General features: G+C 61.5%; 50 protein-coding genes and 1 pseudogene (1 of these 51 only partly in view). 30 read left to right on the top strand and 21 right to left on the bottom strand.

Annotation, left to right across the window (positions count from 1 at the left end; translation table 11 throughout):
* Both otnC and B5E41_RS15615 read right to left on the bottom strand, forming a co-directional pair.
* Positions 1-217, bottom strand: the 5' portion of a protein-coding gene (gene otnC / locus B5E41_RS15610) for a 3-oxo-tetronate 4-phosphate decarboxylase (RefSeq protein ID WP_088395001.1). Its footprint begins 452 nt before the window's first position; the window shows 217 of its 669 coding nt (coding positions 1-217); its start codon is at positions 215-217; its stop codon lies beyond the left edge, outside the window.
* Between the two features lie 16 nt (positions 218-233).
* Positions 234-1232, bottom strand: a complete 999-nt coding sequence (locus B5E41_RS15615; protein ID WP_088395003.1) for a LacI family DNA-binding transcriptional regulator — start codon at positions 1230-1232, stop codon at positions 234-236.
* A 231-nt stretch (positions 1233-1463) separates the two neighbouring features.
* On the opposite strand from B5E41_RS15615, the gene ltnD reads away from it, so the two are divergent.
* The 10 genes and pseudogenes from ltnD to B5E41_RS15665 all read left to right on the top strand — a co-directional run bounded on the left by ltnD (position 1464) and on the right by B5E41_RS15665 (position 12635).
* Positions 1464-2405, top strand: a complete 942-nt coding sequence (gene ltnD, locus B5E41_RS15620) for an L-threonate dehydrogenase (protein ID WP_088395005.1) — start codon at positions 1464-1466, stop codon at positions 2403-2405.
* A gap of 11 nt (positions 2406-2416) precedes the next feature.
* Positions 2417-3193, top strand: coding sequence for a 2-oxo-tetronate isomerase (gene otnI, locus B5E41_RS15625; protein WP_088395007.1), 777 nt, complete (start codon positions 2417-2419; stop codon positions 3191-3193).
* 3 nt (positions 3194-3196) lie between these two features.
* Complete coding sequence (gene otnK, locus B5E41_RS15630; RefSeq protein WP_088395009.1) at positions 3197-4474, top strand: 3-oxo-tetronate kinase; 1278 nt, start codon at positions 3197-3199, stop codon at positions 4472-4474.
* 158 nt (positions 4475-4632) lie between these two features.
* Positions 4633-5469, top strand: coding sequence for a GNAT family N-acetyltransferase (locus B5E41_RS15635; protein ID WP_088395120.1), 837 nt, complete (start codon positions 4633-4635; stop codon positions 5467-5469).
* 13 nt (positions 5470-5482) lie between these two features.
* On the top strand, positions 5483-6859 hold the full coding sequence (locus B5E41_RS15640; protein WP_088395011.1) for an aspartate aminotransferase family protein: 1377 nt from the start codon (positions 5483-5485) through the stop codon (positions 6857-6859).
* Positions 6860-7304: 445 nt separating this feature from the next.
* Positions 7305-7423 (top strand): annotated as a pseudogene (locus B5E41_RS32775) (HAD-IA family hydrolase); the annotation flags it as partial.
* A 60-nt stretch (positions 7424-7483) separates the two neighbouring features.
* Positions 7484-9097, top strand: a complete 1614-nt coding sequence (locus B5E41_RS15650; protein ID WP_088395013.1) for an ABC transporter substrate-binding protein — start codon at positions 7484-7486, stop codon at positions 9095-9097.
* Between the two features lie 81 nt (positions 9098-9178).
* Positions 9179-10129 carry an ABC transporter permease gene (locus B5E41_RS15655; RefSeq protein ID WP_085861966.1) on the top strand — a complete coding sequence of 317 codons (951 nt, stop codon included), beginning with the start codon at positions 9179-9181 and terminating at the stop codon, positions 10127-10129.
* Positions 10126-10980 (top strand): ABC transporter permease, encoded by an 855-nt coding sequence (locus B5E41_RS15660; protein ID WP_064812793.1) that lies wholly within the window; start codon positions 10126-10128, stop codon positions 10978-10980. The genes B5E41_RS15655 and B5E41_RS15660 overlap by 4 nt, the downstream gene beginning before the upstream one ends.
* The gene (locus B5E41_RS15665; protein ID WP_085861967.1) at positions 10980-12635 is read left to right on the top strand and encodes an ABC transporter ATP-binding protein; all 1656 of its coding nucleotides are present in this window, start codon (positions 10980-10982) and stop codon (positions 12633-12635) included. Before B5E41_RS15660 ends, B5E41_RS15665 begins: the two co-directional genes overlap by 1 nt.
* 255 nt (positions 12636-12890) lie before the next feature.
* On the opposite strand, the gene B5E41_RS15670 is transcribed toward B5E41_RS15665, so the two are convergent.
* Positions 12891-13592, bottom strand: coding sequence for an aspartate/glutamate racemase family protein (locus B5E41_RS15670; RefSeq protein WP_088395015.1), 702 nt, complete (start codon positions 13590-13592; stop codon positions 12891-12893).
* 499 nt (positions 13593-14091) lie between these two features.
* Between B5E41_RS15670 and B5E41_RS15680 the strand changes: the two genes are divergently transcribed.
* The 7 genes from B5E41_RS15680 to B5E41_RS15710 all read left to right on the top strand — a co-directional run bounded on the left by B5E41_RS15680 (position 14092) and on the right by B5E41_RS15710 (position 22092).
* On the top strand, positions 14092-15414 hold the full coding sequence (locus B5E41_RS15680) for an NAD(P)/FAD-dependent oxidoreductase (RefSeq protein ID WP_088395017.1): 1323 nt from the start codon (positions 14092-14094) through the stop codon (positions 15412-15414).
* Positions 15415-15471: 57 nt separating this feature from the next.
* Complete coding sequence (locus B5E41_RS15685) at positions 15472-16599, top strand: NAD(P)/FAD-dependent oxidoreductase (RefSeq protein ID WP_088395019.1); 1128 nt, start codon at positions 15472-15474, stop codon at positions 16597-16599.
* On the top strand, positions 16580-16882 hold the full coding sequence (locus B5E41_RS15690; protein ID WP_064812800.1) for a (2Fe-2S)-binding protein: 303 nt from the start codon (positions 16580-16582) through the stop codon (positions 16880-16882). The genes B5E41_RS15685 and B5E41_RS15690 overlap by 20 nt, the downstream gene beginning before the upstream one ends.
* Complete coding sequence (locus B5E41_RS15695; protein WP_245303098.1) at positions 16879-18360, top strand: NAD(P)/FAD-dependent oxidoreductase; 1482 nt, start codon at positions 16879-16881, stop codon at positions 18358-18360. The genes B5E41_RS15690 and B5E41_RS15695 overlap by 4 nt, the downstream gene beginning before the upstream one ends.
* A 196-nt stretch (positions 18361-18556) precedes the next feature.
* Positions 18557-19552, top strand: a complete 996-nt coding sequence (locus B5E41_RS15700; protein ID WP_064807715.1) for an ornithine cyclodeaminase family protein — start codon at positions 18557-18559, stop codon at positions 19550-19552.
* 2 nt (positions 19553-19554) lie between these two features.
* Complete coding sequence (locus B5E41_RS15705) at positions 19555-20517, top strand: threonine/serine dehydratase family protein (RefSeq protein ID WP_088395021.1); 963 nt, start codon at positions 19555-19557, stop codon at positions 20515-20517.
* A 147-nt stretch (positions 20518-20664) separates the two neighbouring features.
* Positions 20665-22092, top strand: a complete 1428-nt coding sequence (locus B5E41_RS15710; RefSeq protein ID WP_088395023.1) for an aldehyde dehydrogenase family protein — start codon at positions 20665-20667, stop codon at positions 22090-22092.
* 137 nt (positions 22093-22229) lie between these two features.
* Here the strand turns inward: B5E41_RS15710 and B5E41_RS15715 are convergent, their stop codons facing one another.
* Both B5E41_RS15715 and B5E41_RS15720 read right to left on the bottom strand, forming a co-directional pair.
* Positions 22230-22586, bottom strand: coding sequence for a cupin domain-containing protein (locus B5E41_RS15715; RefSeq protein WP_088395025.1), 357 nt, complete (start codon positions 22584-22586; stop codon positions 22230-22232).
* A 301-nt stretch (positions 22587-22887) separates the two neighbouring features.
* Positions 22888-23364: an Lrp/AsnC family transcriptional regulator gene (locus tag B5E41_RS15720; RefSeq protein WP_004679019.1), complete on the bottom strand. Its 477-nt coding sequence runs from the start codon at positions 23362-23364 to the stop codon at positions 22888-22890.
* 235 nt (positions 23365-23599) lie between these two features.
* Between B5E41_RS15720 and B5E41_RS15725 the strand changes: the two genes are divergently transcribed.
* The gene (locus B5E41_RS15725; RefSeq protein ID WP_088395027.1) at positions 23600-24925 is read left to right on the top strand and encodes an NAD(P)/FAD-dependent oxidoreductase; all 1326 of its coding nucleotides are present in this window, start codon (positions 23600-23602) and stop codon (positions 24923-24925) included.
* A 35-nt stretch (positions 24926-24960) separates the two neighbouring features.
* On the opposite strand, the gene B5E41_RS15730 is transcribed toward B5E41_RS15725, so the two are convergent.
* The 5 genes from B5E41_RS15730 to B5E41_RS15750 form a co-directional block, all read right to left on the bottom strand.
* Positions 24961-27501, bottom strand: coding sequence for a methyl-accepting chemotaxis protein (locus B5E41_RS15730; RefSeq protein WP_088395029.1), 2541 nt, complete (start codon positions 27499-27501; stop codon positions 24961-24963).
* 371 nt (positions 27502-27872) lie between these two features.
* Positions 27873-28724, bottom strand: coding sequence for an alpha/beta hydrolase (locus tag B5E41_RS15735; protein WP_088395031.1), 852 nt, complete (start codon positions 28722-28724; stop codon positions 27873-27875).
* A 10-nt stretch (positions 28725-28734) separates the two neighbouring features.
* A complete protein-coding gene (locus B5E41_RS15740) occupies positions 28735-30222 on the bottom strand; it encodes an NAD-dependent succinate-semialdehyde dehydrogenase (RefSeq protein WP_088395033.1) in 1488 nt (495 codons plus the stop codon).
* Positions 30223-30236: 14 nt separating this feature from the next.
* Positions 30237-31466, bottom strand: coding sequence for an iron-containing alcohol dehydrogenase (locus tag B5E41_RS15745; protein WP_088395035.1), 1230 nt, complete (start codon positions 31464-31466; stop codon positions 30237-30239).
* Positions 31463-32497, bottom strand: coding sequence for an Ldh family oxidoreductase (locus tag B5E41_RS15750; protein ID WP_088395037.1), 1035 nt, complete (start codon positions 32495-32497; stop codon positions 31463-31465). The genes B5E41_RS15745 and B5E41_RS15750 overlap by 4 nt, the downstream gene beginning before the upstream one ends.
* 95 nt (positions 32498-32592) lie before the next feature.
* On the opposite strand from B5E41_RS15750, the gene B5E41_RS15755 reads away from it, so the two are divergent.
* Entirely contained in the window at positions 32593-33291 is a 699-nt protein-coding gene (locus B5E41_RS15755; RefSeq protein WP_088395039.1) for a GntR family transcriptional regulator, read from the top strand.
* A gap of 55 nt (positions 33292-33346) precedes the next feature.
* Positions 33347-33940, top strand: a complete 594-nt coding sequence (locus B5E41_RS15760; protein ID WP_088395041.1) for a DJ-1/PfpI family protein — start codon at positions 33347-33349, stop codon at positions 33938-33940.
* Positions 33941-34013: 73 nt separating this feature from the next.
* Here B5E41_RS15760 and B5E41_RS15765 read toward each other — a convergent pair whose 3' ends face one another.
* The 4 genes from B5E41_RS15765 to B5E41_RS15780 are packed head-to-tail and all read right to left on the bottom strand — an operon-like array spanning position 34014 to position 37724.
* Positions 34014-35204 carry a M24 family metallopeptidase gene (locus tag B5E41_RS15765; protein ID WP_088395043.1) on the bottom strand — a complete coding sequence of 397 codons (1191 nt, stop codon included), beginning with the start codon at positions 35202-35204 and terminating at the stop codon, positions 34014-34016.
* 30 nt (positions 35205-35234) lie between these two features.
* On the bottom strand, positions 35235-35648 hold the full coding sequence (locus B5E41_RS15770; RefSeq protein ID WP_088395045.1) for a cupin domain-containing protein: 414 nt from the start codon (positions 35646-35648) through the stop codon (positions 35235-35237).
* A 25-nt stretch (positions 35649-35673) separates the two neighbouring features.
* Positions 35674-36516 (bottom strand): phosphoenolpyruvate hydrolase family protein, encoded by an 843-nt coding sequence (locus B5E41_RS15775; RefSeq protein WP_088395047.1) that lies wholly within the window; start codon positions 36514-36516, stop codon positions 35674-35676.
* Between the two features lie 11 nt (positions 36517-36527).
* Complete coding sequence (locus B5E41_RS15780) at positions 36528-37724, bottom strand: Tm-1-like ATP-binding domain-containing protein (protein WP_088395049.1); 1197 nt, start codon at positions 37722-37724, stop codon at positions 36528-36530.
* Positions 37725-37820: 96 nt separating this feature from the next.
* Between B5E41_RS15780 and B5E41_RS15785 the strand changes: the two genes are divergently transcribed.
* The 7 genes from B5E41_RS15785 to B5E41_RS15820 all read left to right on the top strand — a co-directional run bounded on the left by B5E41_RS15785 (position 37821) and on the right by B5E41_RS15820 (position 44521).
* On the top strand, positions 37821-38459 hold the full coding sequence (locus tag B5E41_RS15785) for a TetR/AcrR family transcriptional regulator (protein ID WP_176439404.1): 639 nt from the start codon (positions 37821-37823) through the stop codon (positions 38457-38459).
* Between the two features lie 351 nt (positions 38460-38810).
* Positions 38811-40121 (top strand): ABC transporter substrate-binding protein, encoded by a 1311-nt coding sequence (locus tag B5E41_RS15790; RefSeq protein ID WP_088395053.1) that lies wholly within the window; start codon positions 38811-38813, stop codon positions 40119-40121.
* A gap of 151 nt (positions 40122-40272) precedes the next feature.
* On the top strand, positions 40273-41178 hold the full coding sequence (locus B5E41_RS15800; protein ID WP_088395055.1) for a carbohydrate ABC transporter permease: 906 nt from the start codon (positions 40273-40275) through the stop codon (positions 41176-41178).
* A gap of 1 nt (position 41179) precedes the next feature.
* Positions 41180-42139: a carbohydrate ABC transporter permease gene (locus B5E41_RS15805; RefSeq protein WP_088395057.1), complete on the top strand. Its 960-nt coding sequence runs from the start codon at positions 41180-41182 to the stop codon at positions 42137-42139.
* A complete protein-coding gene (locus B5E41_RS15810; protein ID WP_088395060.1) occupies positions 42136-42339 on the top strand; it encodes a hypothetical protein in 204 nt (67 codons plus the stop codon). Before B5E41_RS15805 ends, B5E41_RS15810 begins: the two co-directional genes overlap by 4 nt.
* Positions 42336-43445 (top strand): ABC transporter ATP-binding protein, encoded by a 1110-nt coding sequence (locus B5E41_RS15815; protein ID WP_088395062.1) that lies wholly within the window; start codon positions 42336-42338, stop codon positions 43443-43445. Before B5E41_RS15810 ends, B5E41_RS15815 begins: the two co-directional genes overlap by 4 nt.
* Positions 43445-44521: an ABC transporter ATP-binding protein gene (locus B5E41_RS15820; RefSeq protein ID WP_088395064.1), complete on the top strand. Its 1077-nt coding sequence runs from the start codon at positions 43445-43447 to the stop codon at positions 44519-44521. Before B5E41_RS15815 ends, B5E41_RS15820 begins: the two co-directional genes overlap by 1 nt.
* 72 nt (positions 44522-44593) lie before the next feature.
* Here B5E41_RS15820 and B5E41_RS15825 read toward each other — a convergent pair whose 3' ends face one another.
* From B5E41_RS15825 to B5E41_RS15840, 4 genes are read right to left on the bottom strand one after another with little or no spacing between them, the layout of a single operon-like run.
* A complete protein-coding gene (locus tag B5E41_RS15825; RefSeq protein ID WP_088395066.1) occupies positions 44594-45568 on the bottom strand; it encodes a hydroxyacid dehydrogenase in 975 nt (324 codons plus the stop codon).
* Between the two features lie 15 nt (positions 45569-45583).
* The gene (locus B5E41_RS15830; RefSeq protein ID WP_088395068.1) at positions 45584-46282 is read right to left on the bottom strand and encodes a FadR/GntR family transcriptional regulator; all 699 of its coding nucleotides are present in this window, start codon (positions 46280-46282) and stop codon (positions 45584-45586) included.
* 2 nt (positions 46283-46284) lie between these two features.
* Positions 46285-47454 (bottom strand): mandelate racemase/muconate lactonizing enzyme family protein, encoded by a 1170-nt coding sequence (locus tag B5E41_RS15835; protein ID WP_088395070.1) that lies wholly within the window; start codon positions 47452-47454, stop codon positions 46285-46287.
* 58 nt (positions 47455-47512) lie between these two features.
* The gene (locus B5E41_RS15840) at positions 47513-48403 is read right to left on the bottom strand and encodes a sugar phosphate isomerase/epimerase family protein (protein WP_088395072.1); all 891 of its coding nucleotides are present in this window, start codon (positions 48401-48403) and stop codon (positions 47513-47515) included.
* Between the two features lie 323 nt (positions 48404-48726).
* Here B5E41_RS15840 and B5E41_RS15845 point away from each other — a divergent pair, with 323 nt between their 5' ends.
* The gene (locus tag B5E41_RS15845; RefSeq protein WP_088395074.1) at positions 48727-49578 is read left to right on the top strand and encodes a sugar phosphate isomerase/epimerase family protein; all 852 of its coding nucleotides are present in this window, start codon (positions 48727-48729) and stop codon (positions 49576-49578) included.
* 144 nt (positions 49579-49722) lie between these two features.
* Here the strand turns inward: B5E41_RS15845 and putA are convergent, their stop codons facing one another.
* Both putA and B5E41_RS15855 read right to left on the bottom strand, forming a co-directional pair.
* A complete protein-coding gene (putA, locus tag B5E41_RS15850) occupies positions 49723-53430 on the bottom strand; it encodes a trifunctional transcriptional regulator/proline dehydrogenase/L-glutamate gamma-semialdehyde dehydrogenase (protein WP_088395076.1) in 3708 nt (1235 codons plus the stop codon).
* 28 nt (positions 53431-53458) lie between these two features.
* Entirely contained in the window at positions 53459-53665 is a 207-nt protein-coding gene (locus B5E41_RS15855) for a hypothetical protein (RefSeq protein ID WP_088395078.1), read from the bottom strand.
* Positions 53666-53838: 173 nt separating this feature from the next.
* On the opposite strand from B5E41_RS15855, the gene B5E41_RS15860 reads away from it, so the two are divergent.
* Positions 53839-54333 carry an Lrp/AsnC family transcriptional regulator gene (locus tag B5E41_RS15860; protein WP_064812815.1) on the top strand — a complete coding sequence of 165 codons (495 nt, stop codon included), beginning with the start codon at positions 53839-53841 and terminating at the stop codon, positions 54331-54333.
* A 66-nt stretch (positions 54334-54399) separates the two neighbouring features.
* A complete protein-coding gene (locus tag B5E41_RS15865) occupies positions 54400-56052 on the top strand; it encodes an acyltransferase (RefSeq protein WP_088395080.1) in 1653 nt (550 codons plus the stop codon).
* 171 nt (positions 56053-56223) lie between these two features.
* On the opposite strand, the gene B5E41_RS15870 is transcribed toward B5E41_RS15865, so the two are convergent.
* The gene (locus B5E41_RS15870) at positions 56224-57237 is read right to left on the bottom strand and encodes a GlxA family transcriptional regulator (protein ID WP_088395082.1); all 1014 of its coding nucleotides are present in this window, start codon (positions 57235-57237) and stop codon (positions 56224-56226) included.
* Between the last annotated feature and the right edge of the window lie 22 nt (positions 57238-57259).

Here is a 57259-nt window from a genome sequence, read left to right on the forward strand (position 1 = left end):
TGGTCGGCTTGTCGCCGGACAGCAACCGGCCTTCCGCGTCGAGCCTCGCGATCCGGGCCGGGTCGAGAAACCCGAGCGAGGCGTTGGTCGGCGTCACCAGCCAGCCGCCGTCCTCCAGCCGCAACGATATATTGCCGGACGAACCGGGCGTCAGTCCGCGCTCGAACAACGAGCGACCGTATCGGCAGATTTCCTCACGCAGGCGCGCATCGGACATGGCGGTTCCTCCAATATTACGCAGTTGCCCCTTCGATCAGTTCAAAACCGAGATCGATGGCCTGCGGCGGCGCGTTGGCGATGACCAGCTCAGCGGCGATCTGCCCCGTCGTCACGCGCGGCGTCCGGATGGTCGATAAGGGTTGCGGTATTGCCCGGCCGATATCGAGGCCGTTATAGCCGAAAATGGCGAGCTGCGAGGGGATGGCGATCCCTTGGGCGAGACAGTGAAAATAACCGCCGAGCGCCATGTCGTCGTTGGAAAAATAGACCGCGTCGAGGTCGGTTGCTCGTGCCAACAGTCGCTCCAGCCCCTGCTTACCGTTTTCCACCGACGAAGCGCCCGCCACAATTTCGCGAGCGATGAGCGGAGTTCCGTTGGCGTCGAGAGTGTCACAAAAACTCAGAAAACGCTTGCCGGCGCGGGTGTCGCGGTCCAGGTCGTGACCGACATAGCCGATCCGTCGATAGCCCCGCCTGAGCAGGAAGGCAGCGCTCTCCCGCCCGGCCGCGCGGTTCGAGAAGCCGACGGCGATATCAAGGGCATCGCCGTCCAGATCGAGCAGTTCCACAACACGACACCCGCTGGCGCGCAACATCTTCATCGTGCCGTCGGTGTGCTCATACCCCGCCAGCATCACTGCCGCCGGCCGCCAGGCAAGCATTGCGGTTGCGAGCGCCTCCTCCTTGCCCGGATCATAATCCGTCACCGAAAAGACCGCCTGGTAGCGGTTTTCTTCCAGAACGGCGCTCGCACCACGCAGCACGTCGGAAAATACGATGTTGGACAGCGAGGGAATGACGAAGGCGACAAGACGCGAACCGGTGGAGGCAAGCGTTCCGGCGATCCGGTTCGGGACATAGCCCAGCCGCTCAACGGCAGCCATTACCCGCTCCCGCGTTCTGCCGGAAAACGAACCGTGGTTGCGCAGCACGCGCGACACCGTGCTCTCGCCGACGCCGGCCGCTTGCGCGACCTCTGCAAGGGTCACCGTCGACTGATGTTTGAATTCCATGGTCACTTTCGAACCCGGCATCTGGAATCTTTAGACGCGCGAAGAAACCCTGGGGCGCCTCAGTGCGACATCCATTTTTCATCACTTCCGGCCAGAAGCAAGATTTTTTTGGCAGCGCTGCCAATTCACAGTTGGCAGCGCTGCCAAAAGGGAGTAGGAAATTGGCAGCGCTGCCAAAATACCTGGCCGCAGCTCCCAGGGCATGGATCTTTCAAGACTGGAGAAACTCCCATGACACCGCTTGCCGAAAACTCGCGCCCCGCCGTCGCGGCCGTCATCGGTCTAGGCTCTATGGGACTGGGAATGGCCCGGTCGATGAAGCGCGCAGGTCTTGACGTCATCGGATATGACATAACGCCGGCGGCAGTGGACCGCTTCGTCGCCGACGGCGGACGTGGCGCGGCGACTCCCGCCGACGCCGCCAGGGAGGCCGACATTGTTGTCTGCGTGGTGGTCAACGGCGCGCAAACCGAGGCCGTGCTGTTCGGCCCTGAAAGCGTTGCAAGCACGATGAAGACAGGCGCCGTGTTCATCTCATCAGCAACCATGAATCCCGCCGTCGCACGCAATCTCGCACAAAGAGTAGAGGCCCTCGGTCTGCACTATCTCGATGCGCCGATATCGGGCGGCGCGGCCAAGGCGGCGCTTGGCGAACTGACGATCATGGCATCCGGCTCCAGCCAAGCCTTCGACAGGGCGCGCCCGGGTCTCGACGCCATGGCCGGCAAGGTCTACGATCTCGGCGGCGCGGCCGGAACCGGCGCCGCCTTCAAGATGATCAACCAGCTTCTCGCCGGCGTGCATATCGCAGCCGCATGTGAGGCCATAAGCTTTGCGGCCAAGCAGGGTCTCGACCTCGACAAGGTTTATGAAGTCATCACCGCCTCGGCCGGCAATTCCTGGATGTTCGAAAACCGCGTGCCGCATGTACTTGCCGGGGATTATACGCCGCTCAGCAGCATCGAGATCTTCGTCAAAGACCTCGGTATCGTCCAGGATATGGCGCGCTCCGAACGATATCCGGCGCCGCTCGCGGCAGCCGCCCTGCAAATGTACCTGGCGGCGGCCGGAGCCGGCATGGGCCGTGACGATGATTCCTCACTCGCACGCCTCTATGCCCTGCTTTCCGGCGCAGAATTGCCCGGCCCCGTCAAGGAGCCGCAGAGCCTGTAAAGGAAGCCGACATGCCTGTGTTCGCCGCCAACCTGACGATGATGTTCAACGAATGGGCCTTCCTCGACCGCTTCGATGCTGCAGCCGATGCGGGGTTTTCCGCCGTCGAATATCTCTTTCCCTATGAAGCCGCGCCGGAGGCCCTCGCCGAACGGCTCGCCCGCAACAATCTGCAGCAGGCTTTGTTCAACCTGCCGCCAGGCGACTGGGGTGCCGGCGAACGCGGCATCGCGGCCCTTCCCGGACGGTTCGATGAGCTGAAGACTTGTGTCGAGCGGGCTTTGGATTATGCGGCGGCGACCGGCGTCAGACGGTTGCACCTGATGGCAGGCATCGCCGATCCTCATGATCGAGACGCCTCTTCCTCCTACCGGCGCTCCGTCGCCTACACCGCCGGCCGGCTCGGGGAAAAGGGCATCGACCTTCTGCTTGAGCCGATCAACGGGCGCAACATGCCGGGATACTTCCTTAACGACTTCGCCGTGGCCGAGCGTTTGATCGCCGAATGCGGCCTACCGAACGTGAAGCTTCAATTCGACATTTATCACCGTCAGATCATCCATGGCGATGTCGCCATGGCATTGCGGCGCCTGCTGCCGGTCACCGGCCATATCCAGATCGCCAGTGTGCCGTCCCGCAATGAGCCGGATGGGGAGGAGCTGAATTATCCCTATCTGTTCAGCGAAATCGACCGCCTGGGTTACGACGGTTTTATCGGCTGCGAATACATTCCGCGTGGCCGCACGCTGGACGGTCTAGGCTGGTTCGCCCCTTTTGCACGGAGCTAGATAATGGCCATTTCACTCGGATCGATTGCTGACGACTACACGGGTGCCTCGGATCTCGCCAACACGCTGACAAAGAATGGCCTGCGCACGGTGCAGACGGTCGGCATCCCCGATCCCTCGCTCGCGCTGCCCGACGTTGATGCCGTCGTCGTTTCCCTGAAAATCCGCTCGGTCCCTGCCTCTGAGGCCGTGACGGCTGCCACGGAAGCCGAGCGATGGCTGCGCCATCGCGGCGCGGGCCACGTGCTTTACAAAATCTGCTCGACGTTCGATTCCACCGACGCCGGCAATATCGGTCCCGTCACCGAGGCCTTGCGCGATGCTGCGGGCGGCGGCAGCGTGCTGGTTACACCAGCCTTTCCAGAAACAGGGCGGACTGTCTACCTCGGCCATCTGTTCGTCGGCGGCCAACCATTGAACGAAAGCCCGCTCAAGGATCACCCCCTCAACCCGATGCACGACGCCAACCTCGTGCGGGTTCTCGCCCGACAAACGCGCGGCGCCATCGGCTTGATCGATCTGGCAGCCATCGCGGCCGGCCCTGCCGCCGCCAGGGCGAGGCTCGATGCGTTGCGCACGACAGGCGCGACCATGGCTGTCGCCGACGCAATTTTCGAAAAGGATCTGGAAACGCTCGGCGAGATCGCGCTCGAAACGCCGATATCGACCGGTGCGTCCGGCCTTGGCCTCGGCCTTGCTCGGGCGCTCGTCCGTTCCGGCCGCGTATCCGGCGGCGCAACAGCTGAAGACATCATCCGCCCTGTCGACGGGTTTTCGGCGATTATTGCCGGCAGCTGTTCGAAAGCAACGCTACGCCAGCTCGAGGTCGCCGAACGGTCGATGCCTGTGCTGCGGCTTGATCCAGAGCGCCTGATATCAGGCCCGGATGAGATCGCCGCCGCGATTTCCTGGGCCGGAGACCGGATCTCCGCCGGCCCGGTGATCGTCGCCGCGAGCGCGTCGCCGGAAACCGTATCCCGGCTGCAATCGCAATATGGGCGGGAGACCTCGGGCCACGCGATCGAGACCGCAATGTCGATTATCGCAGCCGAACTGGTTGAAAGAGGCGTGAGGCGTCTGGTGGTCGCCGGCGGTGAAACCTCGGGGGCCGCCGTCGACAGGCTCGCCATCCCGGCGTTTCTGATCGGCCCCGAGATTGCTCCCGGCGTGCCGGTGCTGCGCACGGTCGGCAATGCACAAGGCGACATGCTTCTGGCATTGAAATCAGGAAACTTCGGTGGCGACGACTTCTTTGCGGCAGCGCTGGCGATGATGCACTGACCTAGCCAGGCATAGAGCATCCCGATGAAATAGCTCCGGCATAAGATGCGGCGGCCCGTCGGCGTAAAGCTATAAGATACTGCCTGAACCGCGGCCTTCAGACGATCTGCCCGCCGGGGCTCCGGCAGACTTGCGGGCACGATATGAAGGACGGCCCGATGCAAACACGTCAGATCGAAATCACCGCGTTCGGCCCAGACCATCTGGAAGCAGCCGTTGCGCTCTCCAGACAGGCTGGCTGGCCGCATCGGCCAGAGGACTGGCAGATGGCCCTCGCGTTGAGCGAAGGCATGGTCGCAATCGAGGACGACAGGGTCGTCGGCACGGTCCTCGTCACAGCCTACAAACAAGATTGTGCGACCATCAACATGGTCATCGTCGATGAAACCATGCGCGGCCGTGGCCTCGGCCGCCGGCTGATGGATGCCGCGTTGCGAATCGCAGGCGACCGGCCGCTGCGGCTGGTCGCGACAACGGCAGGCCTGCCGCTCTACCAGAAGCTCGGCTTTCATGAAACCGGGACCGTGCTGCAGCACCAAGGCCTCGCGGGAGAAATCGACGCACCGGCCGGCACGAGCGCCGCCACTGCCGGCGATCTCCCGGCCATCATGACGCTTGACCGCCTTGCCTTCGGCGCCGACCGCGAAGGGCTGCTCTCCTACCTCGCAACGGTGGGCGAATTCTCCGTCATTCGCCGCGACCGCAGCGTTTCGGGCTTCGCCTGCCTGCGACCCTTCGGTCGCGGCGAGGTGATCGGACCCGTGGTCGCCGCGGATGTCGAGGACGCCAGGAAACTCATCGAACATCACATCGCCGGTCGTCCAGGAAGGTTCCTCAGGGTGGACACGACTGCCGAAGCCGGACTCTCTCCATGGCTCGCCACACAGGGGCTCGCCCATGTCGGTGGTGGCATCGCCATGAGAAAGCCATCGGCCGGCGACGTCGCCGCCCGGACCGCCACCACCTTTGCCCTTGCCAGCCAGGCACTCGGCTGATCCGGAGATCTCAATGTACAGCAACTCGCTCATCGAACTCGATCGCGCCCATCTCATTCATCCGGTGGCATCGTACCGCAGCCACGAGAAGCATGGCGTGCGCGTACTGGCCTCGGCCAAGGGCGCAACGGTCACCGACGCCTCCGGCAAACAACTGATCGACGGTTTCGCCGGCCTCTGGTGCGTCAATGCAGGTTACGGCCATCAGAGCATCGTCGAGGCGGCGGCCCGGCAGATGCGGGAGCTTCCCTATGCGACGGCCTATTTCGGCCTCGGCTCCGAGCCGGCGATCCGGCTTGCCTCAGAACTCGCCGATCGGGCGCCAGGCGATCTCAACCATGTCTATTTCACCCTCGGCGGCTCCGACGCGGTGGACAGCACGATCCGGTTCATCCGCTACTACTGGAATGCTCGGGGACGGCCCGAGCGCGATCAGTTCATTTCGGTCGAACAGGGCTATCACGGCTCCTCGACGGCGGGTGCGGGCCTGACCGCTTTGCCCGCATTCCATGCCGGCTTCGGCCTTCCGTTCGACTGGCAGCATAAAATTCCGTCTCATTACGCCTACCGCAACCCGGTCGGCGAGGATCCGCAGGCGATTATCGAGGCCTCGCTGGCAGCGCTGAAAACCAAGGTAGAGGCGATCGGGCCGGAGCGCGTCGCCGCCTTCTACGTCGAACCGATCCAGGGTTCGGGCGGCGTGCTCGTACCGCCGAAAGGCTGGGTGAAGGCGATGCGCGAATTTTGCCGCGAGCACGACATTCTCTTCGTGGCCGATGAGGTGATCACCGGATTTGGCCGCACAGGGCCGCTTTTTGCCTGCAGCGAAGAGGGAATCGTGCCGGATTTCATGGCCACCGCCAAGGGTCTCACCTCCGGCTACGTCCCGATGGGCGCCGTCTTCATGGCCCACCACGTCTATGAAACGATCGCCGAGGGTGCCGGTGCCGCCGCGATCGGTCACGGCTACACCTATTCGGCCCATCCCGTCAGCGCCGCCGTCGGCCTTGAAGTCCTGAAGCTTTACGAAACCGGCCTGCTCGACAACGGCGTCAAGGCCGGGACGCGGCTGATGCAGGGGTTGGAATCGCTGAGAGATCACCCGCTCGTGGGTGATGTCCGCGGCCGCGGAATGCTCGCCGCCGTCGAGCTCGTGGTCGACAAGATCAACAAGACGCCGCTGCCGGCATCCGCCGAACCCGCCCGCCGGATCTTCGATCGCGCCTGGGAAAACGGCCTCGTCATCCGCGCCTTCGGCAACGGCGTGCTCGGTTATGCGCCGCCGCTGTGCTGCACCGAAACGGAAATCGATGCGATCGTCGAGCGCACGCGCCTCACGCTGGACCAGACGCTTGAGGACCCGGATGTGCGCGGGGCGCTGCGGGTCTGAGAATAGCGCGAAACGGTTAGATTCGGTGTTTTGTGCCGCGCCAGGGCGCCTTTTCGGAGAATCCGGCGCAGCGCAAGTGACAAACTGAAACAGACGAAAGGCACGGATCACAACAAATCCGGCCTTCATACAAGAGCGGGACAACGATCCTGCCGGGAACGGAATATTCTTCTTTGAGAAGCCGCGCTCCATCGGAGCCGAACACTGGGGAATTCGCGTGAGCAAAAGTCTTCCGGAAATCAGCTACATGGGCTTCGACGAGGTCGGCTTGCTCATCGATTCAGCCGAAACGGGACACGAGATCAATAGCGAGCGGGCGACGCTCAGCCTCTATCGCGAGGCCCACCGCTATTCAGACGATGTTGACCTCTTTCCCGACGATCTCGTGCGCGCCTATCTCGCGAGCGGGACGGAGCTTGGCCTGCCCGCCGGCGGGCCGCTGCGGGAGCGGCGGCATGCCCACAAGGGCTGCGACGGCACGATCGAGCCGGCGGAATTCACCGCACCCGATCATTTCACGTCGATGGCCGCCCCGCGGAGGCCGTGGCCGCTTCGCGCGCCTGACTTTTAAAACCGGATCGGCTCGCCGGCAGGCGGCCATCACAGAAAGAAAAGGGGAATGCCATGACCGACTTAAGGACTACGAACTGGACCCGCGCCGACGACGCAGCGGTCGAATGCGCCATCAGACGCGGCGCCACCCGCCGTGAACTGCTGCAGATGCTTCTCGCTGGCGGCGTCGCCATGTCTGCTGGCGGCGTCATCGTTGGTCGCGCCACTAAAGCGATCGCCGCGTCTCCGATCACCGGAGGACATCTCAAGGCGGCAGGCTTCACGTCTTCGACCGCAGACACGCTCGACCCGGCCAAAGCATCGAATTCAACGGATTATTCACGGTGTTCCGCGGTCTATAGCCGCCTTTCCAACCTCGACAGGTCCGGCGCGGTCGAGATGGAGCTGGCGGAAAGCATCGAGAGCACCGATGGCAAGGTGTGGACCGTGAAGCTGCGCAAGGGCGTCACCTTTCACGACGGGAAACAACTTACGTCCGCAGATGTGATCTACTCGCTCAAGCGCCACCTGGATCCCAACGTCGGCTCGAAGGTCAATGCCATCGCAAAGCAAATGACGGGGTTCAAGGCGCTCGACGATCTCACTCTCGAAATAACACTCGCAGACGCCAACGCCGACCTGCCGACCATCCTGGCGCTACAGCACTTCATGATCGTCGCGGAAGGGACCGCCGACTTCTCGAAGGGGAACGGCACAGGGCCTTTCGTTCTCGAAAACTTCGAACCCGGTGTGCGCTCGCTTATGCGGCGGAACGACCATTACTGGAAGTCGAAAGGACCATTTGTCGACTCCTTTGAGTTTTTCGCGATCAGCGACGACAGCTCGCGCGTGAATGCCTTGCTGTCGGGAGACATCCATGTCGCGGCCGCTATCAATCCCCGCTCGGAACGGCTCGTCGAAGGCAGGCCCGGCTTCGTTCTGTCGAAATCGAGCGCCAACAGCTACACCAACCTCAACATGCGCCTCGATACGACCCCTGGTCAAAACAGCGATTTCGTCGCGGGCATGAAGCACCTGGTTAATCGTGAGCAGATCCTGAGGGCAGCCCTGCGCGGGCGCGGTGAAATCGGCAACGACCAGCCGATTTTCCCGGGCAACCCCTATCGCAACGACGATCTCCAGCCGAAGCCGTACGACCCTGAAAAGGCAAAGTTCTATTTCAACAAGGCGGGCGTTCTCGGTCAGTCGATCCCGGTGATCGCGTCCGAGGCCGCGAACTCCGCAATCGACATGGCGATGATTATTCAGGCCGCGGGCGCCGAAATCGGCATGAAGCTCGACGTCCAGCGCGTGCCCTCCGACGGCTATTGGGACAAGTATTGGCTCAAGGCCCCGATCCATTTCGGCAATATCAATTATAGGCCGACGCCCGACATCCTGTTCTCGTTGCTATATGCGTCCGGCGCACCCTGGAATGAGAGCCATTACAAATCGGATAAATTCGACAAGATGCTGATCGAGGCGCGCGGCTCGCTCGATCAGGAGAAGCGTAAAGCGATTTACAATGAGATGCAGGTGATGATTGCCAATGAGGCCGGCACCATCATTCCGGCCTACCTGACCGGGATCGACGCCATCACGGACAAGCTCAAGGGCATGGAAACGAACCCGCTCGGAGGTATGATGGGTTATCGCATGGCCGAGCATGTTTGGTTTGAATCGTGATCGACAAAGTAGTCTCGGGGCTGCCGCCACGTTGCTGTGGCCCCTCTGCACTTTGGTTCCGATAACTGGAAGGAAGCGAGTGTGAACAAAGAGGTCTTATCCCTGGTGCTGAGCAGATTGCTCATCGCCCTGATCACCTTGGTCATCGTCTCGTTCGCGGTCTTTACAGCGACGACGCTCCTGCCGGGGGATACTGCTTCGATCCTTCTCGGCCAGGCTGCAACGCCGGAGGCCGTCGCCGGATTGCGCACGGCCATGCATCTCGACGACCCGGCATTTCTGCGTTTTATCTATTGGATGGGCGGACTGCTATCGGGTGACCTGGGCACGTCCTACGCCAACAACATGCCGGTCGCCGACCTGATCGGCGGCCGGTTCGCGAACTCGATGAAGCTTGCGGGCGTCACGGCCTTGTTCGCAGTACCGATTGCATTGACGCTCGGCATCACCGCCGCCATGGTAAGGGGCTCGCTTTATGATCGAGCGGTCACCGTATTTACGATCGGCGTCATATCGGTACCGGAATTCATGATAGCGACGTTGGCTGTCATGTTCTTTGCAGTCTATTTGCAATGGCTGCCCGCGATTTCACTCACCAACGAAGTCCACACTATCACCGACATAGTGCGCGTCTACGCGATGCCGGTGATCACCCTCACCTTCGGGGTGTCCGCGCAGATGATCCGCATGACGCGGGCTGCGGTGGTGGAAACACTGAATACACCCTATGCCGAAATGGCACTATTGAAGGGTGCCTCACGAAGCCGCATCGTGTTGAAACATGCGCTGCCAAACGCCCTCGGTCCGATCGTCAACGCAATTGCCCTCTCCCTTTCATACCTTCTGGGCGGAGTAATCATCGTCGAGACGATCTTCAACTATCCCGGCATCGCCAAGCTCATGGTCGACGCCGTCGCCACCCGCGATCTCCCGCTCATCCAATCCTGCGCGATGATATTCTGCGTCGGCTATCTGATCCTGATCACGACGGCCGATATCATCGCTATTCTTGCCAACCCGAGGCTACGATGATGACCACGATCGAAACACATGCGCTAAAGCGTCGGAAATTCGCCTATCGCATCAACCTGGTCGGTGTGGTCGGCTTCGCCGTCATTGCTTTCTGGGCAATCATCGCCGTCATTGCTCCCTGGATCATCCCCCATCCGGTGGGTGAGATACTCGATTTTGACTATTTCGGCCCCATGAGCCAGCAGTTCTGGCTCGGTTCAGACTATCTGGGACGTGACATGCTTTCGCGCATCCTGATGGGAGCACGCTATACGGTCGGCATTTCGTTAGTCGCGGTTAGCATCGCCTGCTTCTCGGGCGTCGTGCTCGGCATGATCGCGGCGGTATCTGGGGGATGGGTCGACACCTTTCTCAGTCGCTTTCTCGATGCCCTGAATTCCATTCCAAGCAAACTTTTTGGCCTCGTGGTCGTGGCGGCGGTCGGATCGTCCATTCCCGTTCTGGTGCTGACACTTGCGGTGATCTACACGCCCGGCTCCTATCGCTTCGCCCGGGCTCTCGCAGTCAACATCAATACGATGGACTTCATCACCGTGGCCCGCGCTCGCGGCGAAGGTATAGCTTACTTGGTCGCGTCCGAAATCCTGCCCAATATTGTCGGGCCGGTTCTTGCCGACCTGGGCCTGCGCTTCGTCTTCATCGTGCTGCTCCTATCGGGTCTTTCGTTCCTCGGGCTTGGCGTGCAGCCGCCCTACGCGGATTGGGGAGCCCTGGTGCGCGAGAATATCGGCGGCCTCCCGCTCGGCGCACCCGCGGTGATTTTCCCCTCGATCGCTATCGCCACGCTGACGATCAGCGTCAATCTGCTGATCGACAACCTTCCTCAAAAAATACGCGATCGGAGCGAATGATGGCCAACCTCGTCGAAATCCGTGACCTCAAGGTCGAAGCCAAGACCGACTCCGGCCGCGTCGTCGAAATCATCCGTGGCGTCAGTTTCGAAGTCGCTGAAGGCGAGATCGTCGCTCTGATCGGTGAAAGTGGGTCAGGCAAGACGACCATCGCTCTAACCCTGATGGGCCATGCCCGCGCCGGCTGTCGGATCAGCGGCGGCTCCGTCGTGCTCGCCGGTCAGGACATGGCAAGCCTTCCGGAGCGAAAACGGGCCAAGATCCGGGGAACCGTCGTCTCATATGTACCACAAAGTGCCGCCGCGGCCTTCAACCCGTCACAGACGATCATGGAACAGGTCATCGAGATCGCTCGCATCCATGACCTGATGCCCGCCGAAGAGGCCCGCACCCGCGCGGTAAGCCTATTCAAGGCGCTCTCGCTTCCCGATCCGGAAACGATCGGTTCCCGTTATCCGCATCAGGTTTCCGGCGGTCAGTTGCAGCGCCTCTCGGCCGCGATGGCCCTGATCGGTGATCCAAAACTTGTCATCTTCGACGAGCCCACGACGGCGCTTGATGTGACCACACAGATCGAAGTGCTGCGCGCCTTTAAATCCGTAATGCACAAGGGTCGCATCGGCGGCGTGTACGTCTCGCACGATCTTGCCGTAGTGGCCCAAATTGCCGATCGCATCGTTGTCCTCAAAGGAGGCGAAGTCCAGGAGATCGGAAGCACCGAGCAAATCCTCAGCAGACCGCAGCATCCTTATACCAAGGAGTTGTTAGGCGCTTTCAAGCCGGAAGCGCGGGCCAAATCCCCTGACAAGCAGCAGAGCAAAGCGATTCTTCAGGTGCAAGACCTTATCGCAGGCTATGGACCCATCCAGGCCGATGGCACACCCCTCGTCAAAGCCCTGAAATCCGTCAGCGTCGAGGTTGAGAGCGGTTGCAATCTGGGAATTATCGGTGAGTCCGGCTGCGGCAAATCCACCCTGGCTCGAACGATTGCCGGCATCATTCCCGCAACCGCGGGCAAGATCACCTTCAATGGACAGACGCTGGCGCCAGCCGCCGGCGCCCGTACGCGAGAACAGTTGCGAGAGCTGCAGATCGTTTTCCAATACGCCGACACCGCACTCAATCCCGCCAAATCGATCAGCGATATTCTCGGGCGACCGTTGGCCTTTTATCACGGCATGACAGGTGAGAAGCGTGAGAAGCGGATCGACGAACTCCTGGATATGGTTCGGCTGCCCCGGGCCTTGAAGCACCGGCGCCCGTCAGAACTGTCCGGGGGTCAGAAGCAGCGCGTCAACTTCGCTCGCGCGCTCGCTGCCGAGCCAAAACTGATCCTGTGTGACGAGGTTACGTCGGCACTTGATACCGTAGTTGCCGCAGCCGTCATCGACCTTCTCAAGGAGCTGCAGCGGGAGCTTTCTCTCTCCTACATTTTTATCAGCCACGACCTCTCCGTGGTCGAGGCGATCTGCGACGAAGTCGCGGTGATGTATGCGGGCGAAAAGATCGAGCAGCTCCCTCCCTCGGCCATGAGCAGCAGCGCGAGCCACCCCTACTCACAGCTACTGTTCTCCTCCGTCCCGAAGCTCGACCCGGCCTGGCTCGACGGGCTCAAGCAGGATCCGAAGCTGATCCGCGCCGTCGGAGGCGGATAATTGCGGGAAGGAGGCTCTCAGCGGCAGGTGCGACTTGACGGTCGGCGAGTTTCAGCGCACGTCGCGCAAATATTTGTCGATGCCACATCCATTGTTCATCAGGTCGCTCCGCGATTTCCTGATGTTCGCCGATTTTGCTGGCCGCCAGTTGATCCTTGGATGAGCAGTGCGCCTATCATTTCTGCCGCGTCGCCCCTGAACGACGCGAACCCAGTCTCAACCATCCGTTGAGCTGCCGGAATATCGATGGGTTACCTAGCCTCTCAGGGCTTTCCCCGACGTCGCGCTCTTCAGCGCTGAGGACATGTGCAGCACTCCAAGTTCGGGACTAGCTAGTATTGGTACCGGCGTGCCTTTCATCTCGCTCAGCGCATTTGCCATCGATGCTTGAGCTAGAACAACCACGTCAACGTTGCCCAACAGAGCAGCAAGGCCTTCACGTATCAGCGCATCATGCGCCGCTCTGTCTCCGTCCCGCAGTTTCTCAAACGCCCCTTCGCAGAGATGACTTGTAAGGAGAATTTCGCGACCCATTCGCTGAGCATGGCGTTCGATCAAATGGGTCGTCGGGCTCAATGTTGTGAACAGCGTTGCGAGGACGCCAATTCGATCTCCGCATTGCAAGGCCTCAATTGCCACCCCATCATCTATACGGAAGAGAGGTACGGGGCAGAGTGGCATTGCCGCATCCACTGCAGGGCCGAGCGACGAACAAGTGACGAGGACTGCGGAAGCCCCCGCATCCACCGCCGACCAAATGTGAGTCGCAAGCCGCCGCATGGTCTGACGTGACAGCGCGCCTTCGCGGATCGTGTGCCCCAGCAAGCTCTCATCCAACATATTAAACGGGCGCCAACCGGGCAGATGGCGGGTAACGAGTTCGTTGAACGCGGGGATGATCCCGTGGACCGTGTGGATCATGGCAAGCGCAGGGGACTCATAAGTGCCAGTAGTCATAGAATATCTCGGTTTTTTATTGTGCACGCTCTTTATCGTGAGGCTGTAGCAGCGGGGGTGACATGGACCTGATCAGGGCATCTGTCGTGCTCGACGGGAAACCAATTCAAAAACCGCTGTCGTCAGACGATGCTCTGTAGCTTACCCGGTCGACCGTCCTAGCTGTGACTGTCGCGCCGCCGAAAACGGAATTTCCTGCCGCCCCTGCATTTGCATTCGATACATGCTGCTCGCCTCCGCTCGGTAGCTTCACATGACCTGCCCTGTCCGTCGGGAATTTCCTGCGTCCGGCAGAAGGCGTCATCGAAATGCATCCGTCCGAACGGCTAGGCTTGGGCGCTTCCCGCCCGACTCGCACGTCGTTCCGGTACCGGAACTTCACTGGGGCTATCTCGTCGAAGTCGATGCGATAGCCGTCATTGCCTCAATTGCTCCCGCCGGAGGAGCAGGAAACAGTGCCGTATAGATCGGCCGCCAAAATCAGTTCAGGTCAGCCCCCATGTCTCCAATTGTCAAGCGCATACCGAACGATCAAGAGCTTCCCGCAAAGGCTGATGTTGTCGTCATTGGCGGCGGCATTATTGGTGCAACGGCAGCTTTCTTTCTCGCGGAGCGGGGACTGTCCGTAGCTCTGGTCGAAAAGGGCTATGTCGGCTGCGAGCAGTCGAGCCGCAACTGGGGTTGGTGCCGGCGGCAGAACCGGGATGCACGCGAGTTACCGCTCTCGGGCATCGCTTTGCAAGCTTGGGATGAGTTTGCGGCTAAAATCGGTGAGGACGTGGGCTTCCGCCGATGCGGTCTGCTTTACGCTACGGATAATCCGCGGCAACTGGCGGAATGGGAAGCATGGCGTGAGACCGCCCGGCAGTTCAATGTCAATACGAAGATGCTCAGCGCAAAGGAAGCGGCTGCCACGATCCCGGCAAATGGACGCCGATGGGTCGGCGGCGTGCATTCGATCGATGATGGCAAGGGCGAGCCCGCCATCGCCGCGCCGACGATCGCGTACGGCGCTCGCAAATTTGGCGCGACGATCCACCAGGAGTGCGCTGCGCAAGGTCTCGATCTGGTCAATGGAGCTGTGGCGGGGGTCATCACCGAAAAGGGAACCATCCGGACACAAGCCGTCCTTTGTGCTGGCGGTGCCTGGACGTCGATGTTTTGCCGCCAGCACGGCGTTGTGTTTCCACAGGCGAGCGTGCGCCAGACAGCGCTTCGTACGCGGCCCACGAAGGATCTGGGTGAGGCGATCTATACGCCGGACTGCGCGCTGACCCGCCGGTTGGATGGCAGTTACACGCTTGCGATCAGCGGTAGGGCAATGCTGGATATCACTCCACAAGGCATTCGCTACGCCCGCTGGTTCATGCCGATGTTCATGAAGCGTCTGAAAGCGGTGCAGTTCGGCATCGGCAAATCCTTCCTCCAGGGTCCGGAGGCATTCGGAAGCTTGAACACGAGTAAACCGTCGGCCTTCGAGCGGATGCGCGTTCTCGACCCGCCGCCGAGCCGCCGCACGATCGCGGCCATTTTGAAACGGGTCATCGAGCAGTTTCCTGCGTTGGCGGGCGTCGAAATCGCCGACAGCTGGGGAGCCTACGTGGATTTCACGCCGGACGCGGTGCCGGTCATCTCGCCGGCCGATCGTGTGAAGGGCCTTTACCTGGCCGCGGGCGGCTCCGGGCACGGCTTCGGCCTCGGCCCGGGCATCGGCCGCCTGGCCGCCGACCTCGTTGCCAACGATACACCCTGTGTCGACCCCACCCCCTTCCGCCTGTCGCGCCTGGTGGACGGTTCGAAAGTTAAGGTAGGTGCCATCTGAACGTGAGTGCCGGCCAGCAAGAGGCCGTTGATACACGCATGGAAGGAAGCTAGCGAAATGGATTACGACGTAATCATCATAGGCGGCGGCCTCGTGGGCGTATCGATTGCCTGGGGTCTGTCCACGTGCGGACAAAGGATTGCCGTCATCGATGAAGGCGATGTGGCAAACAGGGCGGCACGGGCGAATTTCGGTCTCGTATGGAGTTCAAGCAAGGGCCTCGGCAACGCCGCCTATTCGCGGTGGTCGCGAATCTCGACTGCAAACTGGCACCAGTTGGCGGCCGAGCTCAAGGCCGAAACCGGCGTCGACACTGGATTCGTCCAATCGGGCGGCTTCTCAATTCGGCTCACGTCTACGGAGCTGGAACGCGGGATCACATCCATGGCGAAGCTGGCCGGCCAGCCCGGAATGGAGGCGGAAGGAACCCCACCGCTCGAATATGAGATACTCGATCAGGCGGAGACGCGTCGCCGCTTGCCGCTGGTCGGCGAGACCGTGGCAGGGGCGATTTTCAGCCCGCTCGATGGACACGTTAATCCGCTGCGGCTGTTCGCAGGCTTTCATAAGGCGCTTAAGCAGCGTGGCGTTCATTATCTGCCGCATCGGCAGACGATTGCGATCAGTCATCGCACAGGTACGTTCGAATTGGCAGGAGACGGGTGGCGACTCGGTGCCGGCAAGATCGTCCTTGCTGCAGGGATCGGCAACACCGCGCTCGCTCCGATGGTCGGGCTGAACGTTCCGCTCTCGCCCAGCCGCGGCCAGATCATTGTGACCGAGCGGCTGAAGCCCTTCCTAAGCCATGCCACCGGCCATCTGCGGCAGACAGACGAGGGATCTGTGCTGATCGGCGAAAGCAAGGAAACCACAATCGATCACCAGCGGCCGCGCGGGCCGATTACGGCGGTCCTGGCTGAGCGCGCCGTGCGCACATTCCCACTTCTAAAGGACGCCAGTGCAGTGCGGATCTGGGCCGCATTCCGAGTAGTGACGCCGGACGGCTACCCCATTTACGAGCAGTCAGAGAGGTTTCCTGGTGCGTTCGCATGTGCCTGCCATTCCGGCGTGACTCTGGCGGCCAATCATGCGCTGGTCCTGTCGCGGCAGATTTCAGCCGGCGCGCTTTCTGACGATCTTTCCGCATTTCATTCCCGGAGGTTCCATGTTCCGGCGGCTGCCTGACCGAAAGGAGAGTTCAATTTCATTCACATTCAACGGTATGCCGACCATGGCCAGACAAGGCGATAGCGTTGCCGCCGCACTGTTAGCCGCGGGATATGGCAGCACGCGTCGCAGCCCGGTGTCGGGCGCCGCCCGTGGTCCTTACTGCATGATGGGTGTCTGCTTCGAGTGCCTCGTCAAAATCGATGGCCGGCCGAACCAGCAGGGTTGCATGACCAACGTTGCGGAGGGGATGCGGATCGAAACACAGGAGGGCGCGGCCATGCCGAGGCAGGAAGGGTGATTAGAAACATTCAGTCTGCCACCGATCTCGCGCCTGCCTATGACGTCGTCGTCGTTGGCGCGGGCCCTGCCGGCCTCTCGGCAGCCATCGAAGCCTCGATCCACGGTCTCGCGGTTTTGCTCGCCGATGAAAATGAATCCCCTGGCGGGCAGATTTATCGGTCGGTCGAGCATGCATCAGATGCCGACCTCGCCCGCATGGGGCCGGACTACGCTGCCGGGCGGAAGCTCATCGAGCGATTTCGGCAAGGAAACTTGAGCTACGCCCCCCGTGCGACTGTGTGGAGTGTCGGGCCTGCTGACGAAGAATTGGACGGCGCGCATCCGCTCGAGGTCGGGATTACCCTCGGCGAGATTGCTCGACCGATCGCCGCCCATCGGGTGATCCTCGCAACAGGCGCGCTCGAACGCCCGTTCCCGTTCCCAGGGTGGACCATGCCGGGTGTCATGACGGCGGGAGCGGCGCAGATCTTGATGAAGTCGTCAGGTCTCGTGCCGTCCGTGCGCACCATCCTCGCCGGAACCGGGCCGCTGCTGCACTTAGTGGCAAGCCAGCTTCTCCGGGCAGGCGTAGATGTCATCGCAGTTGTCGACGCCACGCCACGCGAGAACTGGCGTACGGCTCTCGTTCATCTGCCCGCCTTTGTCACCTCACCCCATGCCCTTAAAGGCCTGAAACTTCTCTTCGACGTTCACCGGCGGGCGCGAGTCGTTCGCGGGGTGACCGCAATCGAGGCCGTTGGGCAGGAAAAATTCAGCGCTCTGCGCGCGAGCAGGGGCAAGAATTCTCTCGAGATTGAAGGCGACCTTCTCCTCCTGCACCAAGGAATCGCGCCAAACCTCAATCTCACGCTAGCGGCGGGATGCGATTACTATTGGGATGAGCATTCGGCCGTTTTCCGCCCGAGCGTCGATGCCTGTGGCGCAAGTTCCGTTCCAGGTGTTTCGATCGCCGGCGATGGTGCCGGCATCGTCGGCGCGGTTGCCTCCGCACTCCAAGGGGAGTTGGCTGGCCTCAATGCCTCATTTGACTTAAACCTCATTGACCGAAATGCTTACGGAGAGCGTCGGGCACGGCTCACTCGGGAGCTAGCTCGAGCCATGAGAGGCAGGACGTTCATCGAGCGTCGCTTTCGTTCTGGCGAGAAATTCCGGATCCCGGAGCACGACAGCACCATCGTCTGCCGCTGCGAGGAAATTACGGCTGGGAAGCTGCGCGAGGTTGCAGCGCTCGGCGTGCCGGGCCCGAACCAGATGAAGGCGTTCACACGATGTGGAATGGGCCCATGTCAAGGCCGGCTGTGCGGCATGACTGCGGTCGAACTGCTGGCAAAATGCCGTGGCGGCTCGCCCAGCGACGCTGGTTACTATCGGCTGCGCCCGCCCATCAAACCAGTGACGCTGGGCGAGCTAGCCGCTTGGCCGCACACGGATGCAGCCATCGTCGCTGTCGCCGGATTCTTAGAAACGCGGCGCTGATGGCGCACAACACAATCCATGGGCGCCACCAAGGCGCGGGCCGCACTCTCTGCCAAAAGCTGAGCGCAATGTAAAATAATCTGCCTGGGGCTCCGCGCATATGGCTAATAAAGCCAAAGCTCGGCGATTATGATGATCGCGGAATTGGGCGGAATAATCGAAGCGTTGGTTGAATCAAGAAATAGAGAGCTGGTGCATGAAAACGCTGCTGCTTAAAAAGGACGAGGTCAGTCGACTGATCAGCGTGACGGAAGTCATCGCTGCCGTGGAAGAGGCGTACAAGGCCTTTAGCAGTGATCAGGTGGAGCAACCTGACTATATGGGGATAGATCTCCCGTCGCCTCGGGGGGAAATCGACTTTAAGCTTGGCTACTACAAAGCCAATGAAATAATCTCCATGAAAGCCTCTTCCGGCGGGTTCATTGATAACCCGACTGCACACGGAGTGCCCAATGGCATGGCGACGATTTTCCTGTTCGACGCCAGGAGCGGTGCGTTGATTTGCGTTATGGATGGAAGTTTGATTCTTGGTCTCAGAACGGGAGCGTCTGGAGCCGTCTCCGTCAAAGCACTGGCGAGGAAGAACGCCACGACGGTCGCATCGATCGGCACTGGCAATCAAGCGAGAATGCAAATCCGTTCGATCAACGAGATCATGAAGATCGAGGAGATCCACGCCTGGGACAGCAACCCCGACACGCTCTTCAAATACAAGACGGATATTGAAAGCGAGCTTGGCATTCCTGTCATGATGGCGAACTCCAAAAAGGAGGCCGTCGAGCAGGCCGATATCCTTGTTACCACGACCCGCGGAAGAGGCTCGCTCGTAGAAGCGGGTTGGGTCAGGCCCGGCACGCACATTGTTGCGATCGGCACGGATCAACAAGGCAAGCAGGAATTGGATCCAGAGATATTCAGGAACGCAAAGCTAGTCGTCGACTCGATGGCGCAGTGCACCGAGAAGGGCGAAACCTGGCATCCCCTGAACAAGAATATCATCACCAAAGACGACATTCATGGTGAAATCGGCGAGATATTGCTGGGAAGGAAACCTGGACGAGAAAGTGATGACGAAATCACGATCTTCGACTCCACGGGCATGGCCATACAGGACAATACGACGGCCAGCAAAATTTATCATAACGCCATAGCCAATAACGTCGGCACCTTCTTTCAGTTTTTCGAGCAATGACCATGCGCAATTTCCCCACCATTCACGACATCCGTGAAGCTCAAGAGCGGCTGAAACCGCACGTCAGACATACCCCCCTGTTGCGTGCGGACAAGATCGAGAAAGTGGTTGGTTGTCAGCTCTATCTCAAGCCCGAAACCCTACAGATTACTGGCGCGTTCAAGATCCGCGGCGCTCTGAACAAGGCTCTCTCGCTCTCCCGAGAAGAGATCGCCAACGGGATCATCGCGACCTCGTCGGGCAACCATGCCCAAGGGCTCGCTTATGCCGCCAGGATGCTGGGTGTGAAAGCGATTTTGGTCCTTCCGGTCACCACGCCCAAGATCAAAATCGAAAACACCAAGGCCCTCGGAGCGGAAGTTATTCTTTTCGACGGCGACACCGCCGCCAGATGGAAAAGGGTGTATGAAATCGCCGAAGAAAACAGATACGCGGCTGTTCACGCTTTTGAGGACCCCATAGTAATGGCCGGTCAGGGAACGATCGGTTGTGAAATATTGCAGGATCTGGAGGATGTGGATACCGTCATCGTTCCCGTAGGGGGCGGAGGGCTGATCTCGGGAATCGCGACCGCCATTAAGGAAACGAACCCATCCGTGCGGATCATAGGCGCGGAACCTGCGTTGACACCCAAGTATTTCCATAGCCGGATCAACAAGGAGCGGACAACGCTTCCCTTGAAGAACACAATTGCCGATGGCTTGAGGATAAGCGTCCCGGGGCAAAACCCCTATCCCATTATCGAAAGATATGTGGACGAGATTGTTCTTGTTGACGACGAACACATCATTGCCGGGATGCGTGCCCTTGCCAAAGATGCAAAATTGATCGCTGAACCGGCCGCCTCCATTGGAATCGGAGCCTTGTTGGCAGGCAGCATACACGTGAAGCCAGAAGAGAAAGTCTGTACGGTGCTGTCCGGCGGGAACTGGGATCTACACGACCTGGCCGAGATTTACAATTAGCGCTGTGATCCATTCAGCTTCGGTCAATGCACCACCCGGTCGCCGTTAAAGGTCTGCGATCATCCTTTGGCAACTACAAGCTGTCCGCCGTTCGGCGTATCGCGGACTGCGTTCGTCGGCAGACCAAGCAACAGATTGGAGCCATCAATGATGCATGCCCACAGGTTCTATATCGACGGTGAGTGGGTCGAACCCTGCGTCTCGAAAACACTCGAAGTCATCGATCCTTCGACGGAGCAGCCGGCGGGCACGATTGCGCTCGGCAGCGCCGCCGACGTGCAGAGGGCGGTCACGGCAGCGCGGGGGGCGTTCGCCTTCTTCTCTCAGACCTCCAAGACCGAGCGCATCGATCTGCTGAAGCGCATAGTGGATATCCTCAAGCGCCGCAACGACGAGCTCGGCGATGTCATCTCGCGGGAAATGGGCGCTCCCCTCGCCATGGCCCGGGCAGAGCAGGCCGGTATCGGAGCTACCCATTTCGAGCAGACGATCAAGGCCATCGAGACTTTTGCCTTCGACTACATGCAGGGCTCTACCCGCATCGTACACGAGCCTATCGGGGTCGTCGCGATGATCAGCCCCTGGAACTGGCCGATCAATCAGATCGCCTGCAAGGTCGCTCCAGCGCTCGCTACGGGATGCACTATGGTCCTGAAGCCATCGGAGATCACTCCGTTCAGTGCCGTGATCTTCGCCGAGATCATGGATGAGGCCGGCGTGCCGAAAGGCGTCTTCAACCTCGTCCAAGGCGACGGACCTACTGTCGGAACCGCACTGGCCAGCCATCCGGATGTGGATATGGTGTCCTTCACCGGCTCGACGCGGGCCGGCATTGCCGTGGCACAGGCGGCGGCACCGACCGTCAAGCGAGTGCATCAGGAACTCGGCGGCAAGTCGCCGAACATCATCCTGCCCAGCGCCGATTTCGCCGCCGCGGTCAGCGCTGGCGTACGCCGGTGCTTCGGCAATTCCGGCCAGACCTGCACCGCGCCAACGCGGATGCTGGTGCCGGCGGAGCGAATGGAGGAAGCAGGCTTGATCGCCGCGAGGGAAGCGGCTGCGCTCGTCGTCGGCCCGCCCTCGGATCCACGCACCGACCTCGGACCGGTCGCGAGCGGCGCGCAGTTCGACAAGATCCAGACGCTGATCGAACGCGGCATCGCGGAAGGAGCGGAGCTCGTCGCCGGTGGTCCTGGGCGCCCTTCGCATCTCAATTCCGGCTATTACGTGCGCCCGACCGTGTTTGCCCGCGTCACCAATCAGATGACGATCGCACGGGAGGAGATCTTCGGCCCGGTACTGTCGATCATCGGCTATGATAACGAAGAGGAAGCGATCGCGATCGCCAACGACAGCCCCTACGGTCTGGCGGCCTACATTCAGGGAGATCCGCAAGAAGCGCGGGCGCTCGCAGGCAGGCTGCGCGCCGGCACTGTTCGCCTCAACAGCTGCGCCTGGGACAGCGCCGCCCCTTTTGGCGGCTACAAGCAATCAGGCAACGGTCGGGAGTACGGCAAGTTCGGACTGCACGAGTTTAGCGAAACCAAGAGCATCGTCGGCTTCTTGGACGAGTGAATGTCCAAACTTCGGTATGTCCGTTCGGGGATGTTTACGCGAGGCGCTGTAGTAACGTCGGTTCAGATTTCTGAAGTCGCCTCATCTGGAATTCTCAGGTGCGCCTTTATTCTAGTGGGCGCACCTGAGATCTGCTGTCACTCGTAAACACAAACGTAGATCTTGCGTACGGTCTCAATAGTACGCCAAACCCCAACGAACCCGGGCTTCATGACAAAGCTGTCACCACCCCGATAGGTTTTCGTCTCGCCGCCCTTCTCCTCGATTTCTACGAGGCCCGAAATAATATGGCAGAATTCGTAGGTGGTGCCTTTGATCGAATGATGCTCGCCAGGCGTCGCTTCCCAGACGCCGGTTAACACCTTCTCCACCTTTGAAGCATCCTGGGCCCAGGTCTTGAAAAAGGGATTGCCCGAAATCAGACGCTCCGGCCCAGGGACCGCGTCCTTTGGCGCGAAATCCGGATTGGTGTCGATGGTGACCAACAGTGACATGTCATCTTCCTTCTTTGAGAGGCGGTTCTGATCTACGAGGCGAGGGTTGGACTGTTTCCGAGCGCGACAGCTGAGCAGTACGGGCTGCCAATGGCCTCGACCCTCCCGGCCTGCCTCTGGGATGGGTCGTGGTGTCATCCGAGATTAAGGCGATGCGGAAGTCGGCGTTACCGAATAAGGCCTTGTTTCAGTCGTAAATTTCGAAATCTCTCCACGACCCAGCCACACCTGCGGACTATTGCGACAGCTGTCACCGAGGAGGGCAAGTGCGGATCATACATGCCGGGGCGATCCGCGCTCTCTAATGTGGAAATAAAGTGGTCAGGGGCATATGCGCTTTGATGATCGGAGATTTCAGCACGACGAAGCTGAAATATTTGTCGATGCCGACGTCCATGTCGGTGAGCCGCTCCATGATCGTCTGATATTCGTCGATGCCGGCCGTGACGAATTTCAACAGATAATCGTAGCCACCCGAAACGAGATGGCATTCGATCACCTGGTCGACCTTCTCGATCGCTGCAAGGAAGCGGGCGAAGTCGATCTGCCGATGGTTCTTCAGGGTGATTTCGGTGAACACGGTCAGTGTCTGCCCGAGTTTGCTGACATTGATCTGAGCCGAATAGCCTTCGATGTAGCCTTCGGATTGCAGCTTCTTCACCCGCATCAGGCAGGGGCTTGGCGACAGGTTGACCAGCTCGGCGAGTTCCACATTTGTGACGCGGCCATTCTTCTGCAGTTCGTAGAGAATTTTTATGTCGATCCTGTCGAGTTTCATCATCACATGCGCCTTCGCTTGCTCGAGATCGCCAAGGATGCAGCATATTATGCTGCAGCCTTCCAATATCGAGCTTAACACATCACCAAGGGCTGTCGACCGGATTGCGGGACATACCGAAGCATAAACGGCTAAGGGCCACCCGCTAACTCGGAATCTTCTGCTGTCGTCGGCTGATCTCCGGCAAAGTCGCAGCGGCGGATCCGCTAGACTGGCCCGAAACGGAGACCTCGCCATGCCCGCACCGCTCACGCGTGTCGACACCACACCGCAGCTGCCTGCTGCCGCCGATGCGGTGGTAATCGGAGGCGGCATCGTCGGCGTTTTCGCGGCTTATTATCTGGCGCGACGCGGATTGAAAGTCGCCCTCGTCGAAAAGGGCCTCATCGGGGCGGAACAGTCGAGCCGCAATTGGGGCTGGTGCCGGCAGCAGAACCGTGACGCCCGTGAATTGCCGATGGCGACGAAGAGCCTCGATCTGTGGGAGCAATTCGCAACCGAAACCGGCGAGGACACCGGCTTCCGCCGCTGCGGTCTCCTCTATCTCAGCAATAACGAGGAGGAACTTTCCGGCTGGGGCCGCTGGCGAGATTTCGCCCGATCGGTCGGCGTGACGACGCATATGCTGAGCGGCGCGGAGGCAACCGAACGCGGGCAGGCCACCGGCGCCGCGTGGAAAGGCGGAGTCTTTTCGCCGACCGACGGCACGGCCGACCCCGCAAACGCCGCGCCTGCGGTTGTGCGTGCGATCTTGAAGCTCGGCGGTACGGTGCATCAGTCCTGTGTTGCCCGCGGCATCGACATTGAGGGCGGCAGGCTTGCAGGTGTCGTAACGGAGCATGGAACGATCCGGACGAAAATCGCGATCCTGGCGGGCGGCGCATGGGCCTCCTCCTTCTGCCGCCAACTCGGCATTCGATTCCCGCAAGCTTCGATCCGCTCGTCGATCCTGTCAGTTTCGCCGGGAGCACCCGGCCTGCCGGATGCGCTGCATACATCAGCGGTATCGGTGACACGTCGCGGCGATGGCGGTTACACGCTGGCGATCAGCGGCCGCGGCCGCGTCGATCCCACGGCGCAGCAGTTTCGTTTCGCGCCGCAGTTCCTGCCGATGTTCGCCCGCCGCTGGCGGAGTCTGGCACCCGGCGGACTGGAGGGATGTCGCTCGGGCCATGAATCTCTGGCACGCTGGCGGCTCGACAGGCCGACGCCGATGGAGCGCAGGCGCATCCTCGACCCGGCGGTCGACCAGGCCACCATTGCCCTGACGCATTCACGGGCGCTCGAGCTGCTGCCTGCCTTGAAGAGCACCGAAATCAACGCCGCCTGGGCAGCCTATATCGACAGCACGCCGGACGGCGTGCCGGCGATCGGCGAAATCGCCACGCTTCCAGGTTTCATCCTCGCTGCGGGCTTCAGCGGCCACGGCTTCGGCATCGGACCCGGCGCCGGTCATCTGATCGCCGACATCGTCACCGGCGATGAGCCGATCGTCGATCCGCGGCCCTATCATCCCAGCCGCTTCACGGCCTCGGCCTGGGGCAAGGTCGCCGAGTTCTAGACCACCTCGCGCAAAAGCTGTGAAGGACGGGCCACTCAGGAGGCCAGGGCCATCCGCGATCTTGCGGCAAGCGAAGCCGCGCGGCCGTCGGCGGTCTGAAACCGGGAGATCCGCTCGTTCAGCAGTTCCACCTGCTGCCGCAGCCTGTGAATTTCGGCGGTGTTTTCCTCCACCATTGCGGCATTGTGCTGAGTGATATGCTCGATGTCACGAACGGCGCTGTTGACCTCGTCGATGCCTTTGTACTGCGTGCTGGTGGCAGTCGAGATGACCTGCACCAGGCCATTGATGGAGGTAAAATGCTCCATGATCGCCGAAAGCGCTTGGCCGGTCTCCTCGACGAGCCTGACGCCCGTGCCAACCTGCGATGCGCTGTTGGAGATCAGATCCTTGATTTCGCGGGCAGCCTTGGCGCAGCGCTGTGCAAGCTCGCGCACCTCCTGGGCTACGACTGCAAAACCTCTGCCCGCCTCTCCTGCCCGCGCCGCCTCGACGCCGGCATTGAGGGCGAGAAGATTGGTCTGAAAGGCGATCTCGTCGATCACGCCGATAATGCTGGAGACCTTCTCCGAAGAACGGTTGATGGCGTCCATGGCGTCGACGGCCTTGGCGACGACGGCCGCGGAATGCTCCGCCTGCCGGTGCGCTTCGGCGACGGAAAGCGATGTTTGGTGCGCGTTTTCGGCTGTCGTGCGAACGCTGACGGTGAGTTCGCCGAGCACACGTGAACTGTCTTCGAGGGCGGCCGCCTGTTGTTCCGTGCGCCGCGCCAGATCGTCGGCCGCGCCCGAAAGATTGGTGCTGCCCTCGGCGATTTCGTAGGTGGTGTTGCGAACCTCCGCAAGCGTCCGGCGAAGCGCATCGATCGCCTGGTTGTAGGTCCTGGCCATTGCGACATAATCGGCGGCCAGTTCCTCGCTCATCACGGCTGCGAGGTTGCCGTCGGCAAGCTTACCGAGCATGTCGGACAAGGCGTCCAGGGCCTCGCTCTGCTCGGCCTCGATGCGCGCCTGCTCGGCTGCGCGGCGGGCCTGCTCCTGTTCGTCCCGCGCCCTGTTCGCTTCAGCGACCTCTTCGAGCCTTGTCTTTTCCAGCGCCTGGTCGCGGAAGACGGTCACGGACCGGATCATATCGCCGATTTCGTCGCCGCGCTTGCCGTCGCCAATCGGAAAATTGAGATCGCCGGCGGCAAGTCTCGTCATCGTTTGGGTGATCCGCTTCAGCGGTCCGCGCAGCGTTTCGATCAGCATGAGGCCGCCGATGATCGCAAGCACCGTGCCCGCAATCATCGCCGCGAGCGACATTGTGGCCGAACGCTGGCTGATGTCCTTGCCGCTCTCCTGCGCGGTGCTGACGAATTGCTCCAGAGTATGGCTTGCCGCGGCCACGAGCTCGGTTGCCGTCCCCCTCTCTGCCCGCCACCGGTCTGCGATCGATATCAGAAGCGACGTGTCCTTTTCGATCGCGGCGAGAGATGGCTCGATCTTTTTCGCAAGATCCTGCAAGGCAGGGTTTTTCCCACTCAGGGGTACAAGCTGTGCGGCGCTTTCACGCAGCGCCTTGAGATCGGCGAGAACGGCGTCCCGCGCTTCGGCATCGACCCGCCTGTTCAGTTCACTCAGGTGCAGGCGCAGATCGTCGATCGATTTGAACGCGGCACTGACGATCGCCACCATCGAGCGAAGCGTGCCGATGTTAGCATCCATGCCGACAAAACGCTCGATAGCCGTATCCGCATTCCCTGAGGCGAGCTTTACGAACTTCTCCTCAAAGCCCTGCAGATCCTGGTCGACGGGGGCATAGCCGTCGAGCGTAAGGTCGGCGCTGTCCTTGGCCATCGCCGCGAGCCTGTCCAATACCGGCTTCAGCGCGGCAATCTGGCTTTGGGCCTTATCGGAGGCGACTGCGGCGCCCCCGCCGACCTCCTTGACGAGCGGCGGCAGGAGGCTGCCGAGAGCGCCGGTAATATCCGCGGGCGCAGTCGCCTGCGCCGTCGCCTTGCGCAATTTCGCAATGCGCTGGGCGATGTTCTTGTAGGCGGAGGCATCGAGCAGAAGCGCCCGGACAAAGGCTTCCTTTCCGCTCGCCTGGTCCTGAAGGACGTCAAGCTGCTTGCGGGCGGTCTGGCTTTCCTTGAAAAGCTGCGCCACAGCCGCGTCGATCACCTGTTCGGTATTTGCGCGCTCCTGTGCCACGGCCCAAAGCGCGTCGGCGCTCCCCTGCATCTTGCCGCCCAAGTCGCGCACCGCCGAGATCTGCTGCTTCTGGGATGGATCGATCAACATGGCATCGAGCGTCGCAGCGCCCTTCTCCTGATCGGAGATGCTGGCGATCAGTCGATCGCGCGTGGCCGCCGTCGGAAGATCGGTAAAGGCAGTCAGCGAGGATCGCAGCTGCTGGAAACTGGAAAGCGTATCGATCGTCTGCCGCGTCAGCGTCATCTGGCCTTTTAGCGTGCCGGCGGTGAAATAGCCGAAAAGCCCTATTCCCGCTATGAGAATGATCAGAGGCACCACGAAGAAAAGAACCTTCGTCACGATCCGCATACGCTGCAACAGTCGATCAATCAACGACATGAAATAATGGCCCCGCCCAGGAAGTTGGCTCTTTCTCCGTCACGTCCACCATGCAACAGCACATCTATGTGCGAATTGACCTTCGTCCCCAGCTGGCGGTGGCCGCGCTTGAGGCCATCACGATAGGCAGAACTCTTAAAAAAATGGTCAAGAGTGTCGAGTTTCGGCACATGTAAAATACGGAAGAGCGCCTGCAGCGTTCCAGTTTTGACACCCCTGCTTGGAGCGAAAAGGTGAACGGCATTTGCCGCTGCGAAAAGAAGGTTGCCTGGCGGGCCGGCATTTCGGCGCCGAGGACGCCGCCAGGCACAAATGACATTGGTTATGACAAAGCACCAAGCTACGACAGCCACGATCACAAAAAATGGCGATCAGGAGAAGGTTGATCGCTTCGGTTCCTCACCGGCATCATTGGCAATCAGGGCGCGCAATGCTGCCGCCACCGGCGTGCTAAGTATGGCAAGATCGCGAACCGTGCTCATGTGATCCCCGCCTGCGACGTGCGATGCCCGCACTTCGAGGCCTTGGACGGCAAGAACGTCCCTGAACGCATTTGCCTGTATTTTGAATGGATCAGTTTCCAGTTCGCCGGTCACGATAGCCACGCGCGTTGCAGGATCGTGCTCGTGACGCATCGGCGTAAACCGTCGCACCTCCTCGTCGCTCAAGGCGATCTCCTCACGCAGGAAAGACGTCTGCAGGGGCTCGAGATCGTATAGCCCGCCAAGCAGGAAAGCAGCAACTACGCCGGAAGGCGCCGGCGAGCGATGGAAGAGAAAGGTTGCAAGATGCGCACCGGCGGAGTGACCGCTGACGGAGAATTGCTTCGCTGTGGCGCCAAAATGATCGGCATGCGCCAGCAGGAAAGCCTTGGCTTTCAGGACCTGACCAACCAGGACGTCCATTCTCGCGCCGGGCATCAACGAATAATCGACGATGGCTGCGACCGCGCCAGCGCCGGTGATAGTCTCTGCGACGCAGGAATAATCCTCCTTGGAAAACATCCGCCAGTAGCCACCATGGATGAACATATGGATCGGCATGTCCGAACCGGCATTGCTTGGCACAAAGATGTCGAGCGTCTCCCCCGGCCCGGTTCCGTAGGCGATGTTGGCTTCCATTGTGACAGTGCGTCGCGTCACAAGGCTGCGGGCGCGAATATCGCCAACGATCTCGTCAAAATCTGCGACATGGTCACGAATGCGGAAGGGATCGGCGGCCACAGGTCCCTCCTCAGAAGCTCGTGGCGATGTACTTGGCTTCCATGAACTCTGCTATGCCGTGGTGCTGCCCACCTTCACGTCCGAGGCCGCTTTGCTTCACACCACCAAAAGGGGCAGCAGGATCGGAGACCAGTCCACGATTGAGCGCAATCATCCCGGCCTCAACCTTGCTGGCGACCCGCATGCCACGACCAATGTCGCGGGTATAGATGTAGGCGGCGAGGCCATATTCCGTATCGTTGGCGGCAGCGATGACTTCTGCCTCGCTCTCGAAGCGGTAGAGCGGCGCAACAGGACCGAAAATCTCCTCACAGCCGATGTCAGAGGCCGGGGAAACATCGACAAGCACCGTCGGCGGATAGAAAAAACCCCGTCCTGTCAATGTTCGTCCGCCGCAGAGAGCGCGCGCGCCGCGGGAAATGGCGTCCGCAACGAGGCGCTCGATCTTCTCCACCGCCTTGCGTGTGATCATCGGACCGCACTCGGTATGCGGATCTACGCCCGGGCCGACCCTGAGGGCGGCCATGCGTTGCGCAAACTTTTCCGCGAAGGCATCGTGGATACCGGACTGGACATAAATGCGGTTTGCAGCCGTGCAGGCCTCACCGGCATTGCGCATTTTCGCGACCATCAGCCCGTCGATCGCCGCGTCAATATCCGCGTCGTCGAAGACGATGAAAGGCGCGTTGCCGCCGAGTTCCATGGAGCAGGAGATGACGTTTTTCGCCGCTTCCGCCAGAAGGGTGCGGCCGACGCCCGTCGAGCCTGTAAAGGAGAGTTTTCGCACGCGCGGGTCGGCCAGCATGGCGGCGATGACTGGGCCAGGCGTCGATGTTGTCATCACGTTCACGACGCCCGGCGGCACCCCAGCCTCCTCGTAGAGAGCCGCAAGCGCATAGGCCGTCAACGGCGTCTCGCTCGCCGGCTTAAGGACGACGGTGCAGCCTGCGGCGAGGGCGGGCGCGATCTTGCGGGTCGCCATCGCGGCTGGGAAATTCCACGGTGTAATGAGAATGCAGACGCCGATAGGCTGGTAATCAACGACGATCCGATTTCCACCGGCCGGGGCGACGCCGAACTCACCAGAGATCCGTACCGCCTCCTCGGCGTTCCACCGAAAGAAGTCCGCAGCATAGGCGACTTCGCCGCGCGCGTCGGGCAACGCCTTTCCGTTCTCGAGCGAGATGAGCCTGGAAAGCACTTCGGAGCGCTCCACCATAAGTTCGAAACAGCGGCGCAGTATCTCCGAGCGCTTCCTCGGCGGAGTCTCGCGCCAGCTTTCCGCGGCGCTTGCCGCAGCCTTCACGGCCGCTGCCGCATCCGCAAGGGTCGCATCCGGAACGGCGGCAACGACCGCCTCCGTCGAGGGATCGATCACTTCGATCCGACCCTCGCTCACTGCCGGCCGCCAGGCACCGGCAATATAGAGGCCGCGGGAAAACGCGCTGAGGTCGAACGGGTCGTGGTCGGAATGGCGAGAATGCTGGTTGACGTTCATGATGATTTCCCAGGTCAGAGGGCAGAAGCGGCCAGGTCGCCGTCATAGGCGGCCCGAACCAGGCCGCGCATGGCGGTCGAATCGAGCGGGCGTGGGTTATTCTTGATCAGCCGGCCGATGCCGAGCGCCTGCTCGGCCGCCCAGTCGATCCGGTCTTCCGGCAGGCCGAGCCTGGCGAGCGTCGGCGCGATACCGATCGCGGCAAAGAGGCGGCTGACCTCGCCGATCGCCGCATCGGCAAGCGTCTCGTCGTCCTCTACTCCGGTGGCATCGAGGCCGAGCGCCCTACCGACAGCGGCAATTTCCGCGGCAGCGACGCGGCGATTATATGTCATCACATAGGGAAGCATGGTCGCCACCCCGAGCCCATGTGGCGTATGGGTCACGGCGCCGACCGGATATTGCACGGCATGGGCCGCAGCGGTGCCCGCGGTTCCGAAGGCGCAGCCCGCCGCGAGCGCGCCCATCATCACATCGGCGCGCGCGTCGAGGTCCGAGCCGTCGGTGAAGGCCTTTTCCAAACTCCGGCTGAGGAGCCGGATGGCATACAGCGCGAACTGGTCGGAAAGATCGCTCTTGCCGACAAAGACATGCTGCTGTGCAAGTTCCGGATCGCCGGGGCGGCGCATCGCCGTGAACGCTTCGATGGCATGCGTCAGCGCATCCGCACCAGCAACCGCCGTAAGCCCGGGCGGGCAGGATAAGGTGAGTTCCGGATCACAGATGGCCGCGGCGGCGATGAGATATGGGCTCGAAATGCCAACCTTCAGAGTACGATCGGGATCGGAAACAACCGCAACCGGTGTCACCTCGGAGCCGGTGCCTGCCGTGGTCGGCACGGCGATGACCGGCAGGACCGGTGCAGGCACCTTGAACTCACCATAGTAATCGGCGAGCGCGCCGCCATGGGAGAGCAGCAGTGAGGCGCACTTCGCCATATCGAGGCAACTGCCACCTCCGATGCCGATCACCATATCGGGATCAAAGCCGCGCGCGGCCTCAACGCAAACCGCGACTGTGTCGCGCGGCACGTCCGGCAGCGTCTGATCATGCACCAGTACAGCGATGCCGGCGGCTTCGACAGCGGCGATCATCTCCGCGAAGACGGGCGTTGCGGCAAAACGCTCGTCCGTGCATACCAGCGCGCGCCGGCCGGTCCTGCTGGCGACGCTCGCGAGCGCACGGCGCTGGCCGATGCCGAACAGGATCTCCCGCGGTAGCCTCAAGGCAGCAAACAGGCTCATGATCTTTGTCCCTCGAAGGCCAGAATGCGGGAGGGGGAAAGCGCATTGAGGTCTTCCCAGAGGCGCTGGTCGATCTCAAAACCGTTGCGGCTGGCGGCCGCACGTCGCTGGCGGGCGCGATCGCCCGGGATGAGAACCGGTTCGCCGGCCACCTCGGATGGTGACGCGCGCACGGCACTGAGATAGGCTGACAGCCGCGCCGGAAGCCCCGGCGCCAGGCTAGGCTCGATCAAGATGAAGACGTCGCCCTTGTTGGATGGCGAGTGGCTGTCGAGCGTGCCGCGCACTTCAGGTGCGAGCGCCGAACCTGCAAGGGCCGCAACCAGCAGCTCGATGGCAATGCCGAGGCCATACCCTTTCGCATCGCCGAACGGCGCAATCGCGCCGGCCTTGGCACGCCTCGGATCGGTCGTCGGCTTGCCGGCCGCATCGCGCGCCCATCCCTCGGGAATAGGCCTGCCGGTCGCCGCGTGATGATGGATCCTGCCCATCGGCACGATGCTGGTGGCAAGGTCGAGCACGAGAGGGTCCTCGGCGGTCGGAACGCCGATAGCGATGGGGTTAGTGCTAAGCATGGCCCGTGTACCGCCGAAGGGATGGACCAGCGCCTCGCTCGACGAGAGCGCGATGCCGACCAAACCCACAGCAGCGATGGCCTCAACATAATGCGCGAGCATACCGAGATGGTTCGCGTTGCGCACGACCACCAGGCCGATGCCAAGATCAGGAATATGAGGCGCCAGCCGCTCGATCGCAGCCATGGCGACGACGGGGCCAAGTCCCGCCGAACCCTCGACCTCCAGCACAGCATCCGCACGCCAGCGCTGTGTTCCCTTCGTTTGTGGGTCGACAACACCGCGCTCTATCCTTTCGACCAGGCGCGGAAGCCGGCTCAGCCCATGGGAGGGGTGCCCCTTCATCTCCGCCGTTACCAGGACGCGCGCCTGCAGTGCCGCATGGTCACGCGGTGCGCCATGCTCTTCCAGCAGGCGGCTGGCAAGCGCAAGGGCTGCCGTTTCGGAAACTTGCATGATTTTTCCTCCCTATATTAAATCGTATAGGATATATGATTGTCTTGGACGCAGCATCGTGCTAGCGATTGAACCTGTCAAGAGGCAGGCAGCAGATGATTTCGACGAGACTCAGAGAACCTTCCACGGGAACGACACAGATACCGCGCGCCAACAGCCTTGCCGTTGACGTCTACGAGGCAATCTTCAATCAACTCATGTCGTTGAAAATCGCGCCGGGCGCGCGCATCACGGTCGACAACCTGGTCAGGGAGTTCAACGTCTCCCACACCCCTATCCGCGAAGCTCTCGGCCGGCTTGAAGGCGAAGGCCTGGTCGTCAAGCAGCATCTCGTCGGCTACCGGGCTGCGCCCCAGATCACGCGCCATCGCTTCGACGAGCTCTATGAACTTCGTCTGCTGCTTGAACCTGCCGGCGCTGCGAAGGCGGCGCAAGCGATGGACGACGAAAAACTGGCCATCCTGACGGAGGCCGCAGGCGTGATGACGCGTAGCGACAACAGGGACGAGCGGGCGAACTATTCGGCCTTTGCCCGCAATGATGCTATTTTCCACGACCGCATCATGGAATTTGCCGGCAACGAGTTGATCCGGGAGATGCTGGCATTCCAGCACACGCATTTTCACATCTTCCGCCTGATGTTTCATCGCCGTGTCACCGAGGAGGCACTCGGCGAACATCAGACGCTGCTCGACGCCTTTGCGGCGCGCGACCCGGGCGCGGCTGGGAATGCAATGCGCATCCACATCGAACATTCGCGCGACCGCCTGTTGCCGGCGTTCGACGACATTTGATTCACCCGGCAGGCAAGAACGTGCCTGCCCGATCTGACAACGAGGAGGAGAACCCATGGCAGGCAAGAAAATCCTGATGCTCACCGGCGATTTCACCGAGGAGTACGAAATCTTCGTCTTTCAGCAGGCGATGGAGGCGGTCGGCCACACGGTGCACGTCGTTTGCCCTGACAAGAAGGCCGGCGACATACTCAGGACGTCGCTGCACGATTTCGAAGGCGATCAGACCTACACAGAAAAGCTTGGGCACAACGTCACCATCAACAAGACGTTTTCCGAAGCAGAGGACCAGCTCGACCAGTATCATGCCGTCTACTGCGCCGGCGGGCGCGGACCTGAATATATCCGCACTCACAAGCGCGTGCAGGCCATGGTGCGTCACTTCCACGAGCAGCGGAAGCCGATTTTCACCATCTGCCACGGGGTGCAGATCCTGATCGCGGTCGACGGTGTCGTTCGCGGCAAGAAAGTGGGTGCGCTTGGGGCCTGCGAGCCCGAGGTTACCCTGGCGGGCGGAACCTACATCGACCTCTCGCCAACCGAAGCCTATGTCGACGGCACGATGGTGTCGGCCAAGGGCTGGACGGCGCTCGCCGCCTTCATGCGCGAATGCCTGAAGGTGCTGGGAACGGAGATCCGCCACACCTGAGACGAGGCGCCAAAACACGAAAAGCTCCGGCAGTAACATTTTGCCGGGGCCTTTCATTACGCATCGCCTGCAATCACACTCCGCCGCGGTTCCAGCCGCGGCCACGGTCGCCGAACATTTCATAGCCGCCATCGGTGACGGCGAGCGTATCCTCCAGCTTGATGAAACCGCGCTTCGGGTGAAGCATCGTCGTCTCGACCGAGATCACACTGCCGGCTTCCAACGGCTTGTCGGCATCAACTCCCTCATAGGCAACGGGGTGGTTCGTCATGAGGAACGGCGCTTCGTGGCTGATGAGGCCCATGCCATGGCAGAAGAAGTCGGTGAAGGCCGCCGACGGCGACGCCTTGAGCTCGGCTTCCGCCGCCAAAATCATCTCACTGCCCGCAGCCCCTGCCCTGACCTTGGCAAAGGCCGCTTGCTGGATACATTCGACTTCGGCCAGAAGATCCTCCAACTCCGCATCCGGCTCGCCGAGCACACCCATGCGGCAGAGGTCACCGATATATCCGTGATAGTTGCCGCCGGAATCGATCGACAGGATTTCGCCCTCGGCCCAGGCCTGCGGCGAGCCCGCGCGATTGTGGCTGGCGCCGAGCGTCAGCAGGCAATATTCGAAGTGCAGCCCCCGGTTCGTTTCCTCCCGTCGCAGCTGCTCGATGATCTCCAGTTTCGTCGAGCCGGCGTGGGCCGCCGCGATCGTCGCCAGCATTGAGTCCGTGATCAGGTCGGAGGCGCGTCTGAGCTTTGCCAGTTCGTCCGGTGTCTTGACGGCCCTCAGACGCTCCAACACATGTGTTGCGTCGACAAACCGGGAGCCATCCAGCCGAGAGGCAAGGAGATCGCGCGCGTCGGACGGCAGGAAGGCCGGCTCGATGCCGATACGTCCACCGGTCTTGCCGATTTTCTTCAGGTGCTCGACGGCGAGCCCGGCTGCGTCCTGCGTGCCCCAAGTCGCCGTATGCACGGCGGGCGTCCAGAATGGATTGTTCTGGTGCTCAGCGCCTTCCATTCGGTTGCCCACATAGGCGGAGTGATCAGGCGCGCCTTTCTCATAAATCACCATCGGCAGGTACCGGCTATGCCCGATCGCGTCCATCGCGGCGAAGAAGATGAACTTATAGCCGCCCATGAGATATTGCGTGTTGTGTTTGGAAGTGGCGACGATGACGTCGATACCGGCTTCCTCCATAAGACGGTCGAGCTTGGCCGTATCGAACGGCGCCACGGCGGCCTGCCTTGTCTGCCCTGCATTGTCGTTCATTGTCTTTCCTCCCAGAAAATGAAGCCCGCCTCAGAGGCCCTGCGGCAGCAGGCGGAAATCCGGCAAATCACGAAGCGCAAGCTCCGGCCCCGCCGGTGAGTAGACGACGAACAGGAGCATCGGCCCGCCGCCAATGTTCTTCGTCGAATGGAAGCGACCTTCTGGAATATAGATCGTGCAGCCGCTGGCGACCTTCTGCGTCATCGGATTGCCGTTCTCGTCCTCGACCATCTGCTCGCCCTCGCCGGAAATCACGAAAATGATTTCCTCTGCACCCGGATGATTGTGGCGAGAATGGCCCTCGCCGCTTGGCAGTTCGACGACGCCCCCGGAAAAGCGGCTGGCGCCGTTGACCTCGGGCGCCACGGTCAGCGACAGCCTGCCCCAGTCGAAACCGAAGGCGCTCACATCCTTGGGATAGATGAAGTAATTGTCCTTTGCCATGAAACGGCCTCCTCGATGACCTTCCTCAGACGACCGCGCTAGTTGCGATCGCCTTGAAATCTTCCGTCTGCTTGCGGATTGCAGCCTCTGCCGGCAGGCGCTCCATCGAGCTTGCACCATAGAAGCCGTGGCAGCCAGCACACCGCTCGAGGACGTAGCGGGCATCCTCCGGCATGGAGATGGGACCGCCGTGGCAGAGCACGATGACGTCGTCGCGCACGGACCGCGCCGCCGTGGCAATCGCGGCGATCTCGTCAACGCAGTCATCGAGCGACTTGCCGGATGTGGCGCCGATCGTGCCGCCGGTCGTTACCCCCATATGTGCCACGATAATGTCGGCGCCGGCGGCCGTCATGGCGATTGCCTCGCTCTCGTTGAACACATAGGGTGTCGTCAGCAGGTCGAGTTCGTGGGCGGTCGCGATCATCTCGATCTCCAGATTGTAGCTCATGCCTGTCTCCTCGAAGCTCTGCCGCATCCGGCCGTCGAAGAGGCCGATCGTAGGGAAGTTCTGTACACCCGAGAAGCCCATGGCCTTCAGCTCGGCGAGGAAGCGCGGCATCAGCACGAACGGATCCGTGCCGTTAACGCCGGCGAGCACCGGCGTCTTTTTCACGACCGGCAAAACTTCGAGCGCCATATCCTTCACGATCTCGTTGGCGTTGCCGTAGGCCAGCAGTCCGGCAGCCGAACCGCGTCCCGCCATGCGGTAGCGTCCAGAATTGTAGATAATGATGAGGTCGATGCCGCCCGCCTCCTCGGCCTTGGCGGAGATGCCGGTGCCGGCGCCGCCGCCGACGATCGGCACGCCGGCTGCGATCATGCCGTGGAATTTTTCAAGGATGGACTTGCGCGGTATGGCTGGCATCGATTTGTCTCTCACGGGTTGGCGATGTCACGATAGGCCGCGACGGCGGCATCTGCGAAGCGCGGGTCGTTGATATGGAGCGGCAGGCGAACAATGCGCCGCAACGCCGTCGGCTTCACCGTCGCCTCAAGCGCGGCAAAGAGCGCGGCGTCGGCTTCCGGGTCGAAGAACACACCGCCTTCAACATCGAGAGCGGAGACGCCCTTTTCGGGAATGAGGAAGCGTACGGGGCCCCGGCAGAGATTGAGCTTGTTGCCGATCCAACGACCAATTTCCGCGCATTCGGCCGAGGTCGTGCGCATCAAGGTAACGTTAGGGTTGTGCCGGTAAAACAGCCGACCGGCATAGCGCTGCGGGACAGTCTCCGGCGCCCAGAAATTCACCATATCGAGCGCGCCAGCCGAGCCGACATATGGCAGGCCCGTGCGGGCAATCGCGTCGAAACGGTCTGCGGTGGCAGGCAAGACGCCTCCGAAAAGCAGATCGCAGACCTCGGTCGTCGTGATATCGAGCACGCCTGAGATCAGACCGCTGTCGGCAAGCTTCTCCATCGCCCGCCCGCCCGTGCCGGTAGCGTGGAAGACCAGGCAGTCATAGTCTGCCCGCAGGCGCTCGACCATGGCTGATACGGCAGGTGTGGTCACGCCGAACATGGTAAGCCCGAGCGCCGGTTTGGATGCAGTCACCTCAGCCGGCCGGCGGGACATGGCCGTGATCGCCTGGGCTGCGTTGTGAAGGATGACGCGGCTGAGCCGGTTCAAGCCCGCCATGTCCGTGACCGAGGGCATCATCACGATGTCAGATACATCGACATAGGGAGCAACATTGCCGGAGGCGAGCGTCGAGACCATGATCTTTGGCAGGCCGAGCCGCAATTGGCGCATGCCCGCAGTGATGATCGAGGTGCCCCCGCCTCCGCCGATGCCGATGATGCCGGCGATGTCCCGGCGCTCCACGAGGAATCGCGCGAAGGCAATGCCCATCGCTTCGACCGCCCTTCCGCGGTCCTCGCAGTCAAGGACGGCTCCAGCACCCTCGGGATGGCATGCGGCAACCGTATCGGCCGCCACATCGACGGCGGTCCGAGGCTCACGGATGCCGACGTCGACGCGCACGACCGCACCGCCCGCCGCTTCGGTGCAAGCGGCGAGATATGCAAGCTCCTCACCCTTCGTGTCAGCTGTGCCGACAACGTAGATCCGCTTCATTTCCCCTCCGAGACCGGGTGGGTTTCCTCCCAGCATATCTCACGCGGGCAAGCGACGGCCCCTTGCAAATTTTTGAGACGCGCGTATCATAAAGATATGGATGTCTCACGTCAACAGAACGAAACAGCGAGGACCGAGCGAGGCCCGCGTGCCCGCACGCGAAAACTGATGCTCGAAACCGCAACACGGCTGATGCAGTCCGGCATCATTCCGTCGGTAAGTGAAGTGGCCGAGGCCGCCGAAGTGTCGCGCGCAACCGCCTACCGCTACTTTCCGAGCCAAGCCGCGCTCGTGCATGCCGTGGTCGATGAGGCTCTGGGACCGATACTCGGCTGGTCGTCAGACAGTCCGGATGCACGCACGCGCGTTGCCGACCTTTTGGCAACCGCGATGCCGCGCATCGACGAGTTCGAGGCCACCTTCAAGGCGGCGCTGAAACTTTCGCTAGATCAATGGGCGCAGCGCCAGGCGGGCACGCTCGGCAATGAGCCGCTGTTCAAGCGGGGCCACCGGGTGGACCTGCTGAAATGCGTGACAGCGCCCCTGCAGGGCACCGTGCCGCCTGAATCCCGCGAACGCCTCGCTCAGGCGCTTTCGCTCGTCTTCGGCGTCGAGGTGCTGATCGTGTTGAAGGATATATGGGGCCTCACCTCCGAAAGCGCGCAGTCTGTTGCCGAGTGGGCCGCTAAGGCGCTCGTTGACAGCGCACTACGGGAGACGGAGAGCAGAGTATGATGTGGCAGCCCCAAACTGGTTCGACCAGATGAAGTGATATTGTTTTGCATCGTGGTCGCGGTTGGCAACGCGAAATGTGAGGGTGCCCGACATGACTGCATGATTGCCTCTTCTGCGAGCGGATATCCGGAGGTCGGGAACAGGCCTCGTTGATGGAGCTCTCCAAGAGTCGCCCTTGACGATAATGGCATTTGGTACTACCAGAACAGGAAAATAACATTCAGGCTTGAGATCTGAAACGCGCTACCGGTCGGGGAGGACCCTAGCACGAAAACCACCCAGGAGGATCGAGAAGCCGGATCGGGAGGCCCGCGACGACGCGGGAAGCGTGCATAAATGGGAGGAAACGTTATGCGCAAAATTATGGCCGGCCTCGTTGCCGGTGTCGGATTGATGTGGGCCTGCGGAACGTCCGCCCAGGCCCAGGAACTGACGATTTTCTGGGCCGAGTGGGACCCGGCAAATTACCTTCAGGAACTGGCGAACGAATACGAGGCTGAAACCGGCGTCAAGGTCACTGTCGAGACCACACCTTGGGCCGACTTTCAGACCAAGGCCTTCACCGAATTCAACGCAAAGGGCTCAGCCTACGACCTGGTCGTCGGCGACAGCCAGTGGATCGGGGCGGCGTCGGAAGCAGGACATTACGTCGATCTGACCGATTTTTTCACCAAGCACAATCTGACCCAGGTGATGGCTCCGGCCACGGTGAAATACTATTCCGAGTATCCAGCGAACTCGAAAAAGTACTGGTCAATCCCCGCAGAAGGTGATGCCGTCGGCTGGTCCTACCGCAAAGACTGGTTCGAAGATCCCAAGGAGATGGAGGCGTTCAAGGCCAAATACGGTTACGAACTCGGCCCGCCGAAGACTTGGGCCCAGATGCGCGACATCGCCGAGTTCTTCCACCGTCCGGACCAGAAGCGCTACGGCATCGCCATCTATACCGACAATTCTTATGACGGTCTCGTCATGGGGGTCGAAAACGCGATCTTCTCGTTTGGAGGCGAACTCGGCGACTACCAGAACTACAAGGTTGACGGCATCATCAACTCGGACAAGAACGTGAAGGCGCTCGAGCTCTATCGCGAGCTCTACGGCTTTACGCCTCCGGGCTGGGCCAAGTCCTTCTTCGTCGAGAACAACCAGGCAATCACCGAGAACCTGGCGGCGATGAGCATGAATTATTTTGCCTTCTTCCCGGCTTTGGTGAACGAGGCGTCGAATCCGAACGCCAAGGTTACCGGCTTCTTTGCCAATCCGGCAGGCCCGAATGGCGAACAGTTCGCAGCACTCGGCGGCCAGGGCATATCGGTCATCTCGTACTCAAAAAACCAGGAAGAGGCGATGAAATTCCTCGAATGGTTCATCAAGGACGAGACCCAGAAGCGCTGGGCTGAACTCGGCGGCTACACGGCAAGCGCCAAAGTGCTTGAATCCCCGGAATTCCAGACTGCCACGCCCTATAATAAGGCCTTCTACGAGACCATGTTCAAGGTCAAGGATTTCTGGGCAACACCTGAATATGCCGAACTGCTGATCCAGGCGAACCAGCGCATTTATCCCTTCGTCACTGCCGGTCAAGGCACGGCAAAGGAAGCGCTCGACGCTCTGGCGGCGGACTGGAACGCGACCTTCAAGAAATACGGACGCGGCAAATAGCAGTGCGATCAGAGGAGGGGCCAGCCGCCCCTCCCACTGCATTGTGCATCTGGCGCCGAAGGGCGTGGTTCGAGAGGGCGCGGCGCCAGGCATTCACTTCGCGCATCGTGATGCCTCGGCATCCGGCGCCGAACTCTCGGAGGAGGAGAGATTGGCCACCGCAGTCATGACATCGTTGGACACAAAATCACGTGCCGCATCGCGCGGCATGAGCGACATCCGCATTCGCAATCTGTTCATTATTCCGACGATCCTGTTCCTGATCGTCTTCAACATCTTTCCGCTGATCTATTCACTCGGCTATTCCTTCACCGATTTCCGCGCCTCGTCGAACGCGCCGGCCAGCTTCGTCGGCCTGCAAAACTACCGCGAGTTGCTGAACGACCCGTTCATCTGGTCTAATTTCGCCATCACCGCAAAATATGTGATCGTCTCTGTGACGGGGCAGGTGATCGTCGGCTTCGGCACTGCGATGCTCCTCAACCGCGATATTCCGCTGAAGGGTCTTCTGACGACACTGCTGCTGCTGCCGATGATGCTCTCGATGGCGGTGGTCGGGCTCTTCTGGAAGCTGCTCTACGATCCCTCCTTTGGCATCATCAACTACACGCTCGGCCTTGGCTCCTTCGAGTGGCTGTCCAATCCGGATGTGGCACTTTATGCGGTCGCCATCACGGACATCTGGATGTGGTCGCCCTTTGTGATGCTGCTGTCGCTCGCCGGCCTGTCGGCCGTGCCAAAGCACCTCTACGAGGCAGCGGCGATCGACCGGGCAGGACCGTTCTATACCTTCTTCCGCATCACACTGCCGCTGGTGGCGCCGATCCTGATGATCGCGATCATCTTCCGTACGATGGAAGCCTTCAAGACCTTCGACCTTGCTTACATCCTGACCAGCCAGCCGACGACCGAGGTGATCTCCATCCGGCTCTACAAGATGGCCTTCCAGGAATGGCAGACGGGGCGGTCCTGCGCGCTTGCCTATATCGTGCTCATCATGATTCTCGCCATCACCAACATCTACGTCAAGTACCTCAACAAAGTGAAGGAGCGCTGAGATGGCTGCCGTCCAAACCCGCTCCGAACGCGCGCTGAACCGGGTAGCGATAGCCGCCGTGTTGGTCATCACGCTGATCTTCCTGGCCCCGATCTACTGGATCACCGCGACGGCCTTCAAGCCGCGCAACCTCGCCACCACCATTCCGCCGACGGTGCTCTTCGAGCCCGAACTCTCGCCCTTCGTCAAACTCTTCACCAAGCGCTCGCAACTGCGCGGGGTGCCGACCCCTGAAGAATACGCCGCCGCCCCCTGGTGGGAGCGGATGGTATTTGACGGCGGCGAAAAGATCGTGCGTTCCGGCCGCGGCGAAGTGCAGCCATCCGGTTATCCGAACCGCTTCATGAACTCGCTGATCGTGGCGATCACGTCCACTGTGCTAGCCGTCGGCATGGGAACCTTCACAGCCTACGGCTTCTCGCGTTTCAGGGTGAAGGGAGAAGCCGACCTTCTCTTCTTCATCCTGTCGACGCGCATGTTGCCGCCGGTCGTCGTGGCGATCCCGATGTTCCTCATGTACCGTGCCGTCGGTCTCAACGACACCCATTGGGGCCTCGTCATACTCTACACCGCCTTCAACCTTTCCTTCTCGGTTTGGCTGATGAAGGGTTTCATCGACGAGATCCCGAAGGAATACGAGGAGGCCGCGCTCGTCGACGGCTACACGCGGATGGAGGCCTTTTTCAAGATCGTCATCCCGGAAGCGGCGACCGGCATCGCCGCGACCGCCGTCTTCTGCTTCATCACGGCCTGGAACGAGTATGCGTTTGCGCTGATCATGACGAACCGGCGCGCACAGACCGCCCCACCTTTCATTCCGAGCCAGGTCGGCTCCGGCCTGCCGGATTGGACGGTCATTGCGGCCGGTACGTTCCTGTTCCTTCTGCCGGTCGCGATATTCACCTTCCTGCTCAGGAACCATCTCCTGCGCGGCATGAGCTTCGGAGCGATCCGCAAATGACCTTTCGCGCCTTCAACCAGAAATATCTCGAGCCTGGTTCGCAGTATCTGATGATCTTGGGCATCATCGCGCTCTGCCAGCCCTGGAACCTGTTTCTGCATCGCTACGGCATGACGATGACGCTCGTAGGATTGATCGCCTTCATGGTGACGACCAAAATCCCCCGGGACACGCAACCAGACGAAAGCAGCCATTCATGACGCAGATTGAACTACGCGCCATCCAGAAATATTTCGGTGCAGTCCAGGTCATCAAAGACCTCAATCTCGCCATTGGCGACAACGAATTCATCGTGTTGCTCGGCCAATCGGGCTGCGGCAAGACGACGACACTGCGCGCCGTCGCGGGCCTGGAGACGATCGACGAAGGCGACATCCTGATCGACGGGCAACCGGTGCAGCATATCAAGGCATCCGGCCGGGACATCGCCATGGTGTTCCAATCCTTCTCGCTCTATCCGCACATGACGGTTTATGAAAACATTGCCTTCCCGCTCCGCGCTACCCGGATGAGCCGCGCCGATGTCGATAAGGCGGTTCGAGAGATTGCTGCCGTGCTGCGCATCACCGGTTTGCTGGCCCGCAAGCCTTCAGCGCTGTCGGGGGGCGACATGCAGCGGGTCGCAATCGGCCGCGCGCTGGTGCGACGCCCCAAAGCCATGCTGATGGACGAGCCGATCGGTGCGCTGGACGCGAAGCTGCGAGAGGAGATGCGGGCGGAAATCAAACGGCTCCATATCAAGCAGGGTTCAACCACCATCTACGTGACGCATGACCAGGTGGAGGCCATGTCGCTCGCTGACCGCATCGTCATCATGCATGAGGGCATTCTCCAGCAGGTCGGCACGCCGGAAGAGGTATACGGGCAACCCGCCAATATGTTCGTCGCGCAGTTCGTTGGCAGCCCCGTCATGAACATGGCGCCGGCGATCGTCAGCGAAACCGGCGGCCGCACGAGTGTGCAGGTCAGCGCCGGCACAACGGGCTTCGAGTTCCCCGCCGTACTGGCCAACCGCCTCTCTGACGCCCGGGCCGAGAACGGCCAGCTGACACTCGGGGTTCGGCCGGAGGGCGTGATCGTTTCACGGGAGGCGCGTGAGGGATTTGTGCCGGTCGAGGCGCATATTATCGAACCGCTCGGCTCGCACGACATCGTGGACCTGAAGGTCGGCCACCAGATGATCAGAGCACGAACCAAAAGCGGTTTCGTACCCGGTTCAGGGCAAGCCGTCTGGGCGCGCATCGACCCCGCTCAGGCACATTTCTTCAACACGGCAACCGGTTCATCGCTTGGGATTAGACTCTGATGGCGCATATCGAACTCAAGGGCATCACCAAGACTTTCGGCAACCACACGGCACTAAAAAACCTGAATCTCGACATCGCTGACGGCGAGTTCTTTGTGCTGCTCGGGCAGACCGGCGCCGGCAAGACAACGACGCTTCGCCTGATCGCCGGCCTCGAAAAGCCGACGGCAGGCCAGATCTACATCGACGGGCACGACGTCGCCGACTGGGGCGCCGCCGAGCGAGACGTGGCTCTGGTGCTCCAGCAGTACTCGCTTTACCCGCGCTATACGGTGCGGGAGAACCTGGAATTCCCATTAAAATCCCGTATCCGCCGCGTTGAGCCCCAGGAAATCAAGGAACGCGTCGCGCGGGTTGCGAAGACCCTGCGCATTGAGCATCTGCTCGACCGCAAGACGGACCGGTTGTCGGGAGGCGAGATGCAGCGCGTATCGATCGGCCGTGCCATCGTCCGCAAGCCGCGCGTGTTCCTGATGGACGAGCCGCTTTCGGCGCTCGACGCGAAGCTTCGCGAAGCACTCCGCACCGAGTTGAAGAACCTGCAGATGAACCTCGGCGCGACCTTCCTCTTCGTCACCCACGACCAGATCGAGGCCATGTCGATGGGCGACAAAATCGGCGTCCTGAACAACGGTCAACTGGTGCAGACCGGGACACCGCAGGAAATCTACCGTAACCCGGTCAACACCTTCGTCGCGCGCGCGGTCGGTTCACCGCCGATGAATCTGATTACCGGTACGCTTGCCGGCGGCGAGGCACTGGCCAGCGAGGGCTATCGGCTGCCGCTCGGCAACGGCCACGCGATCGCGACAGACGGCCGTCCGCTCACCTTCGGCATCCGCCCGGAGGACATCTTCCTCGACAGCGGTGCGCCGGGGGAAGCACGGGTACACGACGTGGAAAACCATGGCGTCGAAAAGATCGTGACGCTACGCACCGGCGAGAAGTTCATCCACGCGACCGTACCGACGCAGACGGTGCTTCGGATCGAGGATACGGTTCGCTTTTCGTGGAACCCGGAAAAGGTCATTCTGTTTGACGCGGGAAGCGGAGTGAGCCTACGGCATGCGGTCTGACCGGATCTGTGCAAAAGATCGCAATGGCTCTGCGGCAGTTCAGCGGTGGCCGCCCTTCCTCGTCGCATGGCGTTATGCCGGAAAGCGCCGGCGGTAGTGCTCTATCACTTCGGGATTGCGTAAATTGACGGGCAAGTCGCCCTTGATGACACGCAGCGCTTCGCTGGCCGCGCCTGTTCCCATGCGCATCATGCTCTCTTCCGTCAGACCAGCCAGATGCGGAGTGACGATGACGTTGGGGAAGCCGAAATAGGGATGATCGAGCGGCAGCGGTTGTGTTGCAAAGACATCGAGCGCAGCTCCGCCGATGCGACCGTCGCGCAAGGCCTCGATGAGTGCCGCGTCATCGACCACGGGGCCGCGCGAGACGTTGACCAGAATGGCCCCGGGCTTCATGCGACCGATGCGTCGGGCATTGAGCAAACCAGTTGTCTCCGGCGTCAGCGGGCAGCAGAGCACGACGACGTCGGCGCTGGCGACAAGCTCGTCGAGTGCCAGGAAGCGCGCGCCTTCAGGCACGCTTTCGGAAGACCGGCTCGTGGCGACCACCTCCAGGCCAAAGCCGAACTTCGCAATCTTGAAGATCGCCTTGCCGACATTGCCCATGCCGACGATGCCCATAGTGCGGCCGCCGAGGTCGACGGCCGTATCCGACTGGGCGCGGGCCGCTGCCCAGCCGTTCTGATGCAGTTCAAGGTCCATTTGGCGGAAGCGCCTCAGCAGAGCCAGTGTCACAAGGAAGACGTGTTCGGCGACAGTCGACGCATTGACAGCAGGCACGTTGGCGACAAGCACGCCGGCGCGGGTCGCCGCCTCCATGGGCACCATGTCGAGGCCGGCACCATGGCGGATCGCTGCGCGAAGCGCCGGCGAATTCTCAAAGAAGGCCGGCGGGATTGGCGCGCGCACGATGACAATGGCCGCGCCGCGCCCTTCTCGCAGCAAGGTTTCGGGATCGGGCGCGGAAGCAACGCGCAGATCACCCGCCACCTCAAGCATGGCCTTGGCCGCGGGGTGCAGGGGATGTGTGGAAAAGATGAAGCTCATCGGCCCTCCCGCCGGTTACGCCTGTCCGGCTGCCGCCGCTGGACCGCCGATGAGACCCTTCCAATAGCTTTCCGCACCTTGAAGATGCGCGCTCATCAGCGCCTGGGCGAGATTGCCGTCTCGGGCAAGCAGCGCCTCGTAGATGCGGATATGCTCCTCATGCGAGCGCCGGCTTCGGGCGGCATCGGCAAAATAGATCGGCAGCCGGTGCTCTCCCATGACGTAATAGACGCTGCACACCCGATAGAAGACGCTGTTCTTGGTGGCTCGGACGATCTCCAGATGGAAATCCCTGTCCTCGCGCGCCAGCCCCTCGCCCGCGGCAAGCTTCGCCTCGGACGCCGCGAGTATATCGCGCAAGCGCTTGTAATTCTCCTCCGTCGCCCGACTGCAGGCGAGTTCCGCGGCCTTGATCTCATGGATCTTGCGAAGCTCTACGGTCTCGTAGATCAGGATGGGATCAAGCGGAACACCGGCGCGGGCAAAAAGCGCCATTGCCTCCACGCTGGCCTCCGTGGTCGTCAGATAGATGCCCGACTTGGCTCGACGCTCCACGATGCGCATTGCCTCCAGGATGGCCAGTGCCTCGCGAATTTGGCCGCGGCTAACGGTGAAATGTTCCGCAAGTTCGCGCTCCGATGGCGTGCGGCCGTTGCCGCTCGAGTTAGAAAAAAGGTGTGCGGCGAGATCCGAGAGGAGGGAATTTTCTTTCATCGTCACTGTCTTTGCGCGTGAGTCTCCAGGACCCGCTGATTGATCGTGAAGCCCAGGCCAGGTCTGTCCGGGACCTCTATCATACCGTCCTTCACCGACACCGTGTCCTCGACAAGATCATGGATCATCGGATTTGCGCCGAGGGAATATTCGACGACGAAGCTTGCCGGGGAAGCCGCGCACAAGTGCAGGCCGGAGAAGAAGCAGGGCGCACCAGCCCAAAGATGCGGTGCGAAACGCACGTTGAAGGCGCTGGCGAGTGAACTGATGCGCATCGCCTCGGTGATGCCGCCGCAGAAGGCGGGATCCGGCTGGAAAATGTCGGCGGCCCGAAGCATGGCAAGATCTCGAAAGGCAAAACGCGTCGCCTCGCTCTCGCCGGCAGCGATCGGCACGTTCCCGGTCGCGCGAACCTCCGCCATGCCAGGCTTGTCATCGGCGATCACCGGCTCCTCGAACCAGGCGAGGTCGCAATCAGCAACCATTTGGATGAAGCGCTTCGCTTCGGCAACAGTATAGGTGCCGTGCGCATCGACCATCAAGTCGACGTCTGGGCCGACCGCTTTGCGAGCCGCCCGCACGCGTGCTGCCGAGGCATGCGGCGCACGATCCATCGCGCCGACGCGCATCTTGACGGACTTGAAACCGCCAGCCGAGATATAGGACCGGAGTTGCTCGCCTATCCTCTCCGCACTCTCCCAACCACCCGAGGCATAGGCGGGCAACCTGTCCGCCTTACGGCCACCTAGCAGCTTCCAGACCGGGACGCCGAGCGACTTGCCGAGAATGTCCCAGAGTGCGATATCAACCGCGCTGATTGCCGCAACGGAAAGGCCGCGTCGCGCGATCTCGGGCATCGCGTGACCCGAAGTCGCCGCCGTCTCGTGGCGTACGCCGTTGTAGAGCATCTCCCATATGGAGGAGATGTCGGCAGGATCGCGGCCGATGAGCTTCGGCCCTACCTCATGATTGATCAAGTGTACCAGCGTGCCATAGGTGCCCGCACTGCCCGCGGCATTCTTGCCCTCTCCCCAGCCCACGATGCCGTCGTTCGTTTCGATACGCAGGATCGCAGCATCGAAGGTCGTCAGTCGGCCGAAGTCGCTGCGGTGCTGACGGCTCGCCTCGATGGGAATCTTAACCCACCAGGCTTCTACGGTCTTAATACGCATGTCTCGGATCCCCGCTCCTCACGGCCGCCCGCGGGTCGCGCGGCGTATATCTTTCCGTTCATTGCTTGATCAGCGGCAGGATTGTCTCGGCGGTGATCCGCATCTGATCGTCGTAGAATTTCTCAGTGAGAAGGCTCGAGCCGTGGTCCTGGATAAATTTCAGCTGCTCCGGAGGAATGTCGACAGGGTTGCGCTCGACCATGTCCGGATATTTGGTAGCCGGAGTCCGGTCAACCGGAGCGACGAATTCGTTGGTGACGGCCCCGCCGTAACCAATCTCCTTCAGCGTACCGATGATCTTCGGCCAGTCGAGGTGGCCGAGGCCGGCTGCGAAACGATTGTTGTCGGCTACGTGGAAATCGAACAGGCGCTTTCCAGCAAGCCGGATCGCCTCATACATGTCTTCCTCCTCGATGTTCAGGTGGAAGGCATCCAGGCAGACCCCGCATTCGGGGCTGACGGCATCGGCGAGCGCCAGCGCTTGGGCGGCACGGTTGAAGAAATAGGTCTCGAAACGGTTGAGCGGCTCGACGGCAATGCGCACCCCCCTCTTCTGAGCGTGGGCAAAACACTCCCTGGTGGCGTCCACCACCCATGTCCACTCTTCCTCCTCAGTCCCATCCGGCACCACCTTGCCGACCGTCGCCGGTACGAGGGTTAGGATCTCGCCCTCAAGTTCGCTGACCATGGTGATGACGCTCTTGACATAGTCCACTGACCTAGCGCGCTGGCCTTCATCCCGGGCTGCAAGATTTCGTTCGCCGAGCGTCAGCGTAACCGCGCCCCAGCAGCGGATGCCGTGCTCCTTAAGCAGCGCACGCGTTTCCTTCACATCATACTGTGCCGGCTCGCCGGATATCTCGATGCTCTCGTAGCCGTATTTTTTGATGCGCTTCAGCGTGACGGCGAGCGGTTCCGCCCGCATCCAGTTGTGCGTCGAAAGATGCATGGGGTCCTCCTAGACTGTTGCGGCCACGTCGACAGCCACTTGGTGTCGAGCCGCTCCCTATCGCTGGCCAGCTTGTTACCTTCGGCAATCTGGTTTGGCCAATTATTCCTGTCTGAAAGAACTAACTCAATTCCCGAGCCACTGCAAGACGGCCGCGAAGCGAGCCGAAGCCCCCAGAACCTGCCGCTTTTCACGGATTGTTTGGAAACTGGTCGTCCTTCGCATGGTGCCGAATTGGCTTGACCAGATACGCAACTTTGGTATGACCAGATGTGGGAAGGTGCTAAGGTTGGCTTAGTGGCCGCAAGGCCTAGGGAGGAAAAATGAAGATCGGCATGTGCATGTTCCTCTGGACGACAAGTGTCGGCCGCAAACACGAGGCACTGTTACGCGATATCAAAGAGACGGGGTTTGATGGCGTCGAAATTCCGGTCTTTTCAGGCACCCCCGACGACTACCGGCGGCTGGGAGCTCTGCTGGACCGGATCGGCCTGGAACGGACCGCCGTTTCCGCCATAGGCGACCCTGAGATGAACTTGATCGCCCCCGACGCGGCAACTCGTAGGCGCGGCATCGACTACGTGAAATGGGCAATCGACTGCAGCGATGCTCTCGGCGCGACGGTGCTGAGCGGGCCGTTACATTCGACGCTGGGAAAATTTTCGGGCAGCGGGCCGAGCGCGGCTGAACTCAAGCGCTCAGTTTCCTCGCAACTGGCGATCGGCGATCATGCAGCAAAGCACGGCGTCACCATCGGGCTTGAGGCGCTCAATCGCTTCGAATGTTACCTGTTCAACACGATGGATGACCTAGCGGCTCATATCGACGCAATCGGACATCCGAATATCCGCGCCATGTACGATACCTTCCACAGCAATATCGAGGAAGCCGATCCCATCGACGCGTTCACGCGCAACAGTAACCGCATCGTGCATGTCCATATTTCGGAAAACAACCGCGGCGTACCAGGGCGTGGCAATATCCCGTGGGCGGAAACCTTCAGGGCACTGCGCGCGAGCGGCTATGACGGATGGCTGACCATCGAGGCGTTCGGTCGGGCGCTCAAGGAGCTTGCCGCCGCGACAAAGGTCTGGCGCGACTTCTCCGAAACACCGGAATCGGTCTATCGTGAAGGCTACCGCCATATCCGCGACGGGTGGCGCGCGGCGGCATGAGCACGAAACAACCTGCCTGATTTCGATCCGGATAGTGCTGCACAGTACGGGAGACCGCAGACGCGGCCGAGCTTTCAGGAGGAATGCCGGCGGTTATGCTGCTCATGAAAGACCGCCGTTTTCTAAGGGTGGGCAAGTTGTCGCTCAGCCGATAGCCATGAGGCTTGCATTGCCGCCGGCCGCCGCCGTGTTGATAGAGGTCGACACCTCTTCGAGCAGCCAGTTGAGGCAGTAGGCTTCCGGATCGCTTGCCAGTTCCTCGGTCGTCGCTGCCTGGACCAGCAGAAGCGGACCAGGCAGCGCGGCGATCTTCTTATTGACGGCAAGAACCCTGTCGCGATCCCCTTCCACGAGCGCGCCGGAGAACGGCCCGTCCTTTTCCCAATCCGATGTCCAGGAAAGGCGGCCGGCGACAGCCGCCGGAAGGCCCCCCAGGACCGACTTCGATATGGAGCCCGCGTCGACAGCGATATGATTGCCTGTGGAGAGGGCGGCGGCGATCTGGCGGTGCAATCCGGCTTCGGTCTGCGGCACGAGCAGGATACGGCCGCGCGGATGGAGCGCATAAAGATTGCGCTCGCCGACCGGGCCGGTAAGCTCACGTTCCAGTCCGAGCGCTGAGCGGCTTGCATAGCCGCGCGCCGCTTCCCCTTCCGCCGTCAGGCCCTTCTTGTCGAGCCAGACGATGTAATCGCGAAGGGCAACGTCGGTATGCACGGAATCCTGCTGCGGAGGCACGGGCGCGCGCTGCACCAGCCGGCCGATGTAGAGCGGACCGCCAGCCTTTGGACCGGTTCCCGAGAGGCCACGGCCGCCGAAGGGCTGCACGCCGACAACCGCGCCGATGATGTTGCGGTTGACGTAGAGATTGCCGGCCTTGATGCGGCTCGTCACATGCGCGATCGTTTCGTCGAGCCGGGTGTGAAGCCCGAATGTGAGGCCGTAGCCCGAGGCGTTGATATCGTCGATCAGCCGGTCGAGGCCGTTCCGCTTGAAGCGGACGACATGCAGGACCGGACCGAAGACCTCCTTCGTCAGGTCCGAAAGCGACTTGATCTCGATGATCGTCGGCGGAACGAAAGTGCCTTTTGCAGCGCTTTGCGGCAGCGGCAGCTGCTCCACCTTGCGCCCGGCCCCGCGCATCGCTTCGATATGCTGGTCGATTTCCGCCTTGGCGCCGTCGTTGATGACTGGCCCGACATCGATGCTCAGCCGATCGGTGCGGCCGATCGTCAATTCACGGAAAGCGCCCTTCAGCATGGCGAGCGTCCTGTCGGCGATGTCGTCCTGCAGGCAGAGAACGCGCAGCGCCGAGCAGCGCTGGCCGGCGCTGTCGAAAGCCGATGTCACGACGTCGGCCACGACCTGTTCGGCCAGTGCGGAGGAATCGACGATCATGCCGTTCTGGCCGCCGGTTTCGGCAATCAGCGGGATCGGCTTGCCGGTCGCTGACAGGCGCTCGGCGAGCTGCGCCTGGATCATGCGCGCGACCTCGGTCGAGCCGGTGAACATGACGCCGGCCGTTTCCTGCGCTCCGACCATGCCCGCGCCGAGGCGGCCGCTGCCGGGCACGAATTGCAGCGCGCCGACCGGCACACCTGCTTCGTGGAGGATCTTGACGCTCTCCGAGGCGATGATCGGCGTCACGCCGGCCGGCTTCGCCAGCACCGGATTGCCGGCGACGATTGCTGCGGCAACCTGGCCGGTGAAAATCGCCAGCGGGAAATTCCACGGGCTGATGCAGACGATCGGGCCGAGCGGCAGATGCGACGGGCCGAGAGTCTTGCGCGCCTGATCGGCGTAATAGCGCAGGAAATCGACCGCTTCGCGTACTTCACCGACCGCGTTGGCGGCGGATTTGCCGGCTTCGCGCATGATGATGCCCATCAGAACCTTGATGCGGGCCTGCATGATGTCGGCGGCCCGATCGAGACATGCGGCGCGCTCTGCCGGCGGCACAGCCGCCCATTGCGGCGCATAGGCGGCCGCCATCGCAACGACACGACCCGCCTCTTCGACCTTCAGTTCGGTGACGGTGCCGACGACGTCGCGGTGATCGGCGGGATTGAGGACATCGCGCGTCACCCCGTCGGTAGAACCGTCAGCGAGGATCGGAAGCGCATGCCAGGGGCTCTCGGCGGTGGAGGCGAGCGCCTGCGCCAGATCCGTGAGCGTGGTCTCGTTCGAGAGATCGAGCCCGCTCGAATTGGCGCGGGCGCTGCCGTAAAGCGCCTTGGGCGCGGCGATCTGCACATGTGGGGCGCCGACGACGGGCATGGCCGCGACGGTCTCGGCCGGATCGGCGATCAGTGCCTCGACCGAAACATTCGGATCGGAAATGCGATGCACGAAGGAGGAGTTGGCGCCGTTTTCGAGCAGGCGGCGGACGAGATAAGCAAGCAGCGTCTCATGCGTCCCAACGGGGGCATAGATGCGGCAGGGCCGGTCGAGCTTCTCCTTGCCGACGACCTCGTCATAGAGCGGTTCACCCATGCCGTGCAGGCACTGGAACTCGTATTTGCCGACCGCGAAATCAGGCCCCGCCAGATGATAGATCGTGGCCAGCGTCTGCGCATTGTGGGTCGCGAACTGCGGGAAAACGGCATCGGCGGCGGCAAGCAGCTTGCGTGCGCAGGCGATGTAGGCGACGTCGGTGTAGATCTTGCGGGTATAGACCGGATAATCGTCGAGACCATCCAGCTGGGCGCGCTTGATCTCCGCATCCCAATAGGCGCCCTTGACGAGACGGACCATCATCCGCCGCCCGGAGCGACGGGCGAGATCGATGATATAGTCGAGCACGAAGGGGCAGCGCTTGCCATAGGCCTGCACGACGAAGCCGAGCCCGTTCCATCCGGCAAGTTCCGGGACAAAGCAGAGTTCTTCGAGAAGATCGAGCGAAAGCTCCAGCCGATCGGCTTCTTCGGCATCGATGTTGAGGCCGATATCATAGGACTTGGCGAGAACGGCGAGCGCCTTGACCTTCGGCAGCAGCTCGCCCATCACCCGGTCGGCCTGCGCTCTCACATAACGCGGGTGCAGAGCCGAAAGCTTGATCGAAATGCCCGGGCCGTCGTAGATGCCACGCCCAGCCGCCGCCTTGCCGATGGCATGGATCGCCTTCTCGTAATCCTTGAAATAGCGCTCGGCGTCTGCTGCGGTCGTCGCCGCCTCGCCCAGCATGTCGTAGGAATAGCGGAAGCCCTTGGCCTCCAGCGGACGAGCGCGCTTCAGCGCCTCCTCGATCGTTTCGCCGGTGACGAACTGCTCGCCCATCATGCGCATCGCCATATCGACGCCGCGGCGGATGACCGGCTCGCCGGCGCGCGCGATCAGTCGCGTCAGCGCCGCCGACAGGCTGCGGTCGTTGACTGTCGAGGTGAGCTTGCCGGTGACGACGAGACCCCAGGTGGCGGCGTTGACGAACATCGATTTGCCGCCGCCGATATGCGAGGTCCAGTTACCCTCGGCGATCTTGTCGCGGATCAGCGCGTCGCGGGTATCCGTATCGGGAATGCGCAGGAGTGCCTCGGCAAGGCACATCAGCGCGACGCCTTCCTGGCTGGAAAGCGAATATTCCTGCACCAGTCCTTCGACGCCGGTGCCCTTGTGCTTGGCGCGCAGCGCCTCGATCAGCGTGCGGGCAGTGCTGCGGATGTCATAACGCTTCGCCTCGGAAACACGTGCGGCCGCAACGAGCGGCGGCAGGCATTCGGTTTCCGGACGGCGATAAGCGGCCGTGATTGCCTGGCGAAGCTCGGATTGCGGCCGGATCGGCGGCGCGAAGGCGGCAAATGGCGCGCCCTCAGCGGGATCATTGGAGGAGGCGGGGTCGATCGCTGCGTTCAACATGGGAGTCCCTGATCAGTGAATGTTTCGTCTAACGGATAAATGGAACACCGGGCTCGTCATCCCAGGTGGCATCGTCCGTAATAATCGGGCCGGAATATTCCGTCTCGCGGAGCGGGCGCGCATTGGGCTTGTCGCGCTTGAGGGTGAATGCGGCTGCGACCGCTCTTATCGCCACCGGCCGGTATTGAGCGAGCAGATCCGGTTTTTGATCGCCATCCGCTTTTCCCTCACGCATCCATGATCTCCCTTTTCAAGCGTCGCAGCTATCGATTCCGGCAATACGCCGAGCGGCTGCGCCCTTCCTCCCATTGCCGAGGCGTAATCTACCACAGTCGCGAGTCGCGATCTCACTTGATTTCAGCCGTTTTCACGCTGTATGAACTTATAAACCGAGCACCGAGAGTTCAAATGGCCACAGAAACCGACGTCTTTAGTGAATTGGACCAATTCGACAGAAAGATCCTCGCGGCACTCGCCGAGGACGGCAGGCTGTCGATCACCGATCTCGCGGCGCGCGTCGGGCTTTCGAAGACGCCGTGCCAGATTCGCTTCAAGCGACTGATCAGCGACGGCTACATCGAAGGCTTCAAGGCCGTCCTCAATCCGTCGAAAATGCAGCTCGACCACATCGCCTTCGTCGAGGTGAAGCTCTCCGATACCCGCGAGGATGCGCTGAGGAGCTTCAACGAGGCCATCAAAAAGATCAGAGAAGTCGAAGAGTGCCACATGATCGCCGGCCGGTTCGACTATCTCCTGAAGATCCGCACCCGCGACATCGGCCGTTATCGCCGCGTCCTCGGCGAGCGCATCTCGACGCTGCCCCATGTTGCCAACACCTCGACGAATGTGGCGATGGAGACGATCAAGGAAGGTTGGGACAAGTTCGGGTCGAGCCTTTCGTGAACGGCGGGGTTGCCGACAGTTACGCCAAGCCGATATTCGGCCACTGAAGCGCAGGTGAGGGTCAAAATGGATCAGGCCAATAGTCCGCAAGGCTCGGCGAGTGAACAGAGGGAAGCGCGCCGGCTGCAATACCTTCCCTGGGAACGCAGTGCGTCGGACCTAGATCATCCTGCCCATCTCGCCCGCAAGGCTGAGCTTCGGCGATCATGCGGCGCTGAATTGGCCGCGACGTCCTATATCGCCGAACATGCGGCGGTTTTCACCGAAAGCCTGACAATGGGCGAGCGGTCCTGGATTGCCGGGCACGCGCTCGTGCGGGGCGACGTGGTCCTCGGCGACGATTGCAGCGTCAATCCTTTTGCCTGCGTTTCCGGCAAGGTGACCTGCGGCAATGGGGTCAGGATTGCCTCGCATGCATCGATTGTCGGCTTCAATCATGGCTTCGACGATCCCGATCGGCCCATCCATCGTCAGGGCGTCGTCAGCATCGGCATCATTATCGGCGACGATGTCTGGATCGGCGCCAATTGCGTGATCCTCGATGGCGTCACGATCGGCAACGGCGCCGTGATCGCCGCCGGAGCGGTGGTCACGCAAGACATTCCTGCGCTAGCGATTGCCGGCGGTGTACCGGCAAAAGTGCTGCGGAGCCGGGGGGCATCTGCGAGGAAATCCGGCACTGGAGAGATCGAAGATCAATTGGGCAGGCTCGGGCAGAAGGCGAAAGCGCAATGGCCCGATATTCTTGGCCGTTGGAAAACACCCGAAGGCTATGAATCGCTGGAAGCGGACGGCGTCAGGCGCCCGGCGATCCGGCATCTCTGCGATGCCATCGAGATTGCGGCCGGCTTCGGGCATCTGCCGCCCGGATTCGATCTGTCGCAGACCGTCGAGCGTCTCCAGGGCCTGCAGGATCGGGAGACCGGCCTTTTCCCGGAAGAACATTCGCCCGGGCATGGCCGGGCGTTGCGGCAGGATCCGAAGGCACTCTACAACGTGCTTTCGGTCGGCTATGCGCTTGAACTGCTTGGTTCCGGGCCACAACACCCGATCCAGGCGGTGCAGCTCGACGCCGAAGAGCTGGAGCAATGGCTGAACGCCCTGCCCTGGCCGAGCCGGGCGTGGCATGCCGGCAGCGTGGTCGATGCGATCGGAACCGGCCTCTATTTCAATAGCAGGTCTTTCGGCATCAGAGGTCCAAGACAGGCGCTGTTCGAGTGGCTGAACCGCAAGGCCGACAGCGTCTACGGCCTGTGGGGACAGCCGACAGCACTGGAGGGATGGCTCCAGCCGGTGAACGGTTTTTATCGCCTGACGCGCGGCACATACGCCCAGTTCGGGATTCCGCTTCCGCACCCGCACGCCACGCTCGAAACGGTTCACCTCAACTATCGCAACCACAAGGGCTTCGTTGCCGAGAAATACAATGCCTGCAACCTGCTCGATACGATCCATCCGCTCACGCTGATTGCCCGGCAGACCGATTACCGCCGCGCCGATGGCGAGGCGGTCGCCCGCAGCCTCATCTCGCGGGCGCTGGACAGATGGCGGGATGGCGAAGGCTTTCCATTTGCCGACGGCGGCGAAGCGAGCCTGCAGGGAACGGAGATGTGGCTTTCGGTCATTCACCTGGCGGCCGATTTCCTCGGCCTCGCGGACCAGTTCGCCTTTGTCCCCAAGGGGGTTCACAGGACGTCAACTCCGGGGCTCGGCCTCTGATCAGCCGTGCAGCGATAGTAGGTTATGCCGCTAGGCATGTGTTCAACGCCGAAAGCTGATTGCCGGGGTCCAAAAGTATCAAACTGGAACTCGCACTGGCCACATCATGCCAGCCAGGCAGGAAGACAGCTTTCCAGCCCCGGGAGGTCTGAGCGTTGGCGCGAAATCGCTTCAGTGCGCCCTCAAGGCCGCCGCGCGATGCTGCGAGGGCGTCTGCCCGAATGTGCGCTTGAACGTCCGCGTGAACTGCGAGGCGTTTTCGAACCCGACGTCCAATGCGATCTCGATGAGCGGCGCCTTTGACTGGGCAAGGATCGATTTTGCCCGCTCCATGCGGACGCGGTTGTAGGCCTTGGCAGGCGACATTCCCGTCTTTTCGATGAAGATCCGCTCCAGTTGCCGCCTTGAGAGGCCGACCATGGCGGCGAGCTTCTCGATCGGCATGCTGCCGTCGACGAACTGCTCCATGGTGATCATCGCCGCCTTAACTCGAGCGTCGTCATAGTCGTCATAGAGCGGACGCCTCGGCTGAATATCCGATGGCGTTCGGGCCTTCTCGATCTGAAGCACCTCGAGGGCGTTTCGTTCGGCGTCGCGGCTGATGTACTTCCTCACCAGCAGTGCCGCCATATCGGCACTGCTGCTGCCACCCGCGCAGGATCCGCGCTGGCGATCGAGATTGAAGAGCCGATCGGAGCGGACGGCAAGCTCCGGAAAGCGCTCGCGAAACTCCTTGTAATGCAGCCAGCTGACGCAGGATTCATGCCGCTTCATCAGGCCCGCGGCGGCAAGGATGAACGTACCGGTGCACACGCCGATCAGCGGCACCTTCTTGGCATCCGCCTGCTTGAGGAATGTGATGGTCTGCTGGTCGACGGGGTTCTCCACGCTCAGAAGGCCGCCGACGACGGCGATATAATCGAAGCGCGCGGGATCGACGAAGTCCGACGTCGGAGCGACCTGGACACCGCAGCTCGAAGTGATCAGGTGCCGCGTGCTGCCGATCACCTGCCAGTCGGCAAGCACCCGTCCGGACCGGTCCTGCTCGTCGCTGGCTAGCCGCAGCGTATCCACGAACAGCGCAAAGGCGGACAGCGTGAACGACCGCGATAGAACGAAGCCCACCTTCAGCCGGGCCGCCTGCTTCGTGCCATCGTCTACCAATCGATGCTGTTCAGGTCGCATGTTCATCTCCTGGCCCTCCAAA

The sequence above is a fragment of the Rhizobium esperanzae genome, assembly GCF_002204185.1.
Taxonomy (GTDB): Bacteria; Pseudomonadota; Alphaproteobacteria; order Rhizobiales; family Rhizobiaceae; genus Rhizobium; species Rhizobium esperanzae.

Bases quoted from the DNA above. Each gene is read 5' to 3' on its own strand.
- B5E41_RS15825 (WP_088395066.1), bottom strand. From the start codon at position 45,568: ATGAGCTTCATCTTTTCCACACATCCCCTGCACCCCGCGGCCAAGGCC.
- B5E41_RS15615 (WP_088395003.1), bottom strand. From the start codon at position 1,232: ATGGAATTCAAACATCAGTCGACGGTGACCCTTGCAGAGGTCGCGCAA.
- otnK (WP_088395009.1), top strand. From the start codon at position 3,197: ATGGCCATTTCACTCGGATCGATTGCTGACGACTACACGGGTGCCTCG.
- B5E41_RS15710 (WP_088395023.1), top strand. From the start codon at position 20,665: ATGATGCATGCCCACAGGTTCTATATCGACGGTGAGTGGGTCGAACCC.
- B5E41_RS15835 (WP_088395070.1), bottom strand. From the start codon at position 47,454: ATGCGTATTAAGACCGTAGAAGCCTGGTGGGTTAAGATTCCCATCGAG.
- B5E41_RS15830 (WP_088395068.1), bottom strand. From the start codon at position 46,282: ATGAAAGAAAATTCCCTCCTCTCGGATCTCGCCGCACACCTTTTTTCT.
- B5E41_RS15765 (WP_088395043.1), bottom strand. From the start codon at position 35,204: ATGAACGACAATGCAGGGCAGACAAGGCAGGCCGCCGTGGCGCCGTTC.
- B5E41_RS15680 (WP_088395017.1), top strand. From the start codon at position 14,092: ATGTCTCCAATTGTCAAGCGCATACCGAACGATCAAGAGCTTCCCGCA.
- B5E41_RS15755 (WP_088395039.1), top strand. From the start codon at position 32,593: ATGATTTCGACGAGACTCAGAGAACCTTCCACGGGAACGACACAGATA.
- B5E41_RS15690 (WP_064812800.1), top strand. From the start codon at position 16,580: ATGTTCCGGCGGCTGCCTGACCGAAAGGAGAGTTCAATTTCATTCACA.
- B5E41_RS15865 (WP_088395080.1), top strand. From the start codon at position 54,400: ATGGATCAGGCCAATAGTCCGCAAGGCTCGGCGAGTGAACAGAGGGAA.
- B5E41_RS15670 (WP_088395015.1), bottom strand. From the start codon at position 13,592: ATGACTACTGGCACTTATGAGTCCCCTGCGCTTGCCATGATCCACACG.
- B5E41_RS15840 (WP_088395072.1), bottom strand. From the start codon at position 48,403: ATGCATCTTTCGACGCACAACTGGATGCGGGCGGAACCGCTCGCCGTC.
- B5E41_RS15715 (WP_088395025.1), bottom strand. From the start codon at position 22,586: ATGTCACTGTTGGTCACCATCGACACCAATCCGGATTTCGCGCCAAAG.
- B5E41_RS15635 (WP_088395120.1), top strand. From the start codon at position 4,633: ATGCAAACACGTCAGATCGAAATCACCGCGTTCGGCCCAGACCATCTG.
- B5E41_RS15650 (WP_088395013.1), top strand. From the start codon at position 7,484: ATGACCGACTTAAGGACTACGAACTGGACCCGCGCCGACGACGCAGCG.
- B5E41_RS15705 (WP_088395021.1), top strand. From the start codon at position 19,555: ATGCGCAATTTCCCCACCATTCACGACATCCGTGAAGCTCAAGAGCGG.
- B5E41_RS15700 (WP_064807715.1), top strand. From the start codon at position 18,557: ATGAAAACGCTGCTGCTTAAAAAGGACGAGGTCAGTCGACTGATCAGC.
- B5E41_RS15720 (WP_004679019.1), bottom strand. From the start codon at position 23,364: ATGAAACTCGACAGGATCGACATAAAAATTCTCTACGAACTGCAGAAG.
- B5E41_RS15745 (WP_088395035.1), bottom strand. From the start codon at position 31,466: ATGAGCCTGTTTGCTGCCTTGAGGCTACCGCGGGAGATCCTGTTCGGC.
- B5E41_RS15665 (WP_085861967.1), top strand. From the start codon at position 10,980: ATGGCCAACCTCGTCGAAATCCGTGACCTCAAGGTCGAAGCCAAGACC.
- B5E41_RS15750 (WP_088395037.1), bottom strand. From the start codon at position 32,497: ATGCAAGTTTCCGAAACGGCAGCCCTTGCGCTTGCCAGCCGCCTGCTG.
- B5E41_RS15815 (WP_088395062.1), top strand. From the start codon at position 42,336: ATGACGCAGATTGAACTACGCGCCATCCAGAAATATTTCGGTGCAGTC.
- B5E41_RS15855 (WP_088395078.1), bottom strand. From the start codon at position 53,665: ATGCGTGAGGGAAAAGCGGATGGCGATCAAAAACCGGATCTGCTCGCT.
- B5E41_RS15730 (WP_088395029.1), bottom strand. From the start codon at position 27,501: ATGTCGTTGATTGATCGACTGTTGCAGCGTATGCGGATCGTGACGAAG.
- otnI (WP_088395007.1), top strand. From the start codon at position 2,417: ATGCCTGTGTTCGCCGCCAACCTGACGATGATGTTCAACGAATGGGCC.
- B5E41_RS15785 (WP_176439404.1), top strand. From the start codon at position 37,821: ATGGATGTCTCACGTCAACAGAACGAAACAGCGAGGACCGAGCGAGGC.
- B5E41_RS15805 (WP_088395057.1), top strand. From the start codon at position 41,180: ATGGCTGCCGTCCAAACCCGCTCCGAACGCGCGCTGAACCGGGTAGCG.
- B5E41_RS15860 (WP_064812815.1), top strand. From the start codon at position 53,839: ATGGCCACAGAAACCGACGTCTTTAGTGAATTGGACCAATTCGACAGA.
- putA (WP_088395076.1), bottom strand. From the start codon at position 53,430: ATGTTGAACGCAGCGATCGACCCCGCCTCCTCCAATGATCCCGCTGAG.
- B5E41_RS15770 (WP_088395045.1), bottom strand. From the start codon at position 35,648: ATGGCAAAGGACAATTACTTCATCTATCCCAAGGATGTGAGCGCCTTC.
- B5E41_RS15640 (WP_088395011.1), top strand. From the start codon at position 5,483: ATGTACAGCAACTCGCTCATCGAACTCGATCGCGCCCATCTCATTCAT.
- B5E41_RS15740 (WP_088395033.1), bottom strand. From the start codon at position 30,222: ATGAACGTCAACCAGCATTCTCGCCATTCCGACCACGACCCGTTCGAC.
- B5E41_RS15660 (WP_064812793.1), top strand. From the start codon at position 10,126: ATGATGACCACGATCGAAACACATGCGCTAAAGCGTCGGAAATTCGCC.
- B5E41_RS15820 (WP_088395064.1), top strand. From the start codon at position 43,445: ATGGCGCATATCGAACTCAAGGGCATCACCAAGACTTTCGGCAACCAC.
- B5E41_RS15775 (WP_088395047.1), bottom strand. From the start codon at position 36,516: ATGCCAGCCATACCGCGCAAGTCCATCCTTGAAAAATTCCACGGCATG.
- B5E41_RS15810 (WP_088395060.1), top strand. From the start codon at position 42,136: ATGACCTTTCGCGCCTTCAACCAGAAATATCTCGAGCCTGGTTCGCAG.
- B5E41_RS15685 (WP_088395019.1), top strand. From the start codon at position 15,472: ATGGATTACGACGTAATCATCATAGGCGGCGGCCTCGTGGGCGTATCG.
- B5E41_RS15790 (WP_088395053.1), top strand. From the start codon at position 38,811: ATGCGCAAAATTATGGCCGGCCTCGTTGCCGGTGTCGGATTGATGTGG.
- B5E41_RS15845 (WP_088395074.1), top strand. From the start codon at position 48,727: ATGAAGATCGGCATGTGCATGTTCCTCTGGACGACAAGTGTCGGCCGC.
- B5E41_RS15870 (WP_088395082.1), bottom strand. From the start codon at position 57,237: ATGCGACCTGAACAGCATCGATTGGTAGACGATGGCACGAAGCAGGCG.
- B5E41_RS15760 (WP_088395041.1), top strand. From the start codon at position 33,347: ATGGCAGGCAAGAAAATCCTGATGCTCACCGGCGATTTCACCGAGGAG.
- ltnD (WP_088395005.1), top strand. From the start codon at position 1,464: ATGACACCGCTTGCCGAAAACTCGCGCCCCGCCGTCGCGGCCGTCATC.
- B5E41_RS15780 (WP_088395049.1), bottom strand. From the start codon at position 37,724: ATGAAGCGGATCTACGTTGTCGGCACAGCTGACACGAAGGGTGAGGAG.
- B5E41_RS15725 (WP_088395027.1), top strand. From the start codon at position 23,600: ATGCCCGCACCGCTCACGCGTGTCGACACCACACCGCAGCTGCCTGCT.